The sequence below is a fragment of the Gemmiger sp. An120 genome (assembly GCF_002160955.1).
Lineage (GTDB): Bacteria > Bacillota > Clostridia > Oscillospirales > Ruminococcaceae > Gemmiger_A > Gemmiger_A avium.
Map to the genome: position 1 here is coordinate 170,633 of NZ_NFLN01000004.1, position 57,253 is coordinate 227,885.

Genomic DNA, 57,253 nt, shown 5'->3' on the forward strand with positions numbered 1-57,253 from the left:
AGTCGGATACGGTCGTTATACCGCATATTTTGTAGATTCACATACATCTGCACGTGTTGCAGTTCCTTTTCGATGGACATCATGGGCTTTCCCTTGTTGACTGTCAGATTAAACAGCTCGCCCAGATAGTGAGCCATATCCGCCACCCGGGGCACCCCGGCTGCCCGAGCCTGCCATACGATGGATTCCAGCGTATTGTACAGGAAGTGTGGGTTGATCTGGGTGACCAGTGCGTCCATTTCCGCTTGCTGCTTCTGTCGGCTAACCTCGTATTCTCGGTAGATCAGATCATCCACGTCGGACAGCAGCGAATTATAGTTGCCGATCAGGCGGGACACATCCTTGGTGCCCTGCTCTGGGATATGACCGGAGAAATCCTTGTGGGAGGCCCGGCTCATGCTGGCCATCAAAGTATACAGTGGTCCAGTGATAGCGTTGGCAGCAAAGGTCACTACCAAGCAGATTACCGCCAGAAGTCCACCTATCCAGATCGCGTCCTGCGCAGCCTTCCGCCCGACTCCCTCCTCAATGGTGGCCAGGGACGCCTCGCACACCAGCGTCCAGCCGTTGACCCCGATAGCCGACCGCCCGGTGTAGGTCTTTTGTCTGTCATCCAGCCCCGGCGGCGGCGGACTCTCCTGATTCCAAGCGGTCAGGTCGGAGCAGGAAATCTGCCGCCCCTGTTCGTCGATCAACCAGATGCGGCTGTTTTTCGCCAACTCGCTGGCGTTGTACAGTGCGAACAGTTGCTCCTCCGGCAGCAGAAAGATCTGCTTACCATAGAGTTTTTGGGTCAGAGGGGAAATGATGTTCCGGGTCACTGGTATTACCATATTGCTCCTGGAACCGGCGTATGGGCTTTCCAACGGGTTTTCCACCGGCGGATACCAGTGAAAGCGGATGGTCCAGTCATCCTCGTTTTTGCATAGCCCACTTACCCAGGGATTATCCCGCCCCAGCACCTGGATAGGATAGGCCAGGTTGAAGCACTCACCCCGCTCATTCATCAGAAGCGCCAGGTGCATATCCATCACACCGTAGTTGGCCATTCCCTCCAGATGTCGATTTAGCAGGTATTCCCGGGCCATGTACTCCCACCGGAGGGCCTCCGGCGTTTCGCCGGCGGGCAGATCGGCGTTCAGCAGCGTATGGAATTCCGCGTCGTACAAAAGGGCCTCGGAGATAGCCAAGATATTGGCGTTCAGGTAATTGTCGATGGAATCCGCAATCCGCACCAGCTCGTTGTTCACATAGGAGATATAGTCCTGCAGCATTCGCTGCTTATACTGGTGAGTCAAGCTCACCGAGATTACCACCGAGGGTAGGCAGATACCCAACACCGCCAACAAAAGTAGAATAGTACGCAGCCGAAAATGCTTCATCATCACACATCACCAAATTTCACGGCACTGTCCCGGTATTCCTTGGGGCTCAGGCCTACGTGCTTTTTGAACACCTTGATAAAATACGAGCAATCCGCGTACCCCACTTCTTCCGCAATCCGGTAGGTCTTATGGCTGGTGGTGCGCAACAGCTCCTTGGCGTATTCAATCCGTCGAGCCACGATCACATCGTTGATGTTCCGGTCGGTCTCCTGCTTGTACAGGCTGGAGATATACGCCGGAGAGCGGCCCACCGCCTCGCTGACAAAGGACAGGGACAGCTGCGTGTTGGCAAAGTTCTCGTCGATGACCCGATTGATCCGCTTGACCAGCTTGGCCCGGTTGTCGGTGCGCTCCCCTTCGGCCAGGCACTGCAGGCCCTGCAGCACCTGGGTGAAAAACCGCCGCTTTTCCTCCAGCGGCAGGATCTCGGTGATGATGGCGTGGAAGTTTTCCGGCTCGGCAAACTGCTGCACGATGCTTTGCAGCCGGCTGATGGCCGCAAAATACAGATTGTTGCAGATGCAGTCTATGTAGTCGTAATCGCTGGCCACCCGGCCGGCACAGCCCGCGAACACCGTGTCCACCTCGGCCCGCCACCGGTCGTCCAGCGCGAAAAACAGCGAATTCAGGATAACGGCCTGGTCAAAATCCACCTTTTCGATCTGAGGCATCCCGGGCATATCCCGGTAGGCCAGGGCGGCCTGCCCGTGCAGATAGGTGATCTGGCGCATGGCGATGTAGGCCTGGCGGTAAAAGTACCCGCACTCGGCCAGGGTGGGGCTTTTTTTGCTGATCCCGGCAAAGATGCGCCCGCCGGTCTGGGCGGGAAAATCCGCAAAAGCCTGTTCCAGCCGCCGGCGCAGCGATTCCTCTCCGTCGGCGTTGCACAGGCAGACGATCTCCCGGTCCCGGTAGGCGCCCGCCAGGTGCGGCAGATCCTGCACGGCGCTCTCCACCGCTTCCAGCGCCGCCTGCTGCCAAAAGCCGGGCTGCCGGCGGCCTCCCTCATCCGCGGATGTCCCCGCACAGAAGGCCGCGCCGATCACATATACCCCCTCCTGCTCCAGCGCCGAGCCCCTGGCCCGCAGCTCACCGCGCAGTTCCGGCCAGGAAAACCGCCCCTGCAGGATGGTGCCGAGGCAGCCCTGGGCCTGCCGGGGGTCGCCCCGCCGGGCCATCCTTTCCAGCAGCTGCAGCCGTTTTTGCTGCAGCCGTTCCTCGTCCAGCTCCTTTTTCAGCTTGCCGAACACCCGTTGGAAATCCTCCAGGCAGGTGGGTTTCAGGATAAAGTCAAACACCTTGTATTCCAGCGCTTTTTTGTAGTATTCGATATCGCTGTACCCGCTTACCAACACAATCTTGATGCGCGGATAAGCCACCGACAGAAAGCGGATCATCTCCAGTCCGTCCATGATATTCATCCGGATGTCGGTCAGGATCGCATCCGGCGGCTGCTGTTCCACCTTGTGGATAGCCTCCAGGCCGTTTTCGGCCTGATCCACCGGAAAAAAGCCCAGGCTTTCCCAGTTTACCCCCTGGAACATACCCATGCGTACGTCCCGGTCGTCGTCCACGATCAAAAGTTTCAGCAATTCCTGGTTCTCCATGTTTCCTCCTGCCGCGCCGGCCGGCGCCTTTGCACACACTCACCCCCTTATTATCGCGCCTGCACGGGGAAATTACAACCGCCAGCCCCCGTTCCCTAAAAATCCACCCGCAACCGAAAAAAAGTCCTATTCCGTCCCGCGGCTTTTTGGCTATCATTGAATAAAACGCTGCCGGTGTTACCAAGTTACAGGAGGTGCCCTATGGAACAAAAGCCCATGAATTTTATCTTCTTTTTCCCTGACGAAATGCGCGCGGACGCGCTGCCCTGCTACGGCGCCCCCGTTACCCAGGCCCCCCACTACGACCGGCTGTGTGCCGAGGGAGTGACCTTTGAACAGTGCCATGCGCAAAACCCGGTGTGCTCGCCCTCTCGCTGTACCCTGGCCACGGGCCGTTACCCCCACTGCGACGGCCACCGCAGCCTGTGGAACCTGCTGAAAGAGCATGAAGCCAACCTGTTCCGTTACCTCAAAGAGGGCGGCTATGACGTGCGGATCTTCGGCAAGAACGACCTGTTTTCCAGCCAGGCAGCGCCGCTGAGCTGCACCGAGATGCGGCTGGGCACCGACTCCTTCCCTGCTCCGATCCGGCCGATACAGAAGTTCGGCCAGCCGGGCTGCTACAACTTTTTATATGAGCCAGTGCCAGGCCGAGTGGAGGACACCGCCGACTGGAAAAGCGTGGAGCGCGGGGTGCAGTTCCTGCACAGCCGCCGGAAGGATGACAAGCCTTTTTTCCTCTTTCTGCCCTTGATGTACCCCCACTGCCCCTACACTGCACCAGAGCCCTATTACAGCATGTATCTGGATCAAAAGGAGAAATTTGCTCTGCGCCCCCCCTGTCAGGGCAAGCCCGCCTACCACGAGCTGATCCGCCGTTACCGGCAGACCGATTCGGACAGCTGTCGCACCATCCGGGCTGTCTACGCTGGGATGATCAGCTTTACCGATAGCCTGCTGGGACGCATCATGGATGTGGTGGAAGAGTGTGGACTGGGCGACAGCACCACACTGATCGCCGCCTCGGACCATGGAGACTATGCTGGCGACTACGGCTTGGTAGAGAAATGGCCTAACGGCTGCGAAGATGTGCTGACCCATGTACCACTCATCATTCGCACCCCAGGCGGGAAGGCAGGCCATCGGGTATCGACCTGTACCGAGCTGTTCGACGTAATGCCCACGGTGCTGGAACTGGCCGGTATTCCCGTGCGGGAGCGCATCTTTGCCCGTTCGCTGGTGCCGCAGCTATGGGGTGAAGTTGGTGATGCCAGCCGCACCGTATACTGCGAGGGCGGCTACGGTACCGGCGAGTCTCAGTGTTCAGAAGGGGTCGATAAGCCGGAAACTATCTGGATGCAAGACCCCTCTAACATCTATTATCCCAAGTATCGCCAGCAGAAAGAGCATCCCGCCAGCGTGGATCGGGCAGTGATGGCCCGGAACAGTCACTACAAGTTGGTGCGGCGGGCCAGCGGCGAGCATGAATTCTATGACTTGGTCGCCGACCCTGGGGAGCTTCATAACCTGTACGGCAACGATAGGTACACCAAAGTCTGCCGTCAAATGGAACAGCAGATGCTGGACTGGTATCTGCGTACCGCCGACACTGCTCCTATCCAGTCCGACGCCCGAATCACTGAGGATATCTTAACACCGCCCCCTTGAAATCAAACGGAGAATGGGTAAAGCCTTGCACTGTCACTGTTTACCCGAAATATCCAGGCAGAATGCACCAACGCAGACAATGTGGTTGGGTTTAGATTATCAATGTCTTACTCGCCACCTCTTCTATTCATTATGAAACTCTCTGAAAATATGTTTCATTGACATTAAAACGTATTCCTCGATAGTTCCAACCATTCTTTGGAACGATATCTCGCATTTAGCCGTCTTTCCAGGTTCAAAAGGGCCCAAACGCAGGCGCTATGCACAAATTTTATCTCGCAAATTTTATGTTTTGACGAAGCTATTTTGTGGCGATTTCGAGTTGTTTTATCGATTATTGTTGCAGGATATGCCTATCCCACCAGCCTGTTTCAGGGCTTATTCATTACGCATTCATTATGAAGCGCAACAAGGGCCCCTTTTCAGGTGGTTTCCCCCACCCGGAAAGAGGCCCTGTTATTGTACTGGTATGCCCGCAAACCCGCATAAACAAAGAAAAATCCCTCGACCTTTCGGTCGAGGGATTTTGGTCCGAGTGGCGAGAGTCGAACTCACGGCCTCTTGAACCCCATTCAAGCGCGCTACCAAACTGCGCTACACCCGGACGTCACTCTTGGCGACAGGTAATATTATATCGTGCCGGGTGGGTTTTGTCAACACTTTTTTCGATCTTTTTTAAATAATTTTTTGAGGCCTTTTTCGGGCCGGATTTACCGGTAAAGAAGCAGCACGTTGGCGGGGGCGATGCCGAATTCTTCGGGGAATTGGGCGGGGCGGCGATCCTTGGGGACGCGCCACCAGAGCGGGGCGGCGTCCGGCGCCTGATCGCGCCAGCGGAACTCCACGATCCACTCAAAGGGTTCCTCCATTTCCCGCAGGTATTCCACGGGTGCCCGGTTCTGGGCGGTGCGGGGATTGAAATAGTGGGCGCGGATACCCACCGCCCGGATGTTCTCGCCCACCGGCTGGGCGGTTTGCAGGCGCAAACCCCAGGCGGGCACCTCCACCTCGTACTCGCCCACCTTACGGGCGGCGGCAATATTCTTGCAGCCGGTCAGGCTGGCGGCGCAGATACTGCCCGGATCGGCAAACAGCTGCTTGGTCTCCTTGAGGGCCAGCAGACTGCCCTCCTCCAGCACCGCGATGCGGCGGCACAAATGATAGGCTTCGTCCCGGCTGTGGGTGACCAGCAGCACCGTATGGCCGAACTCCGCCAGCACCTGCCGCAGCTGCAGCTGCAGCTTGTCCCGCAGGTGGCTGTCCAGGGCACTGAACGGCTCGTCCAGCATGAGCAGGCGCGGCTTGTTGACCAGGATACGCCCCAGCGCCACCCGCTGGGCCTGCCCGCCGGACAGCTGGTGGGGACGGTGGTTTTCCAGCCCTTCCAGCTGCAGCATGGCCATCACCCGGCGCAGCTCCTGCTCGCGCACGGTTTTGTCCTTTTCCCGGTGCAGGCCGCACAGGATGTTCTGCCGCACAGTCATGTTGGGGAACAAAGCATAGTTCTGGAACAGGTATCCCACCTGCCGCTTCTGGGGCGGCAGGTCGATGTGCCGCTCCGAGTCAAACAGGGTCACCCCGTCCAGCACAATCCGGCCGCTGTCCGGTGTTTCGATGCCGGCGATGCATTTAAGGGTATAGCTTTTGCCGCAGCCGGATGCCCCCAGCAGACCCAGCACCTCCGGGCCGTCGGTGCGGGTCTCAAAGGTCACGTCCAGGGTGAACGCGCCCAGCTTTTTATGAATCTGTACCTGCAGGCTCATCGTTTCACCGCCTTTTTCTGCCGGTCCTCCAGCAGGTTTACTACCAGCAGCACCACCGCGCTGATCCCCAGGTTCACCAGCACCCAGCGGAACGCACCCACCTCATCGTTGGTGCGCCAGAGCTGGTACACGGTGGTGGAGATAGTGGCGGTTTTGCCGGGGGTGTAGCCGATCAGCATACTAGTGGCGCCGTACTCCCCCAGCGCCCGTGCAAAGGCCAGCACCGCCCCCGCCAGAATACCCTGGCGGCAGGCCGGCATGCGGACCCGCCAGAAAATCCAGGTATTGGACAGGCCCAGCGTCTGGCCGGAATAGGCCAGATTCATATCAAAGCTTTCAAACGCGCCGCGGGCGGTGCGGTACATCAGCGGGAACGCTACCACCACCGACGCCAGAATGCCCCCGTACCAGGTCATGACAAACTTGATGCCGAACTGGGCCAGAAACTCGCCCAGCGGCCGCTTGACACCGAAGATCAGCAGCAGAAAATAGCCGCAGACGGTGGGCGGCAGCACCATGGGCAGGGTGAGCACCACATCCAGCACCCCTTTGATCGCCCGGGGCAGCCGGGCCGCGTAGTAGGCGCAGAAAATACCGCTGAAGAACACCACCACGCTGCTGATCGCCGCAATGCGCAGTGAGTTCCAGAGAGGATACCAATCCATATTGCAGATTCCTTTTGAACCGATGGCGCACCGGCGGGGCTACAGACACCGCCGGTGCGTACTGCACGGTTTATTGTATGGGTTTATGCGGTCACGCCACGGGCGAGAAGCCCACCGTCTCAAACACGGCCATGGCCTCGTCGGTGGTCAGGTAGTCCAGGAACGCCTGGGCGGCGTCGTGGTTCGGGGCGTTCTTGAGCACGGCGGCGGGATAGATCACCTGGCCGCACATCTCCTCAGTGGCGCTGTCCACCACCTTCAGTTCGGCGCTGAACGCGTCGGTGCAGTAGATCACGCCGCAGTCCACGCTGCCTTCCTTGACCTGGGTGGTGACCTCCTTGACGTTGGAGCCGTAGGTGATCAGGCCCTCATTGGCCAGGGCGGTCTCGTCCAGGCCGTAGCAGGCCAGGATCTTCTGGGTGTACTGGCCCACCGGCACATCGCTGTTGCCCATGCAGAACAGCACGTCCCCGGCCTGGAAGGCTTCGGCCAGGTCGTCAAAGCTCTCGATGCCCTTCGGGTTATCGTCCGGCACGCAGAGGGTGACCTTGTTTTCCAGCAGGTTCAGCCGGGTGGCACTATCCACAAAGTCCAGGCCGTCGGTGTTGACCGAAGGGTCGGCCTCTATGTCCAGCTGGTTCATCTGGGTCTGACCGGCCGAGATGAACAGGTCACAGTCCGCGCCTTCCTCGATCTGGGTCTTGAGGGTGCCGGAGGAATCAAAGTTGTAGGTGATGGTCACGCCGGGATGGGCGTCCTCGTAGATGGTCTTAATCTCGTTCAGGGTCTCGGTCATGGAGGCCGCGGCAAAGACGATGATCTCCCCCTCCGGTTCCTGCTCGTCGGGCGTGGAAGCCGCCGGGGACGGCGCGCTGCTTTCCGGTGCGCTGCTTTCGGGCACAGAGGAAGAGCTGCCGCCCGTACTGCCGCAGGCGGTGAGGGACGCTGCCAGCACACCGGCCAGCAGCAGCGCAAGAAGTTTCGTGTGTTTCATGGTTTACTCCTTTTCCCCGTGTTACGGGGCAGTATATTTTATAAACGTGGATTTACACGCTTATAACCATGGAGAAAAAAGAATCAATGGCGGGCGCAGTCGCCCACTTCGCCGCGCAGCAGGCCCATGGCGTGGGGGATGGTGTCCATAAACACATCCATGCACTCCATGCAGGCCTTGGGGCTGCCGGGCAGGTTGATGATCAGGGTCTTGCCCCGGATGGCCGACGCGGCGCGGGACAGCATAGCACGAGGGGTGATGGCCAGCGACGCGGCCCGCATCGCCTCCGCGATGCCCGGCGCGGTGCGATCGGCCACCGTCAGGGTGGCTTCCGGCGTGATATCCCGGGGACTGAATCCGGTACCGCCGGTGGTGAGGATCAGGTCCAGCTTGCGCTGGTCGGCCAGGCGGATCAGCTGGGTGCGCAGCGGCGCGGCTTCGTCCGCCAGCAGCAGCTGTTCCACCACCTCGTAACCGGCCTCCTGCAGCCGTTTGGCGATGGCAGGGCCGCTCTCGTCCACCCGTTCGCCCCGCGCGCCCTTGTCGCTCAGGGTAATGACTGCCGCCTGCCAGGGACGGGGCGCGGTGCGCGGTTCCAGGGTCATCTCGTCCCCTACCTTGATCTCGCCGGGCACCAGGACACGGGCAAACACGCCCTCCCGGGGCATGATGCACTCGCCCATCTTTTTGTAGATCTCGCAGTGGCTGTGGCACTCCTTGCCGATCTGGGTCATTTCCAGCAGCACGCCGCCGCACCGCAGCAGGGTGCCCACCGGCAGGCTGCGGAAGTCGATGCCTTCCACCACCAGGTTTTCCCCGAACGCGCCGGGCTTTACGTCCGCGCCCCGGGCGTTGAACGCCTCGATCTTATCCGCCGACAGCAGGCTGACCTGCCGGTGCCAGTTGCCGCCGTGGGCGTCCCCCACCACGCCCCAGTCCACCGTGAACCGGGCCGCGGGCACCGGCTGTTTCTGGGTGCCCCGGGCGGGGCTGGTGCAAATCGCAATGACCTTTCCCATTTGTGTTATCCTCCGATCTCACTCATCTTTTTTTGTTCGGTGATGGCCGCCGCGTCGTCAAAGCAATGGGCGCGGGGCTTGTTCCAGATCGCCTGTTGCAGCGCTTCGGTCAGGGTGTCCAGATCGTTTTTCCCGCCGCGCAGCAGCGCCCGCAGGTCGGTGCCCTCCCCGTAGCACAGGCAGGGTTTGAGCAGGCCGGTGCTGGTCAGCCGCACCCGGTTACAGCGCTCGCAGAATTTATGGCTGACCGCGTCGATCAGGCCGATGCGGCCGGTAAGCCCCCCGGAAGCGTAGTAGTGGGCCGGGCCGTTGCCCCGGATCTCCTCCACCGGATGCAGGTCGGGCCAGCGTTCTTTCAGGATGTGAAGAACGGCCTCCCGGTCCGGCCCGGGGGTGCGGGCCCCCTCCCCGATGGGCATGACCTCGATGAACCGCACGTCCACCGGGCGATCCTGGGCAAAGCGGGCCAGTGTCAGCACACGGCCCTCGCAGCCGGGCAGCAGCACGCAGTTCAGCTTGGTTTTGAGCCCGGCGGCCAGGCTGGCCTCCAGCCCTTCCAGCACGCGGGCGTACTGGTCAAAGCCGGTGATGGCGGTGAAGTCCGCCGGGTCGGCGGCGTCCAGGCTGATGTTCACCCCGTCCAGGCCCAGCGCCGCCAGCCGGGGCGCCAGCGGGGCCAGCAGCACCCCGTTGGTGGTGAGGGTGACCTGCTCCACCCCGGGCAGGGATTTCAGCCGGGCGATAAACTCAGTACAGCCCCGGCGCACCAGCGGTTCCCCGCCGGTGACCTTGAACCGGGTGATTCCCAGCCGCACCGCCGCGGCAGCCACCTGCAGGAACTCCTCGTAGGTGAGCAAATTCTCATGCCGTTCCAGGCCTACCCCGTCCGGCATACAGTAGCGGCAGCGCAGGTTGCACCGGTCGGTGATGGAAAAACGTATGTAGTCAATGCCGCGTCCGAACCGGTCTTTCATGCCTTGTCCTCAAAGCGGAAATCCCCGCTTTTGCCCCCGTGTTTTTCGATCAGGTGAATATCCGACAGCACCATCCGCTTGTCCACCGCCTTGCACATGTCGTAGACGGTGAGCAGCGCCGCCGACACGCCGGTGAGCGCTTCCATCTCCACGCCGGTTTTGCCGTCGCAGCTGACGGTGCAGCGGGCCAGGATGGCGTTCTGTTCCGACAGCAGGGTGAACTCCACCCCGCTTTTGGTCAGGTTGAGCAGATGGCACAGGGGGATGATCTCGGAGGTGCGCTTGGTGGCCATGATGCCGGCCACCTGGGCCACACCCAGCACGTCCCCTTTCTTGGCGCGGCCCTCGGCCACCATGGCAAAGCATTCCGGGCTCATGGTGATGGTGCCCTCGGCCACTGCGGTGCGGTGGGTGATCTCCTTTCCGCTTACGTCCACCATGCGGGCGTTGCCCGCCGGGTCGATATGGGTAAATTCGCTCATGGGTTTACACTCCTTTGCCGAAGCCGCAGTTGGGGAAATGACATTCCGGGCAGTTCAGGCACAGGCCGCCGTTGCCCAGGCCCGCCAGCCACTGGGTGGTGACCGGCACATCCGCCAGCAGGCGGGGCAGCGCCAGATCAAAGACGGTGCGCTTGGCGTACATGACACAGCCGGGCAGGCCGCAGACCGGGCGTCCGTCCTCGTTATACGCAACCAGGAACATCGCACCCGGCAGAACAGGCGCGCCGTAGCTGACCACCTTGGCCCCGGCGTTGCGGATGGCCAGCGGGGTGCGGTCGTCCGGGTCAACGCTCATACCGCCGGTGCAGAGGACCATCTCACAGCCCGCGTCCAGCATACGGCGGATGGCGGCGGTGATGGCCTCGCTGTCGTCCCCCAGCACCTCATGGGCCACCATTTCGCAGCCGTATTCGGCCAGCTTCTGCTGGATGACCGGGGTAAACTTGTCGGTAATGCGGCCGTAGAACACCTCGTTGCCGGTGGTGACCACGCCGTATTTCTTGGGTTTCAGCGGGGCCAGCTGCAGCAGCGGCTCGCTGCCGGCGGCCTGTTTGGCCCGCTCCATTTTTTCCTTTTCGATCACCAGCGGGATCACCCGGGTGCCGCAGAGCTTATCGCCCTTTTTCACCACAAAGCCGCTGGGACGGGTGGCGATCATCATTTCGCCCAGGCTGTTCACCGCCCGCAGCCGGTCGATGTCCGCCAGGAACAGGCCGTCGCAGTCGGCGATCAGCTCGATCTTACCCTCCTTGGGTTCGGTGGCGTGCATGTTCGGGCCCTGGCACAGGTCCCGCAGGATCTCCGCCGCCTCGTTTTCATGCAGCTTGGTTTCGTCGTTTTCCCACACATACAGATGGTCCTTGCCCACGCTCAGCAGCACGGGGATGTCCTCCGGCTGCACGATGTGCCCCTTGCGGAACACCGCGTCCTTGGTCACCCCGGGGATGATCTGGGTAATGTCGTGGCAGAGCACCTGCCCCACCGCGTCCTCTGTGCGGATCAGTTTCATGGTCGTTTCCTCCTTGTATCGGTACAGCGCGGCTCCCCGCGCCGGACTGGCTTGGTTATTCCGCGGCGCGCCGCGCGGCCCGGACCTGGATCATCTGGGCCAGGATGCTCACGGCGATCTCCTCGGGGGTCTCGGCCCCGATGGACAGGCCGATGGGGGTGGTGATGCGGGCGATATCCGGATCGGTAAAGCCCTCTTCCCGCAAACGCTGGGCCGATGCGGCGGCTTTGCGGGCACTGCCGATCACCCCGATGTAGCAGGCGGGGGTGCGCAGCATCTGCCGCACCACCTCATGGTCGTGCCGGTGGCCGTGGGTCATGACGCAGACGTAATCGTCGGGGGTGATGCGGGCGCAGACCTCTTCCAGGCGTTCCAGGTCTGCCTGCCGCACCTCGGCCGCGGTGGGGAAGGCCTCCGGCCGGGCATACTCCGCCCGGTCGTCCAGCACATGGCAGGAAAAGCCCACCCCCGCCAGGCCGGGGGCCAGCGCCTGGGCCACATGTCCCGCGCCGAAGATATACACCGTGTCCTGCGCGGTCAGACATTCCAGATACCGGTAGCCGCCCTCGGGGGTATCGGTGAACCGTCCGCCGCCGCAGATCCGCCGGCCGCCTTCCAGCTCCCGGGCCGTGCACAGGCGTGCCTTGCCCTGACCGGTCTTGTCCTGCTCCAGCAGCAGCCAGAGCAGCGGCCCCTCAGGGCTTTGCTCCAGCACAGCCCCGGGCAGGTACTGGAACCAGACCGTGACGTCGCCGCCGCAGACCATGCCCAGATCCCCCGCCCCCTGAGGGCGCAGTTCAAACCGTTCCACCGCGCAGCGGCCCGCCGCCAGCAGTTCCCGGGCGCGGGCTTCGCAGCTGTATTCCAGCTGCCCGCCGCCGATGGTGCCCCAGGCACGGCCGGTTTCGGTCACCAGCATTTTGGCCCCGGACGCGCCGGGGGTGGAACCGTCCCGCTCCACCGCCAGCACCAGCATCACGTCCTGCCCGGCCAGTTTATTCAGTTGTTCCTGCCATTCCATCCGTATGTACCTCCCTTTTGGTTACAGGGCGCCGCCTGTGCGGGCCCGGCAGATCTGCTCCAGCCGCAGCGCCCGGTTCAGCCGCCGCTCGTGAGCGGCCAGAGCCTCGGGTGTGCGGCATTTATCCCGGCTTTTGGCAAAGCGGGCCAGGATGGTGGTTTCTTCGCATTCCTGCACCAGCTTGTCCGCCAGGAACACCAGCCCTTCCTCGTTGGGTTCGTGCCAGTCGTCTCCCTCCTCATGAAGCGCCACCACCGCCGCCAGACGGAAATATCCGCTGCGGCGCAGCAGCCGGGCGGCCGCCTGCGGATGGTGGGGCTGATGGCGGCACAGATCGTGCAGCAGCGCCGCGGTGCGGACCAGATCCTCGTCCAGCACCAGGCCCGCCGCTGCCAGACGGCGGCAGATCCGCACTGCCACCCGGGCCACCGTCTCCCCATGCAGCCGGGCGGGTTCCCCCGCGCCGCAGGCCCGCCAGAGCGCCTCGATGGCGGGTGGATCGGGCAACTGGCTGGCCGGTACGCCTGCCTGCAGGCAGCGCCAGCCCGCCGGGCCGTATTCCACCGCGCAGATACCGCCGTAGGGCAGCGCCAGGCGGCGGTTCTGCCGGTAGGGCAGGCCGGTGATCCGGCACAGAAACGCCCGGATCGCCCCGCTGTGGCTGACCACCACCCGTTCCTCCTGCTCGTTCAGCGGCGCGGCGATGGCGGCCAGGGTGCGGCTCATGCGGGCCGCTGCCGCCGGGAAGCTCTCCGCCCCCGGCGGCATCAGGGCCTGATTCTCCCCCCGGGCGGCGTACAGTTCCGGGTACTGCGCCCGGATATCGGCAAACCGCTTGCCGTCCCACTCGCCCATGTCCAGTTCCCGCAGCGCCCGCCGCACCCGGATCTCCCCGTCCGGGCCGGCCAGCAGCCGGGCTGTTTCCCGGCTGCGGCGCAGGGGGCTGGCATACACCGGGGCGGGCCGCATTCCCTGCACCCAGGCGCGGGCAGCCCGGGCCTGGGCCTGCCCCTCCGCGGTCAGGGGGCCGTCGGTGCGGCAGCCCGCGCAGAACGAACCCGCCGGTTCCGCCATGGCATGCCGCACCAGATACAGACAGGCCATCCCTCTCCCCTCCGTTTCACAGACGGCTGCCGAAGTATTTCTCCAGCAGCCTGTCGGTTTGCTGCTTCAGTTCCCGCTGCATGCCCCGGTAAGCGGCCAGAAGCGCCCGGCCTTTTTCGGTAAGCAGGGTGTAGCCGCCCTCGCTGCCGCCGTTCACCCGGACCACCACCTTCTCCCCCAGTTCTTCCTCCACCCGGTTGAGCATCTTCCAGGCCTTGGTGTAGGACATGTGCATGGCCTCGCAGGCGGCGCTGATGGTACCGGTCAGATCGATCATTTCCAGCAGCTGGGCGGTGCCGGGGCCAAAGAATAACGTGTCGGTGCCCAGCACCAGCTGGTTGCGCACCCGGATGTGCCGGTCCCCTTTTTTGTGGAGCAGGGCCTCGTAATCCTGCGGGGTGTCCATGTCCAGTATCGTGCCCTCGTCCTCTACTTCCACGTCCCGGATGGTCAGGCCCGCCTCCCCGATGGCGCCCCGCAGCCCGTCCTCACCGGAACAGGCAAGCAGCGCGGGCACCACCGAACGGTGCAGCAGCAGCGGATGGCCGGGCTGCCCGTGATACAACGGGCGGACGCAGTCCCCGCTTTGGGCCAGCAGGGTGCGCACCGTGTCCGGCTGCACCAGCGGCACGTCCGCCGGGGTCAGCAGGATCTTCTCGCAACTGTCCCCCATGGCAGCCAGGCCCAGCCGCACCGAATCAAACATTTGGGTCTGGGCAAACCGTTCGTTATGTACAAACATAACGCCCGTATGAGCGAGGTGCTCTTGGAGCACCTCGCTTTGATACCCGGTGACCACCAGGATACGGCTTACACCCGCGGTCTGCAGCACCCGGACCACGTTCCGGATGACCGTTTCCTCCCCCATGGGCAGCAGGGGTTTGAACTCTCCCATGCGGGACGAGATCCCCGCTGCCAGGATCACAGCACCATGCGGCATATCGTTTCCTCCGTTTCCAGGCGCGGCAGCCGCGAAGGTTGGCCCTTCGCGGCGCCGGGTATCTCTGATTTTCTGTCAGCCCCGCGGCAGACCGGCCAGGCACTGCCGGAGCAAGGCCTCCATGGCCGCGGGCTTTTCTGTGTTGTTTGCGGTGGGGCAAAGCTGGGGACGGATGGTCTCCAGCACCGCCGCCGCGTCGGTCTGCGGGTCCAGGGCGGTAATCTCCCGGTGTTCCAGCCGGCGCTCCCCCTGCGCCAGCCGCACCGGAACCGGCGCAATGCCGCCGAATACCAGCCGGGCGATCTGCACCCGGCCGCCCGCCAGCAGAAACGCGTAGCTCAGGGTGATCTCCCCCTGCCGCAGGCAGCCGCTGTGGAAATCCCCGCTCATGGGGATCTCCAGCGCCGCGGGCGTTTCCCCGGGCTGGAAGGTCTGCCAGGGCGTGATCTGAGCAAAATAGTCCTGGGCGCGGATGGTGCGCCGGTCGGTGACAAGGGCGGTTTCCAGCATGTACAGAGCGGTGCAGGCGCTGGAGGCTGCCACCCCCAGGCAGCTGCAGTTCAGGCAGCGGGAGGCCTCCCGCAGAGCGGATACCTGCTGATCGGCTGCCTGCCAGTCCGCGGGGGGCTGGGTCAGGCCGTAGCGGTCAAAGGTGCAGAAATCGCCGCCCGGTTCCAGGAAAGACTTGAGACCGAAATCCAGGTTGATGCGGCGGGCCTCCTCCCGGCCCTGCCGGATGGAGTCCAGCACATCCTCCAGATCGTGGCTGCCGGGGCCCTGCAGATCCAGCGTCAGCGCAAAGGCGGGGCGGTCTGCGGGTGCATCCGGGCTGTCGGGGGTGAACTCCACCCCCATATGGGCCAGGTTCTGCCGGTAGGTTTCCAGCGGCCCGGCCATAACGCCGGCCAGGTCGGCCCCATAGGGGGCCAGAACATCCGCGGCGGGCTTGTCCCGGAACACCACCACATGGTTGCCCATCCGCCGCAGGTAATAGGCGGCGGCCAGCGACGCGAGGGTGGGATGGGCCAGGGCGATCCACTTGCGGCTGTCGCCCCGGGGCGGGACAAAGAAGATCTCCGGCTGGGCGCTGATGGTCTGCCCCATCCAGTGGATGATCCGGTGCACCGCCACCGGCGCGTCCTCAGCGCTGCGCACACAGCCGCCGGTGCACCGGCCGCAGGCCTGGCAGACCGTATCGGCCATGGGCAGATACTTCATCAGGGTGCGCCGGGCCTCCAGCAGAGAGCCCTCCCGCAGCAGCTGCAGGATACCGGGCAGATCCGCCGAAAGCGGACAGACCGCCTGGCACCGGGGACTGGCCGGGCTGCGGCCGCCCAGCACCGATACTTCGGCGGGGCCGCCCTCCCGGATGGCGGGGCAGGTGCTGCCGCCGTCCCGCAGACAGGGTTCGCCCTGGCCCCGGCAGGGGCAGAGCAGATCCTGCCGCAGCAGGTCAGCCGCTGTTTCGCTGCCGGCAAGCAGGCCCGCCTGCCGGTCCAGAGCCAGACCCTGGGCTACGGCGGGGGCTTCCTGGCGCAGCAGGGGCGACGCCAGCAGTTCGTCCACTGTTGTGTCCCCGCTGATCCGGAGCACATCGTCCAGCGGGGTGATCCCGCCGCTTGGTTGTTGCATAGTGTTTCCTCTCTTTATTGCCCGAATTGCACCGAAAGGGCTCCGGCCCGGGCACTGGCCCGCCGGAACCCTGTTCTTTTTGCCCGGTGCGAAAAACAGCCGTTCGGGGCGGCCGGTTTACGCCGGCCGTCCCGAACCGATCTGTTTACAGTTCCAAAGAACGTACGATCTGGGCTTTGACTTCCTGCAGTTTGTAGGCGTTTTCCTTCATGGGCTGGGCGTCCTTCATCGCGGCGGCGAAGGCTTCCTGCGCCAGCTCAGCGGATTTCTTCTTGCCGATGAGCACCTGCTCGGCAGCGGTCAGACGGACCGGTACCGGCGCGATACCGCCAGCCACCAGACGGGCGTCCACGATCACGCCGTCCTCCTCTTTGTAGGCGTAGGCCAGAGCGGTGACGGCAAAGTCGATGGCTTCGCGCAGACGCATCTTCAGATAGCCGGTGCGGTAGCCGGGCATCTTGGGCACCTGGATCTCGGTGACCAGCTCGCCGGGCTTCAGCTGATCCACGGAGTGCATCACGCTGAAGAAGTCGGCCGCCTTGAAGGTCTGCTCGGTGGTGTGGATCTCGGCGTCCAGCGCCACCATCACGGTGGCCATATCGGAGGCGTTGACCGAGTAGCAGCCGCAGTTCATGCAGCGGCCGGCCTCGGCGCGGGCTTCTTCCATGGTCAGGCTGGTGGAGTCTTCCTTGTCCAGGCAGCGCTCGGCCACCGGGGTGTCCTTCTCCACAGCGCCCTTGGTGATGTAGATGCGCTCGGCATCGAACTTGGTGAAGCCCTTGTCGCGGGCGGGAACTTCCGGCTCAAAGCCCATGTAGCGGCTCATGCTGCGGGCCGCGATACCGCCGTCGCGGATGGCCTTGATGGCAACCGACGGGCCGTAGGCCGCGTCGCCGCCGGCGTAAATGCCGGGGGCCCGGGTATCCCGGTGCTCGCCAACCTCGATCAGGCCGCGGGCGCTCTTGAGCTCTTCCCGGTACTTCTCGCCCAGGAAGTCGATGTCCACCTTCTGGCCGGTAGCCAGGATGATGCAGTCGGAGGAGAAGACGCGGGTCTCCTCACCGTAGCTGGGATTGAAGCGGCCGGACTCGTCGCGGACCGACAGGCACTTCATGCTCTCCAGGCCGGTGATCTTGCCGTCGGCGCCGGTGATGACCTTCTTCAGGCCCCAGCCGTTGAAGATCTCCACGCCTTCTTCCTCGGCGCGGGCGATTTCCTCGGCGGAGGCGGGCATCTCATCCCGCTGCTCCAGGCAGACCAGCTTGACCTTCTGCGCGCCCAGGCGCACGGCGGTCAGGGCCACGTCCATGGCCACGTTGCCGCCGCCGCAGACCAGCACTTCCTTGCCGATCTGCTTGGTCATGAACTTCTTGACCTCTACCAGGAAGTTCAGGCCGAACTGGGTCAGGCTCTCGCCGTCGATGCCCAGGATCGGCTGTTTCCAGGCGCCGGTATCCAGGAAGACGGTGTCGCTGGCGGACTTGATCTCTTCCAGGGTGATGTCCTTGCCAACCTCGGTGTTGTTCTTGATGACCACGCCCATCCCGACGATCGCCTTGACCAGATCCCGCACATAGTGCTTGGGCAGGCGGTACTCGGGGATGCCGTACATCATTACGCCGCCGGCCTCTTCCATTTTCTCATAAATGGTGACCGAATGTCCCGCTTTTCTTAAATAATAGGCCGCGGTCAGGCCGGCAGGGCCGCCGCCCACGATGGAAACCTTCTTGCCGGTCTCCTGGGCGGGCGCGGGATAGAACTTGTCGGCATGGGCCAGGATGTAGTCGCCCAGGGCCCGTTCCACCGAATGGATGCTGACCGAATCACCGTGCTGGCACTGGTTGCACTTGGTCTGGCAGGTGTGGGGGCAGACGCGGGCGGTCAGCATGGGCATGGGGTTGACACGCAGGATGATCTCCGCGGCGCCGTCCCAGTCGTTGGCCCGGATCTTTTCCATGTAGGCGGGGATGTCGGTGCCGGCGGGGCACTCGGTGGAGCAGGCGTTGTGGCCAGTATGCATACCGCCCATGATGGAGTGGTACTGGTTGCGGCCCTGGATGGCGTAGCACTCGTCGCCGCCTTTACGGGCGCAGAGCAGCTTGCCGCCCACCGCATCGGGGTAGCGGTAGTACCAGCAGCGCACGTCCTGGCACAGGTTGCCGCCCACGGTGGCGGAGTTGCGGATGATGGGGGTGGCCACGCTGTGGGCCGCCTCGGCAACCGCCTTCAGCTCACCGGTAAAGGCATCGGACTTCTCCACATCGGCCAGGGTGGTCAGCGCGCCCATGGCTACCTTGTCGCCCATATCGCGGATGTAGGCCGCGTCGGGGATGGTCTTCAGGTTGACCACCAGGCTGGGGTAGTTGGGGAGGATATTCGTTTTCAGGGTGCCCAGCAGGTCGGTGCCGCCGGCAATGGGCTGGCTGTATTTGGCGGCCTGCAGTTCCTGCGCGGCCTGCTCAAAGCTGGCTGCGTTGCTGTGTTCAAAGTTTTTCATTCTACAAGACCTCCTTTGGCCTTACCCAGCGCATTCAGAATCTTGTCCGGGGTGGCGGGATACTCGTTGATCTCCGCGCCGCCGATGGCGTTCTCAATGGCCATCAGCACAGCGGCGGGACCGGCCGCGCCGGTGATCTCGCCGATGCCGATCGCACCGTAGGGATTGGCCGTGGGCCAGACGGATTCCAGAACCGCCGTATCGAACTTGGGCAGTTCGTTGAACGGCCGCCACTTGTAGTCGATCATGTTGTGGGTCATGACACGGCCGATGACCGGATCCAGCACCATCTCTTCCAGATGGCCGGTATCCATGCCGGCGGAGCCCAGGCCGCCCTCAAACTGCATCTTCAATTCCAGCGGGTTGATGATGCGGCCCACGTCGGAGGCGCTCAGCGCGTCGGTGATCTTGGCCAGACCGGTCTCCAGATCGACCTCGACCTCCACAAAGTTCATCACGCAGTTGTTGTGGTTGAAGTCGCCCTTGACCACGCCCTCACCGGTGATGGAGTAGTACATGGGGCAGATGGCGATCCAGGGCAGGCAAACGGAGGGATCGTCCTTGCGGAAGACCATCAGATCCTTGGTATCCAGATCCTCGGCGGAGCAGCCCATCTTCTCGGCGGCCTCTTCCAGCAGCTTCTGGCGGGCGGCCTTGGCGGCATCGCCCACGGCGCCGCCGGCGGTGATGGTCTCACGGGAACCGGCCGCGCCGAAGTCGGCGGGATCGGTACGGGTATCGGAGGAGTTGATGGTGACGTTCTCCAGAGGAACGTTCAGGATCTCCGCGGCGATCTTGGCCAGGGCCAGGCGCTGGCCGTTGCCGAACTGGGACACGGCGCAGTGCACCATGACCTGGTCGTTCTCCAGACGCACATAGGCGAAGGTCTCGTCGCTCTGGGGGTCGCCGCTGCTGTGCAGGCTGAAGCCCACACCGTAGGCCTTATTGCCTTCCACGCGGCTGGGCACGCCCCAGCCCTTCCAGCGGTCGAACCAGTGGAACTTCTCCGCCGCCACGTCAAAGCACTTGTCGTAGTTGATGACCGGGTTGCTGTACTTGTGGCCGGTACGCCAGTAGTACTGATCGCCCGCCTGGCAGAAGTTCTTCTTATAGAAGGTAACCGGATCCATGTCGATCTGGCGCAGAGCACGGGTCAGCAGGTGCAGCGCGCAGGCTTTCAGTTCCTGGCCGCCGAAGCCGCGGGCGATACCCACGGGGATCTTGTTGGAGACGACCACCTTGGCCTCGATGTCCCAGTTGGGGCACTTGTTCAGGGCAATGTGCAGCTCGCCCAGACCCTCGGCCACCTGGCCCTGGGTCAGCTCGGAGCCCGCACCGGTACCAACCAGCCAGTCACCCTTCAGGGCCTTGATGCGGCCGTCCTTGGTGATGCCGATCTTGCCGATGAACTTGTTGTCCAGACGGCGTTCGTAGAACAGCAGGTGCTCTTCCTTGGTCAGGGCGTACTTGACGGTAACGCCGGTCACCTTGGCCAGGGCCACGGTGAGCATGGTGATGTAGCCCAGGGCGTCCTTGTTGCCGTAGCTGCCGCCCACGTTGGGGGTGGTGACGTTGATGTGCGCGCCGATGGTGTAGGCCAGCGGACGGCAGACCATGTTGGGGCCCTGGGAAGACGCCCACACGTTCACATGGGTGTCATCGTCCCAGCCGGCGGCCACAAAGGGGCTTTCCGGCGCGCCGGGGAAGGTCCAGGTATAGGCAACCTTGCCCTCCACGACCACGTCGCTCTCGGCAAAGCCCTGTTCCACGTTGCCGTCCTGGATCTTATAGAACGGAGGATCGTTGCCCTCGAACCAGCTGCCCGGAGGCAGGCAGTTGCGCTCATAGTGATAGCCCTTGGACTCGATGTTGTCCTCGGCCCGGTAAACTTCGGGCGCGCCGGGCTTGGTGGCGTCCTCCACGTCGTAGACGGGAGGCAGCTGCCGGTATTCCACATGGATCAGTTCCAGCGCCTGTTCGGCGATCTGGGCGTTCTCCGCAGCCACGGCGGCCACCGGATCGCCCACGAAACGCAGATGCTGGCTCATGACCGGGCGGTGCGCGGGCACGCCGGTCTTCCAGTCGGGAGCGTTCTTATAGGTCATGACGCCGCACACGCCGGGCAGCTTCTCGGCCTCGGAGGTGTCGATGGACACGATCTCCGCATGGGGATAGGGGCTGTGCAGCACCTTGGCAACATAGCAGTTCTTGATGGGAAGGTCATCGCAATACAGGGCCTTGCCCGTGACGATGGCGCGGCCGTCCTGACGGCGGCGTACCTTGCCGATATGACGGAATTCGCTCATGCCTGTTCTCCTCCCTTTACGATAGACTGAACGGCTTCGATCACCTGGTAGTGGCTGATGCAGCGGCAGAAGTTACCGCTGAGCGCTTCCTTGATCTCGTCCTCCGTGGGATGGGGATTGGCATTGAGCAAGGATTTTACCGCGATGATGATGCCGGGGGTGCAGAAACCGCACTGGAATGCGCTGTGCTCCAGGAAAGCCTCCTGGATGGGGTCCAGCTCGCCGGTGACCGGATCGGCCAGGCCCTCGATGGTGGTGATCTCCTTGCCCCCGCACTCGGCCGTCAGGGTCACGCAGGAGGCCACCGCCTTGCCGTCCATCAGCACCGCGCAGCAGCCGCAGGCGCCTTCCCCGCAGGAGAGCTTGGTACCGGTCAGGCCCAGACGTTCCCGCAGAGTCTCCAGCAGCGTTTCGGATTCCGGGATCTGGCCCAGTTTCCGGCCAATGGTAAACTCGTAGGTCTGCCCATTGATGTGTAGCGTAAGTTCCTTACTCATTTCCATCATTACTCCTTTCCATGAGTAGATGTATTCTGTTATTATTTTAGCAATGCTGGGGACGGCAACTCTGCATACAGCGATATATCCGCAAATCTTTTTTTGTCTACCTGTAGACAAATATTTAACATCGGTTGTCTGTTCTGCTCTTGTTTTTCCTTGAATTTTGCTGTAAACTGTATATAACTATCAAAAATTATAGGATTTTCGCCGTTTTCTGTCAACTGTCAGGCTGTGTAAAAGCCGTGTAAAAAAGCGGTATTTTCTGTTCCGGAGGAACGTTTGATGAGCAGTATTCGTTTTTTTGTGGAAGGCTCCCTGCGCAAATACAGGGAGCTTTTTGAGAGCGTATGCCCCGCCCCCATGACCATTCCCAGAGGGCAGTCTCTCTGCACCCAGTGCTGTACCCACGGCTGGATGTACTATATTCTGGACGGTCTGGCCAAGGTGTACATCACCACCAGCGACGGCAACGAGCAGATCATTGATTTTATGAAGGAAGACACCCTGATCGGCATGGACTGCGTCGGGGACGGCAGCCGCTCGGTGGTAAGCATCACGAGCATGATGGACATGCGGGTGCTGCCTTTTACGCCGGAGATTCTCAAGCGGATGATCCTGCAGAACCCGGAACTGGGCTTTGACCTGGTGGTCTATTATGGCGAGGTACTGCGGCAGGTGTCCTTCCTGGTGGGCAGCCTGGGCCACTCCAACCTGATGGTGCGGCTGGCCTCGTTCCTGCTTCTCTTTGTGGATACGCCCGAATACCAGCGCACCAAAAAGATCTATCTGACCCAGCAGGAGGTGGCCTCCTCCATCAATGTGTCCCGGGCGCAGATCGCCAAGATGTACGGCCAGCTGCGCAAAGAGGGCACCATCGACACCGGCAACCGGTATGTGACCATTCTGAATGAGAAAAGGCTGCAGGAGTACAGTAAACTCTGATTAATTTGCCGATAAAAAAGCCCGCCTGGCACACTACACTGTTGTGTGCCAGGCGGGTCTTATTAATTCTCTGTTATCGTATCAGTTTGAAATGCTCCTCCAGCGCGGCCAGGCCGTCGGCGGTGCGGCCGGTGCGCAGGGATTCCAGAATACACCGGTGGGTAGCGCACAGCGGTGCGCGGACGGATTCGTCCAGGGTGGTCAGGGTTTCGCGGCGATAGGTCTGCCCCGGGGCAGCCAATGCATTCTGAATCAGCCGGAACAACCGGTTTCCGCTGCAGGCAAGCAGTGCCCGATGGAAAGCCTCCTCCGCCTGTTCCAGCTGCTCCAGAGTACCGGCCTGCTCCATCTGCTCCACCGCCTGCTCCATTTCCGCCAGGCACGCCGGGTCCGGTGCGGCAGCCGCCGCGGCAAAGGCCGAAGTCTCCAGGCAGCGACGCAGTTCCCAGAACTCCTGCCGGTCGGTCTGATGCAGCAGCAAGAGCATGGAAAACAATTCCGCAAAACCGCGTCCCGCTTCGTTTACGAGAAAGCTGCCCTGCCCGTGGACGCTACGCACAAAGCCCATGTTTTCCAGCTGCCGCAGCGCCTCCCGCACCGAGTTCCGGCTCAAAGACAGCCGGGACATGAGTGCCCGTTCGCTGGGCAGCTTGTCCCCCAGTTTCAACTCACCGGCGGCTATCTCCCCTTTTATATACGCCAGGACCAGATCGTAGGCGCGGGCCTCCGGTGCACAGGCCGTTTGGTTCGCATCCATTGAAAACTCTCCTTACAGAAATTGCGCAAACACCGAGGCGGTAACTACAGTGAGAAGCCCTGCTACCGCCACCGCCAGACCACTCATGGCGCCCTCCACCTGGCCCATCTCCATGGCCTTGGCGGTGCCGATGGCATGAGATGCATTGCCCAGCGCCAGCCCCCGTGCTACCGGTTCCTCAATGCGGAACAGGGCAAATACCCCGTCGGCAATTACGCTGCCCAGAATACCGGTGACGATGATGGTGGCCACCGTGATGGTGACAATGCCGCCCAGTTCTTCCGATACGCCCATACCAATGGCAGTGGTGATGGACTTGGGCAGCAGGGTCACGTAGAGTTCATGCTCCAGGCCAAAGACCAGCGCGCAAATCAGAACCCCCACCATACTGGCCAGCACCCCCGCCACAATCCCGCATACCACAGCGGTCAGGTGTTTTTTCAGCAGCGCCAGCTGTTCATAAAGTGGCACCGCCAGGCAGACGGTAGCCGGGGTAAGCAGGTAAGACAAATACTGCCCGCCTGCGTTGTAGGTTTGATAGTCCACCTTCATCACCGCGTTGACCCCGATCACGCAGATGACCGCAATCAGCAGCGGATTGAGGATGGCCAGCCGGAACCGGCGCTTGAGCATCAGCCCCAGTTCATAGGCCAGCAGGCTGACCACCGCGCCGAAAAACAGCGATTCTTCCCATACTCCGTTCATTCGGCGTCTCCTTTCTTGCGGCGGATGACAAACTGGGTCACGGAACCGGTAACCGCCATCACCAGCACAGTGGTAAACAGGGTGGTCACCGCGACCGGCAGCAGCACCGGGGCCAGACTGGACCAGGCTTCGGTAAGCCCCACTGCTGCCGGAATAAACATAACCGGCATGATCTCGATCAAAAACAGCGCGGCCTGCCGTACCTGCCCCACCTTGAGCAGGCCGGTGCGCAAAAATACCAGCATCAGCACCAACCCGTATACACTGGCCGGAATCGGCAGCGGCAGCAGGGCTTTCAGAATTTCTCCCAGCAGCGATACCAGCAGGATCCGGGAGAATTGTTTCAGCAGATTCATAGGTTCCCTCTCACGGTTTTGCAGTCGGTTCCAACTGGTAGGACCAGTTGCGTTTTGCATTATACCCCACCGCCGGGGCGGTTGTCAATGAAAAACGCCGGGCGCAAACCGCGCCCGGCGTTTTCCGGGTTTTATTGGGGCAGCGCCACTGCGGCGCAGAGACCGTCAGGTCCGAACTTCAAAATCGCCGGTCTCGCTGTTCCAGGTATAGGCCTCGCAGGTATCCTGCGCATCCACCCGCAAAACGGTCTGCCCCGCCAGGTAACAGCGGTCGGACTCGTTCAGGGCCGGAAGCGTTATTGGAATTTTTTCCCACTGAGATTCACGGATTGAAAACAGTTCTATATGATAGGTGGAGAAGCCATGATTCGTGACAGTGGCAAAGCAGAGAATAACCTCATTCCCCTCCGGAGAGGGCAGATACTCGATCTGCACTTCGTCCGCCTGTAAATCCTTGCTGGCAACCACCTTCAGGTCTTCGACAGTATAGATAACCGCCAGCGTCCGGTCGAGGCCTTCCACGTGGACGGTTGACTCATATTTGAATAGCGCGCACAATTCCTGCGCCGAGGGCGAGGAAAAGCTTCCGTAATGAACTGACTCCAGCGAAAGTTTTCGGGGCTCTTCCCCTGTTATATTCTCAGCCAAAGGCTGTGCACCGTCGAGCAGGCGCTCTTCAAATGTTTTCTCCGGCTCTGCCACCGTATCATGCTGCGCACAGGCACACAGCAAAAGTCCCCCCATAAGAAGAACCACTAACAACAGCCGCCGCTTCATCCTCACCATCTCCTTTCGCTTTTCCGATCGCGTATTCTTCCCTCTCCGGTTTCAGTATACCATCCAGCGCTCCCCCGCGGCTACTGCCGGTTTTCACAAAAAAGGCCGGGGATTTTGGACGGTGAAGCGGCCCGCCGGGCCGGTTTCGCCCGTGTTATCCTTTTGTTTCTTGCCCCGGCGGCACCGGGACGGTACAATGAAAACAGAGGATCGGTTTTCCAGGCAGCCGCGCTGGAGGTCTGCGGCGGAAAGGACGAAACGCTGCCATGAAAAAGTATGACTGGGAAAACTCGCAACTCAAAACCCTGCTGGCCGCGCTGTGCATCTTCGGGGCGCCGCTTTTGCTGGCCTTTTTGCTGGCGCTGGCGATCCTATATGTTCCGCCCGAGAAGGATACCAACGACCCCAATTGGTGCTATTACAACAAGGAAACCCAATCGCTGGATGTGATTGAAACCTTTTGCGGAGACGACTGGCTGCTGGATCGGTTTACCCTGACCGACAACTGCACCACCACCTACCTGCTGTCGGTGAGCGAGTGGAAAGCATTTTTCGACATGGACTGCTGGGAATCCCTGCATGTTACCGTGGACTTTGGAGAAGACCAGCCCGACCGGCCGGCAAACCAAGTGTCCTGCACGATCTGCTTTAACGGAGATCTTCCCGCCGTGGGGATGACGGAGCGGCTGCGCGAGCCGTCCGCTGTCATCCGGGAGATCGGCAATTACAGCGTCACCTGTTCGGAAATCTCCAGCGCGAACGCCGAACAGTACGGATCTGCTTCGGCGGGCCCGCTGGAATATTCCGGTGTGGCCAGCTTCTCCCACAACGGCGCGGACTACTATCTAAGCACGCTGTCGGACGACCCGCAGTTTTTTGAAGAAACGCTGGAGTCTCTTCTGGCGGTATAAATCGATTTTGCAGGCTTCAAACATCTCACAAGACTTTATGAAACTGGGCAATTCATGCACAAAGCCCCGCCGGACGATCTGTCTGGCGGGGCTGTTTTATTATTCCCCATATACCTGCTGGCTGCCGGAGATGGCCTTGCCCAGATACTGGTCGATCCAGGCTGCGGCGGCGGCTTCGTCCCGGTTTTTCAGGTGGGTGTAGAGCAGCTCGGTGTTGCGGCAGAGGGATTCGATGCCGTAGCGGCGGCAGAACCGGATCCACAACGTGAGCACCGGGGAACGGAACGAGTAATAGAACAGCGGCAGAATGCTGTTGCCGCTGGCCAATGCCAGCTCGTGCTGAAAATCAAAGGCACGTTCCGCCGCCTGGGCCGGGTTTTCGGACGCTGCCAGACGGGCCAGCGTATCCCCCAGCGCGGCGATCTGCTCGTCGGTGGCAAAGCGGATGATGCGGGTCACCGCCAGGTGCTCCAGCGCGCGGCGCACCTCCAGGATGGAGCGGATCTCCTCCCGGCCCAGTTCGCCGCCGTTGTATTCCATAATGGCGATCAGGGTGCTCAGGTTGCCTTTGCGCCGGTAATCCGCCACAAAGGTTCCCTGCCGGGGGCGCACCTCCACAAAGCCCTGGGCGGCCAGTTCGGTCAGGCCGCCGTTCACCACCGCCCGGCTTACCTGCATCTGCCGGGCCAGCTCCCGTTCCGGCGGAAGCGGCGCCCCCTCCGGCAGTTCACCCGACAGGATCATCTTCTGCATCTGCTGTACAAACAGCTGTTTCAGGCTGGGGGCGGACAGCTTTTCAAACTCCATGGGGCTTTCCTCCTAGTCTTGGTTATACCAGATACCACAACCGTATTTTACCATGCAAAAGGCTGAATAGCCAGAGGATTTTTTGCACAGATCGGAGAAAAGTTTTTGGCTTATTGACGCTTTTTGTCCGTATATGTTATTCTTTTAACGTAAGGTTTTCCGGCGCATTTTCCGCCCATATGCCTGGACATACCAGAGGAGAACCATTGCAGCAGGTTTGTACAGGCCGCGTTCCTTTAAAGGCGCGGCCTGCTTTTATCGCCGGGTACAGGCAAAGAGAGGAGAAACCGATGAGCGAAACACATTTCCCCCTGGACGAGAGCAAGCTGTCGTTCAAGATCCCGAAAGATGAGAAGCCCCGGGAAAAGATCATGAAGCTGGGCCGCAAGATCACCGACCGAATCCCCGCCAAGATCAAGGGGGTTACGGTTGACGATCCGGAATACTGGGGCCTGGCGGGTCTTGTGACCGACGAGATGGCGGACGTAGCCCTGAAGATGGACGTGCGCAAGCCCATGACCCTGCCCCAGCTGGTGAAAGCCACCGGCAAGAGCGCCGAGGAGCTGGAGCCGCTGCTCTACCAGATGAGCTACATCGGATTGCTGGAATACAACTGGGAGAATGAGCGGCACGAAAAGCAGTACGTGCTGCCCATGTTCGTCCCGGGCAGCGCCGAGTTCTTCAACATGCAGAAACAGCAGATTGAAGAACATCCGGAGGTGACCGCCTTCTTTGAGCGGATGACCTTCCTGCCGCTGGAGCACATCCCCGCCATGGTGCCGCCAGGCGGCGCGGGCATTGGTATGCACGTGATTCCGGTGGAAAAGGCCATCGAGACCGAGAACCGCTCGGTAGACATTGAGCACATCAGCCACTGGCTGAAAAAGTACGACGGCAAATACGCCGCCAGCCCCTGCAGCTGCCGGATGAGCCGGGCCAAGCTGGGCGAGGGCTGCGGCGACGACCCGGAGGACTGGTGCATCGGCGTGGGCGATATGGCCGACTACCTGGTGGAAACGAAAAAAGGCCATTATGTGGACTACGACGAGGTGCTGCGCATCCTGAAGCGGGCCGAGGACAATGGCTTTGTGCACCAGATCACCAACATCGACGGCGAGAACAAGATCTTCGCCATCTGCAACTGCAACGTGAACATCTGCAACGCGCTGCGCCTGAGCCAGATGTTCAACACCCCGAACCTGGGCCGGTCGGCCTATGTGGCCAGCGTGACCCCCGAAAACTGTGTAGCCTGCGGCCGGTGCGTGGAGTACTGCCCGGCGGGCGCGGTGAAGCTGGGCCAGAAGCTGTGCACCAAGGACGGCCCGGTGACCTATCCCCGGGTGGAACTGCCGGACAACACCCCCTGGGGCCCGGAAAAGTGGACGGTGGACTACCGGGACAAGAACCGGATCAACTGCCACGACACCGGCACCGCCCCCTGCAAGACTGCCTGCCCCGCCCACATTGCGGTGCAGGGCTATCTGAAAATGGCGGCACAGGGACGGTACGAGGAAGCGCTGGCCCTGATTAAAAAAGAGAATCCCTTCCCGGCGGTCTGCGGCCGGGTGTGCAACCGCCGTTGTGAAGAAGCCTGCACCCGGGGCACGGTGGACCAGGCAGTGGCCATCGACGCGGTGAAGAAGTTCATCGCCCAGCGGGATCTGGATGCGGCCACCCGGTACATTCCGTCGGTGGTGACCCCCTCCAACCGAGGCGGCTTCAGTGAAAAGATCGCCATTATCGGCGCGGGCCCGGCGGGTCTGTCCTGCGCCTACTATCTGGCGGAAAAGGGCTACACGCCCACCGTGTTCGAGAAGAACGACAAGCCCGGCGGTATGCTGGTATACGGCATCCCCTCCTACAAGCTGGAAAAGGACGTGGTAGCCGCCGAGATCGACGTGATCCGCGCCATGGGCGTGGAGATCCGCTGCGGCGTGGAAGTGGGCAAGGACATCACGCTGGATCAGCTGCGGGCTGAGGGCTACAAGGCGTTCTATATTGCCATCGGCTGCCAGGGCGGACGGATGGCCGGCATCCCCGGCGAGGACGCCGCCGATGTGATGACCGCCGTGGACTTCCTGCGGGCGGTAGCCGACAACGAGGGCACCTCCGTGACCGGCCGGGCCGTGGTGATCGGCGGCGGCAACGTGGCCATTGACGTGGCCCGCACCGCCCGCCGCTGTGGGGCCGAGCAGGTTTCCATGTACTGCCTGGAAAGCCGGGACGCCATGCCCGCCACCGCCGAGGAGGTGGCCGAAGCCGAGGCCGAACAGGTACAGGTAAACTGCGGCTGGGGCCCGAAAGAGATTCTGACCGAAAACGGCCGGGTGACCGGTGTGGTGTTCAAGCGCTGCACATCCGTTCTGAATGAAGCGGGGCGGTTTGCGCCGGTTTACGACGAAGCCGACACCGTCACCGTGCCCTGCGAGCGGGTGTTCCTGAGCATCGGCCAGAGCATCCAGTGGGGCGGCCTGCTGGAGGGCACCCAGGTACAGCTGGCAGGCGGTGGACGCGCCGCGGCCGATCCCCTCACCTACCAGACCGCCGAACCGGACGTGTTTGTGGGCGGTGACGTATATACTGGGCCGAAGTTTGCCATTGACGCCATTGCCGCCGGCAAGGAAGCGGCGGTATCCCTGCACCGGTTTGTACAGCCCAATACCAGCCTGACCATCGGCCGCAACCGGCGGGATTTCATCCAGCTGGACAAGGACAATCTGGCGCTGGGCAGCTACGACGCTTCTCCCCGCCAGCAGGAGGCGCCCGCTGCGCCGGGCCTGTCCTTCCGGGATACCCACGGCACCCTGACCGAAGAGCAGGTGCGCACCGAAACCGCCCGCTGCCTGGGCTGCGGCGCTTCGGTAGTGGACCCGAACAAGTGCATCGGCTGCGGTATCTGCACCACCAAGTGCGAGTTTGATGCGATCCATCTGTCCCGGGAACTGCCGGAATGCAGCACCATGATCCGCAGCGAGGATAAGTTCAAGGCCATTCTGCCCTACATGATCAAGCGGGGCATCCGGCTGAAATTCGGCAAAAAGGAGTAACCCATGCACGAACTGGGCATTGTGTTCCATATTATCCGCACGGTGGAGGACACCGGCCGGGCCAACCGGATCCGGCGGGTCAGCGCCGTGACCCTGGAACTGGGCGAGGTGTCCGGCGTGGTGGGCGACTACCTGCAGGACTGCTGGAAATGGGCCGCGGCCCGATCCGAGATGCTGGCCGGGGCGGAACTGCGGGTGGAAACCATCCCCGCCCGCACCCTGTGCGAAGCCTGCGGTGAGGTGTACCCCACCCTGCCCCAGGGGCGCATCTGCCCTGTTTGCGGCAGCGACCGCACCCATCTGATCCAGGGCAACGAAATGCTGATCCGGGAGATCGCGGTGCCGGATGAGCCGCCCGATGCGGAGAGCACATCCGCCTGACGGGCCGGCAGCTATATTCATCGATTCAGCCCGGCGTACCGAGCGCCGGGCCCATTTGAGGAGGTTTTTATCATGTTGTTTCAGATCTACGGTGAAAATGCCGGCTTCCAGCTGCTGGGCTGGGTGCTGGTATTTGCAGGGCTGGTGCTGGCCAACGAGCTGGCCCGGCGCACACCCCAGGGCGGCATCTTCTGTTTTCTGATTCTGCCCGCCGGGCTCACCGTTTACTTTATCTCCATCTATGTAGGCGCGGCCATGGGCGCGGAATGGGCCCTGACCAACCCCACCTATGTGCACATGAACAGCTGGTTCCACTACGCCAAGCTGTACGCCGCCACCGCCGGGTGTATCGGGTTCATGATGCTCAAGTACAAATGGGGCGTGGGCAAAACCCACTGGTTCAAGGCCTTCCCCTTTGTGATCGTGGCCATCAACATCCTGATCGCCGTGGGCAGCGACTTTGAGTCCGGCATCCGGGGCCTGATCTCTCTGGCCCAGAACGGCGACCGCTGGTGGCTGTCCAGCGAAAATGTCTGGCTGTACGGCGGCTGGTGGAACTGGGTCAACGGCATTGCCGGTATCCTGAACATCCTGTGCATGACCGGCTGGTGGGGCATCTACTCTTCCAAGAAGCGGACCGATATGCTCTGGCCGGACATGACCATCCTGTACATCATCGCCTACGACCTGTGGAACTTTGAGTACACCTACAACAACCTGCCCACCCATGCCTGGTACTGCGGCGTGGCCCTGCTGCTGGCCCCCACCTTTGCCAACGCGCTGTGGAACAAAGGTGGCTGGATCCAGAACCGTGCCAACACCCTGGCCCTGTGGTGCATGTTTGCCCAGGTGTTCCCGCTGTTCCAGGACGCCAGCGTATTCAGTACCATCCCGGTACTGTACGCGGACGGCGTGATGGATCCCACCGTACGGCCCACCGCTGCCGATCCCACCATGCAGGGCGTGATCGCCATCCTGGCGCTGGCGGCCAATGTGATCGTGCTGGCTATCATCATCAAGCGCTCTGTGCAGCAGAAGAAGAATCCCTATACCAACGAAATCTTTGCTGATACCCGTGATTTCCGCGAGGCGATGGAGCGCGCAGAGTGATCTCTCCCCCATCCGGCAGCACAGGCGCTCTGCGTGCAAAGTGAACCGGTTCCGTAAAAACAGACTGTAACAACAGCCCCCCTGATGTAGGAATCTGCAAGTACTACATCAGGGGGGCTTTACGTTAAGCAACGGAAAAGCGCAGTGGGACGTGTTGAAGCCTTTGTTTGGCGTTAAAACCTGTCCGCCGGGAGGGAGCCAAGCCGCGCAGGCAAGAAGCCGGAACGACAAACGGATGACCGTGCTTTGCTTGTTTGTGCAGTTGGCGGGGCGCATTTTCGACGCAACAAAAGAAGTTGTTTTTTTATCGACAGCCGTCTTTTTTGAACCTCTCGCCTAACGATTGATTTTTGGCATATAACAAACGGGAGGCACGGCATTTGCCGTGTCTCCCATTTTTGATGGTTTCAGCCGCCGCGGCGTTTTTTCAGCAGTGCCCGCACGGCGTTCACATACCAGTCTGCAAGGCCGCGCTTGTAAAGCTCATGGAACGGCGCATGGCTGGTATACAGGGCGTTGTATTCTTTCATCCACCCTTCTTCCATGCCCGGACAGTAATGGTATTCCTTTCCCGGCACATCCCGCAAACGGCGATATGCTTTTTCGGCCGGCTGCGAAAAAATATTCACAAGAAACGCTTCAAGCTGGCTGTATCGTGCGTCCACATAATCTTCCTGCACAAAAGCCGGCTGATGCAGCACGGAAAGATACTCATCGTCATTTCTGTCCAGCTGCTCAACACGCTGCAGGATTCGCTCCCAATCGTAGTCATAGTCAGCGGCATTGATGTATGCGTTCGGATTTAGTATCTCCGCAGTTTCCACATGCCCGCAGTAAATGGGCACCGACCAGGCTGCAAGCGGATGAATCACTTTTTCGCTGATATATCCGGGGTAACTGATGCTTTCGATGGCCAGGCTGAATTTGCTCTTTTGCTGAAGCTCCAGTTTTCCGCCGCCAATTGCGTGGGTAACCACCTTTCCGTCCGGCATATTGTTCAGAAAGGTGCCTGCCGCTGCCACAGGTTTATAGGCGTTCAAAACATCAAACGCCTTTTTTCTGTGACCGTAATCGTCTTTTCCATGCCGATAGATCAAATCACAGAAGATTTCTTTTCGGGCCAAAATGTCGGTGGGAACCGTTTTATGCTTTTCCTGCGCCATGAAAAGATATTGCGGATAGTCCCAAAAACAGGGAAGCCAAAAATACCGATCGCCAAACCGGATCCGATCATGGCACATAAAATAGTCGAACTGGTTGAAATTCGGCGCGAACGTGTCCCAGGATATTCCAATGCGCACACAGTCGTAACGGGTATACTCAAACGGGGCCGTTGCAAAGGAGCATAACAGGTATTCCGGGTCCTCACTCATCTCGATCTCGTAATGCTTCGAGAGGATCTGCCCAAACACACTGTTTTCGAAGTCGAAACCCGGCCAGAAGCCCAGCAGCTTTAAGCGTATTTTTTTCATCTGTCACCACCCCCGATTTTGGCTTTCAGTTTCTCCAGCACCGCCTGCTTTTCACCGCGGTCAAAACCCAGCAGAAAGCCGACCCCGTACCCCATTCCACCTGTAACAGCGGCCGCCGCCGCGAATTGCAGCCAGCCGCCCGGTTCCAGCAGATTGTTCATCACCCGGAAGAACACCGTGAGGATCCCCAAAAGGAGGATGTTCCGCCCCAGACTGGGAAAGAAGCAATACCATTTCTCCCCCAGTACCCGTGCCACATAGATCGGCTGGATCAGCCAGGCGTTTAAAAGCGCCCAAACGCAGGTTCCCAGCACGATTGCAAACACCCCCATCGAGGTGGTGCGCAGAAAAACAAACTTGTTGACCAGGCACGCAATCCCCACGCCCAGGCTGATCAGCATCGGGATCCTCACCCTTTTGTAGATTCCCGGGATCACCAGAAGCGCTTCCACTATGGCATTGGCCGCGGACGGCAGAAGCAGCAAAATGGTGAGCAGATACAGCTCTGTTACCTCCTGCGGGGTTTTGGTGGGCAGCCACAGGCGGAAGAAGGAATCGCCAAATCCAAACAGGCCGGCACAGGGCACCATAAGCAGCACCGCAATATAACGCATCGCGCTCTTTACGCTGGCCAGCAGTTCACGCTTTTTGCCTTTTGCATACAGGATCGTAAACTGCGGATGAAACGCCGAAGCCACTGCGCTATACAGGGAGTCGAACGCCTGTTGAAAGACCCGCACAATGGCCAGCATCCCCATCTCCGCCGGGCCGACAAACAAATTGGCCAGCACAAGGTCGAGCCCGCTGGTCAGCAGTGAGCTGATGCGGGAAAGAGAACTCCAGACCCCATAGCGGAACATCGTCCACATCGCGCTGCGCCGGATAAAGCTGCGGTCGAAGCGGATCTCCGGCAGGATGCGTTTGGTGACCGCCCAATAGCCGCCGTACAGCACCAGGGTATAGATCAGGCCGCCCACCGAGATGAAATATACATGGGGAGCAAAGAAATACAGCAACGGCACCAGCACGGCTACCTTGCCGATATTGGCCAGGATGGTGAGCATGGCCGAGATCTCGATCCGATTCGCCGCAAAGCAGCTGCTGGCAAAGACCGACAGCACCGTAGTCACGACAAAGTTGAGCACGGCCACCGCGAAGGTGATCCTTACATCCCCCAGCAGATGGGGCGAAACGTCAAAAAAAGTCTCGACCCGCGCCGAGATACCCAAGCCCACCGCCAGGATCGCCGCCGAGAGCAGGCCCTCCGCCATCAGCACGGACCAGAAATAGACGTTCATCTCTTCCTTTTCGCCGCGCTGATAGGCAACTGTAATGAATCGCTGCGCCATTGCATTGAATGCCAGTGTCAGGATACCGGCGTAGCCGATGAATGTGTTGGCCAGCCCCACATAGCCATACGCCTCGTCCCCCAGCGTACTCACATAATACGGGGTGAGCAGATAGCTGATGCCCAGTGTGAACAGGCAGGAAACGACGTTGGCAAGGACGGTCAGATTGATTTTTGCTGATTTCATTCCATTAGGTCCTTTTCGGGTTAAAAATAAGAGCGCCAGTTTTTCACATATCGTGACAGGTCATGCTTTCTGCCCCACCACGACTCCGCAAACGGGACCTTGATCTCGGGATTGGGCAATATATGCTCCTCTATGAATCCTCTTTTCGAAAAGTCCATTTCCACATTTTCCCGTGCCAAAAGATCCGGCATATCCTGGCGCCACTTCCCTCGATGGATTGCGCCACCCACCGGATAATCGAAGATAAGCGGTGCGCCGTTGGCAAGGATGTAGAACTTTTTTCGAGTCTTGTAATAGCGCGCTCGAATAGTGCCGAATTCTTCAAACTGCCATGCGTTCTCGTGGTCGCGCAGCAAGCTGATCAACTCTTTTCGATTCCATAGACCGGCCTGGCAATTCACTACGTACGCTGTCACACGTTTGCGCAGTTCAAAGTTTTCAAACCGCTCATCTTTTATATTTTCAAAGTAGTCCGGGAAAAGGCTGAAGTTTGCAATTTCCGGATTCTGTTGCATCCAGTACACGCAGTTCTCCAGTCTTTCAGTGTCCACCGGAGCCTGCAGAAAGAAATCATCCAGAAGCATCAGCACTTGATCAGTCTGTATCTTCTTCAATGTTTTGCGCAACCGCTTGCCCCATGTCATGTTTTTCCCGAAACCAAAGGCTTCTATTTCCAAACCCGGCCACTTGAAGTCCAACGTTTCCGTATTCAGTACGATCTTGTATGGGCAATCCGGCCAATAGCGCTTGAGCAGCGCAAAAAAAGCAGGCCAAAGATCCCGGTAGGCGTCGCAGGAGGACACCACGATCGTGCAGTCCTTTGTATTTCTCATGCTTTCAATCCTTTCTGTCGGTCTTTAAGTATCTCCATGCTATCAGCCCAAAAGCCCTGTATTTTACAGCAGTCATCAGTTTATCTTGCAGCGAGAGTTCCCGGCTGGCCCAGAACTCGCGTCGGTTCCGCCTAACCCATGGCTTAAGTCGCATTCGCATTTGTTTTGGTGCGCCGCCTTTGACCGCCAGGATCATTTGGATCATTGCCTGTTTGCAGATATTCGCTTTTACTTCATTTGCAAACTGCGGATAGTATTTTTGATAAAACTCATACCGCATCTCGCCGGCTTTCAGCTGATCGAAGTTCCTTTCACTGAACGCTTTTTGGGTGGTGCTGCCCGCGCGCAGCCGATAGAAATAAACCGCGCGCTGATCGATCGCGATGGTCTCGCACTGGTGGAGCAGCGCATGCATCACCGCCTTGTCTTCATACACCATTCCCTCTGGGAACCGCAGAGTATCGAACAGTGACCGGTGATACAGTTTGTTCCAGGGGCTGCTGGAAATGCGTATGTCATTCATCAGCAAACGCATGACCGTTTCCTTGTCGATCACCTGCCGCTGCTGAAACCCGTCCACAAAAAGCCATCCCTGTTTGCCTGCATCATCCTGCGTCCTGACTGCAGACATAACCGTCTGGGCAGAAAACTCCATCGCACTTTCCACAAGATATTTGTACATATCCCTGTCAACGAAGTCATCCCCATCCACAAAGCCGATGTAGTCGCCGCTCGCCCGGTCAAGGCCCATGTTCCGTGCGGAGGACTGACCGCCGTTCGCCTTGTGCAGCGCCTTGAAGCGCTTATCCCGCGCCGCCCATTCATCGCACAGCCTGCCGCTCGCGTCGGTGGAACCGTCATCCACAAGGAAAACTTCCAGATTTTCGTAGGTCTGTGCTGCCAGCGATTCGATGCACTGTGGCAGATATTCCTGAATGTTATAAATCGCCACGATCACACTTACTTTGGGCAGCATAAGCGTTTCTTCCTTTCTGATTTTGCAGCACCACTCTGCCGTGTGGCTCTGCCGGGATGTTGAATTTCAGATTGATCCCGGCGATTCACGCGCTTCTGCGGGTCATTGCACCCCTTCAGCACTCAACGCGCTCAAACCACATAGCCCGTTTTCGCGGCCTGTGTTTCCTCGCACATTTTCCGGCGCAGCTCATCTGAGACATTTTGCCGCAGCGTGTATTCCTCGCCGTATTTGGGGATCGCCGGGTCCTGCAGGGCCTGCCGGTGCTTTTCCAGTAACGCGTGGGTCGTGGTGATAAAGCGGGCCGGGTTGCCGGCCCACACTTCCCCTTCCGGGATGTCCTTTACAACGCAGGAGCCCGCGCCCACGATGACATTACTGCCAATGGTCACGCCGGGCAGAACGATACTGCCCGCACCGATGAACACGTCGTCGCCGATGACCACATTGGCAACGCGCGTATATCCCAGCGCCCGGTGCATCGACGCATCATGCGCCAGAATATGCACCCGGGGCGCCAGGGTAACGTTGTTCCCAATGCGGATATGCCAGCAGTGGCCCGGATCGATGATGCACTCGCCCATGCGGTGGAACCCCGTGCCCACCTGCAAACCGTTTTTGACCAGCGTTTCGGTGGGAACTTCGCCCCGCAGGCGATCCAGAAAATAATGCAGTTTTTCCTTGATTCCCATACAGGTCACTTCCTTTTCCCGGTCAGAGTTTCATATATGGCCATCATCCGCTTGTAGGCCCCGGGGCCAAGCGTGCGCGCCACGCCGTTGCGCACCGCCCACTTGAGTTTGTCGCCGCGGGGCATCCAGCTGCCTTCGTAATACTGCACTCCGTAGGTCTCCGGGGTGATGCAGAACTGCAGATCCTGGTTTTTGGCGCAGAACGTTTCCACCGGCCAGATAGAAATGCCCTGGGTCAGCGTCTGCCTGCGGCCGCTGCGTTCCAGGCCGCGGGCGCACAGCAGCTCGGTGAAAATACGGGGGTTGGGCTGCGCCGTGATGCGCCCTGTCTCGTCCTGAAAGGCGTTTTCCTCATAATACTTTTTGAATTCGTTGATCAGCGGATGGTTTTGCTCAGCGGCCAGCACCCCGACCATCACGCTCTGCTCCGTTTCAAATCCCGCCACCAGCGAAGCATCCTGCAGCAGCGGGGTGATGTCTTTCAGCAGTTCCTCATCGGTGTCCAGATAAACGCCTCCATAGGTCTGCAGGGCACACAGGCGGGCATAGTCGCTGACGTAAGCATAGCGTTTGGCTGCATATGCCTGCCGGGTGAACCGGGTAGCGTTCACGTCGAAGTTATCCTCTGTCCATTCCATGAACTCATAGCCGGGCAGCTTCTCTTTCCAGGAGTTGATACATTTACAGATCAGTGCAGATTTTTCGCCCCGGCCGAACCAGCAGTAATGAACAATATGGGGTATCATCTGTTCTCTCCTTCAGTGTCTGATGTCACGTTGCCATTTGCTCCTTAAATACAGGCTCGCCGGATACATCACAGCTGCCAGCAGCCGGCCGGGTGCGTTTTGAATCGTCTGCGCAAAACCAACGCCCTGCATCCCGGTATAAACGTCGTACAGCAGCGCGCCTTTCATGCGGATCTTCAGGCAGCAGTGAGGATCCATCAGCTGTCTGGCCCGCACCGCACCGCCCCGGGGCGAGGACATTTTCATAGCCCGGCCGTTCTTGGTCAGACCATCCTCCAGATAATCGCACAGATAGATCACCCGGTTGATTTGAACCACGTCGTACCGCGCCGCCATGGGGATCCATGCCACGTCCTCGCTGATGAAGCGTTCGCCCGGAAACTCGGGAAACGGGAATTCGCGCAGCACGCGGGTATAGTATACCTCCGCTTTATCGCCCCACATACCCTTGTTCAGCCGGTCTCGGATGTAGTTGCCGATGGATTCCGGCTGCGGGAACAGCCCGTCCAGCACGGTGCCGTCCTCGCAGCCTTTCAGAAAGCAGAAGCCCGACAGCCCCTCCTGCCCGCAGTATCGGTCGCGGGCGGCCACGATCTGCTCCACCGCGTCGGGCGTGAGGGTATCGTCGCTGTCTACGATGAAGGTCAGCTCCGTGTCGATCCGGCTCACCCCCAGATTGACCGCGGTGTGCCTACCCCCGTTGGGTTTCTTGATGTAGCGGATCGCAAAGGGCGCCCCGCCCTGGATGTCGCGCATGTACGCTTCGGTGCCATCTGTGCTTCCGTCGTCCACCACCAGCCAGACAAAGTCCCGGAAGGTCTGCCTTACCAGCGAATCATACAGGCGCGGCAGCAGATGCACGCGGTTATAGGCCGGTGTCAGCACCGTTACAGCAGTCATCTTCCTCTTCCTTTCCGGCGTAAACGCCGCAGGTGTTTTGCGCCACCTTCTGCCAGCTGAACCGGCAGGCGGCATAGTCTCGGGTGTTCGGGCGCGCCACCGGCTGCCGGAATTGCTCCAGCACGCGGTACAGCGCATCGGTGTTTTTGCTTTTAAAATAGGTCGCGCATTCTTCCATGACCTCTTTGTTCTCCGGGATGTCGCTAACGATACACGGACAGTTGTAGCTCATCGCCTCCAGCAGACACATGGGCATCCCCTCCGCCTCGCTCGGAAAAACGAACGCGCGTGCGTTGGAGTACAGCTCGTCTAGCAGCTCCCCCTGCACAAAGCCGGTAAAAATCACATCCGGGCAACCGGCTACCTTTTGCCGGATGCTCTGATAAAACGCCGGCACGTGGACACTGTCACCGGCGATCACCAATTTGGGCCGGGGCTGCGGCAGCTGCAGGTAGGCATCCACCAGGTATTCCAGCCCTTTACCCGGCACGATACGCGAAAGGAACAAAAAATAATCGTCACCAGCCAGGTTCCAGTTGCTTTTGATCTGCGCGGGGCGGCGGATCTGCCGGAGCTGCACTCCGTTTGGGATGTAGCGGGTTCTGCGTCCATAGGTGCGCAGGAAATACTGCTGCGCATCCCGGCTGAGAACAATGACCTCGTCGGCGTACTTTGCCACGATCTTTTCACCCAGACGGATGTACCAGGCGGCAAAGCCTTTCCATTTGGGGGTCTTGTAATTCAGGCCATGCACTGTGGCTACCGTGCGTATACCCAGCAGATGCGGCAAAAGCAGCATCACGCTGGGGCCGATGGCGTGATAGTGGATCACATCATAATGTCCGAACAGCGCGTGCAGTGTGGCGAAAAAGGAATACACCACCGCGTCCAGACTTTTTTTGTTGATGGTCGGCACCCAGATCAGGTGCGCGCCGTTGAAAGCCTTCTGCCGGGGCACTCCCCTGCATCTTCGATTGTAGGCGGTCACTTCATGGCCCATGCACACCAACTGTGCGGCCAGTTCTTCCACGACCACCTCAACACCGCCCTCCCGCCCCGGGATGCGTTTGTGGCCAATCATCGCTATCTTCAATTTACGCTCCGTCCTTTATAGAGGCAAAAAGTTCTTCGTATCGCTGCTGCAGCAGCGGTGCAGCGCGTCGGATATCGTGCACGCCCATTTCCCGCGCGGCCCGTTCGCCGGGCGCTTTTGCCGTTCTCTCCATCGCCTGTGCCCATGCGGTTTCGCCGTTCTCCAGCGCCAGGAAGGCACATTTTTCCGAGATGCACACATCCCGCGGCACATTGGCAGAAAACAGCACCGGCAGATCGGCCGCCTGGGCCTCCAACCCGACCATGGGCAACCCCTCGAACAGGCTGGGCATCGCAAACAGATCCATCGCCTGCATCAGCGCGGGCACATCGTCGCGCACACCCAAAAAGCGCACGCTTTCCCCCAAACCCAGCTGCACAGCCGTATCTTTGGCCTGCTGCTGCAGCTCGCCAGCGCCCGCCAGGAGCAGCAGGCTGTCCGGAAGGCGTTCGTGCAGCTGCGCAAAAGCGCGGATCAGGAAAGGCTGGTTCTTGGGGTAATAGAAGCGGCCCACATGCCCCACCACGAAGGTATGCGCCGATATGTTCAGTTGTCTGCGCGTTTCCTGACGCAGCTGCGTATCGAAGCGGTAGCGGGATGTGTCGATCGCATTGGCGACCACCTCAAAGGGTCGCCCGCGAAACAAAAAGCGCCCCGCCGTCTCACCGCAGGCCAGTTCCAGTGTGGTAACTGTGTGCAACTGCCGGCGGAACAGCAGTTTGAGAGGATATTTCATGTCGCGGTCGATGCCCGCACTGTGGCTGTGGGCGATGCGCACCGGCACCCCCGCCCCTTTTGCCGCCAACAGCGGCAGATAGCTCATGGCGTCGATATGGCTGTGAACGATTTTGTATTCCAGATGCTGACGGTAAAACTCCGCCATCGACCGAAAATATGCCGGATAGTTTTGCGGATACAGCCGCGGCGCATGGTAGACACGCCCGCCCAGTGCCGCGATCTCCGCGTCGTAGTGGCCTTCTTCCGGCCGGTGGGTCAGGAAATCAAACTGTACCCGGCTGCGGTCCATCTGCCGGTAATAGTTCATCAGCATCGTTTCCAGGCCGGCGCGATTCATTTGATTGACGCATTGTAAAATCCGCAGCATCCAGCTTCCTCCTCAAATTTTGCAGGATCGGCACCAGCCGAATGGCGCCTGCGGGGCTGCGGCATCCCGCGCAAACCGTTCAGTATGCCCCTTCGCCCCGCAGCACGACGCCCACCGTTTTAAACAGGATCTTCATATCCGTAAAGAACCCCTGTTCCTCTACATACTTAAGATCCAGCTTCATCCATTCATCAAAGCTCAAATTGCTGCGGCCGCTCACCTGCCAGTAGCAGGTAAGTCCCGGCTTCACCGCAAGGCGTCCCCAGTCCCAGTCGGTGTATTGCTCCACTTCACGGGGGATGGGCGGCCGCGGCCCCACGATGCTCATATCACCTTTGAGAATATTGACAAGCTGCGGCAATTCGTCGATGCTGGTCCTGCGGATGAAACGTCCCACCGGGGTGATGCGAGGATCGTTTTCCATCTTGAACGCAGGCCCATCCACCTCATTGAACTTTTGCAATTCCGCCAGGCGTTCCTCCGCGTCCACATACATGCTTCGGAATTTGTACATCTTGAAGCGCACGCCGTTTTTTCCCATACGCTCCTGGGCGAAAACAGCCGGGCCGCCGTCATAGCGCTTCACCGCCAGGGCGGTGACCAGCATGATCGGGCTTGCCAGCACCAGGCCGACGCCTGCGCCCACAAGGTCCATTGTCCGTTTGATGAACGCCCACGCAGGGCCCTTGTCCGGTGTGCTGCGTACGTTGATAAGCTTCAGATTCCCCGCCGCCTCCACCGTGGGCGTGGCCGGGATAAAATCGTTGTATTGAGGGATCACCGATGCCTTTGTTCCATAGCGGCCGCAGGCGGCGATCATCGCCCCCAGCTGATCCAGATCCGCCCCCGGCAGGGCAAACACCACCTGGTCCGCATGGCAGGTGCTGAGCATGGAAGAAAATTCCTCATAGCCGCACAGACGTGGCGCGGCACAGCCCGCCCGCTCGCTGGCGGAAACATAGCCTGCCAGATGGAAACCGTACCGGGCGTTTTCATTGACATATCGGATGTATCGGTCGGCAAATTCGCCCTCGCCCACCACGATCAGCTCCCGCCGAGCGTAGCCCAGGCTGCGGCTACGGCGCAGAATGCCCCGCAGCAGCACCCGTTTTGCCAGCACCATGGCCACGCTGAGCACATAGAAGAACCCCAGCACCAGGCGGGAAAAGTCGGTGAGGCGGGCGACGTACAGCACCGCGCCTACCCCCAGAATGCCCACGCCGTTGATGAGAGCGATGGTATGGGCCTCCTGCCAAAAGGTCTGGAAGCGGAAAGAGCCGTACAGACGGCAGGCCACATAGGCCACGCCGATACAGGCGGCGTACACAAAGGCCACCAGGAAATACTGTTTATTCAGCAACTCCAGCAGGCCGTCGTCGGAGCCTGTCATAAAGCCGTTTCGCAACCAGTTGGCCAGCACATAGGCCACGAGGATCAGCGCCACATCCGCAGTGAAGTTGACCATATTCACAAGCCACTGGTGTTTTCGCATCGCTTTTCACGCCTTTTCATTTCAATTCCCAGATAGAAACAGTATACCATAAAGCAGACGCACTGTTCAATGTATCCGGCCCGTTGCTCGGCTGGTTTTCCGCATTTTCAGCGCCGCTCGGCATTATACCGTGCGATGATCGCAGCGGTCTCCCGCTCGGTGGAGTCCATTTCCCGGAAGAACATCTGTGCATCCCCTCCGTAGCGTACCGTGTCAATCATCCCCCGGCTTTCCAGCACAGGACCCATCCGCCCCGGTTCCAGAAGGAGCGAAACTCCAGTTCAACACCCCAGGCCGGCAAGCAGCGCTTCGCCCCTACAGCTTCAGCGCAGAGCCAAAATAATATAGGAAAGCCCGCCAAGCCACAATGAGCCCGGCGGCGCTTTGCTCGCTCACCGTACCGTCGGCGAAATATTCTTCCGTGACCGCCTCGTTCAGACCATCCTGTTCCTTGCCGCGTCGATCCGGCCAAGGTGAAAAGCCTCCCAACCGCCGGTATTCCAGGCTTTTCGGCACCCGGCAGATCCATCCCGTCAGTGTTCAGAAAGGCGCTGCTGTGATCTGCCCGGCCGAACTTCTTTCGCCGGACGCCCGATAGAACCGCGCCCCGCTCAAGGCCGTTTTCCAGCACTTGCCCGGTTCTGCCGGCAGCATTGTGCCTTATCGCGGCTCATCCTCCGCTGCGAAGCTGGGTGTGCGCTCCGCAGGCAGCAGATACAGCACGCAGGGCAAAAGCCACAGGCACACATTGATGCAGGGCCAGCAAAAATGCACATCCATGAAGGCCTGAGCCAGCATCGCCACCAGGCAGACGCTCTCGGTGACTGCGCCCTTTTTCAAAAGTCGCCACAACAGCACTGTGACCGCGCCCCAGAGCAGCAGACTCATCACCGGGCCGCTGTAGATCCACTGCGCAACATAAAAATTGTCCACCACAAAATTTTCTTCCAGCAGCTGCTGGCCGGCAATAGCGATATGGCTGCCGGTCAGTGCCTGGTGAGCAAGATCCAGCCGCCCGGTAAACAGTTCGTTCAGCTTTTCCCAAAAGGGGATCGCGGGGTCGTACAGCCAGCCGCTCAGCAGGCTGACGAGAAAGACTGCCGCCGGAGCAACGCTTACCAACACCCGCACCCACTGCGGCTTTGCAACGGCGGGAGCAAAGCGCAGCAGCAACGAAAGCACCAGAACTAAAACGATGCAGACCGTGGCGCACCGGCTATCCGGCCCCTGGTCGGAAAATACCGCCGCCGCCGCCAACAGCACGAAGTCAAACCATCGGAGGTTTTTCACCTGCCGCCAGCACACATACATCAGGCACAGGCCCAACAGGACAGCGCCGGTAAGGGTATACCAGCCATAACCGAAGCTATATCTTGATCTTCCGTTCTCCCACACGTCGGACAGCATCGGAATAAGCCCCGCCGCAGCCCCCAGAACCACCGTTAAAAAGCTTGCCGCACTCACCGCAAGGCCCGCTTTCAAGGTTCGGCGCAGGGGCGCATCCTTGGCAGCCAGCGCAAACAGGATACCAAGGATGAACCAGTAGCTGTGGTTGTTGATGAACACCCAGCGGGACACAAAGAAAAAGCACCAGCCCGCACCCCACTGCCAGCCAGAATAGCGGGTGAAGAGAGTCAGCTTGAAAAAGATGGCCGCAAAATAGACCACTTCCAGTTTGGGCGCCAGAAAGCTATACCATGCATATCCCTGTTCTCGCACCAGACTGCTCATGAAAAACACATCAAATTGCAGCAGGACCACCGCAGCTAGAAACAGCCATCCGCCCGCGGCCCGGCGTATCTCCGCGGCCCAGCCACCAAAGAGGAACCTCTCGGTTTTAAGTAGGTCTGCCGCTTTGTCCTGCAGCGTTCCCCGAACAGTTAAGGCGCGAATTACCAGCCAGACGCCCCCCAGCGTCCAAACGCACAGGATTAGATCCATCCAACTGTATACTCCGTTCAAAAAGAAAGATTGAAACACTCTCTCATTCCCTTTCATAGCATTTCAATATAAGGCTATTTTATATATTATACTCAAGAGCTTTTGTCTTGTCCACATTCGAGTCGGGCGAAACTAACCTTCAAGTGTCGGGCATTCGCAACCAAATTTAGTCGGAAAAGATAAAGCCACTACCGACGCTCTTCTAAATCCTGTACACTGGAAAGTGCCAACAACCCAGTGGAAAGGAATAGCGATGAAAGAGCAAAATGGTAATGGCTTTGCACCAAGTATAGCACAAGCCATAGAAGAAATGAAGGCAGAACAGGGAGACTCTTTTTCCCTGGAACACATCAACTTAGCGGAGTTAGAACGACGAACCGGCATATCCCGCAGCAGACTGCGCAGACTCAAGAGAAACAGGTTTCAAGACTTGCCTCGCAGCACAAAAGGTCGCAGACATCGGATCACAAAACTCAGCGGTTATACTGGCCTGTTGGACAGCTTGCTGCGCCAAGGCGTCAAGAATTCCTCTGTCGTATTGGAGCGTTTGAAGCAGGCTGGCTTTGAAGGAGGGGCGACCATTGTAAAAGAGTATATCGCCGCTCACAAGGAGCTCATTCCGGCAAAACGCCAGTTGGTTGCACCGCAGGGGAATCGTGGCCGACGGTACGCTACAAAGCCCGGTGAAGCCTACCAGATGGACTGGGGATTCACGGATGTCCTAGATCACAACAGTCGGACCTACCGCGTTGCCTGCTTTGCCATGATCTGTCACCACTGTGGCCAGCGGTATATTGAGTTCTTCCCCAACGCCCGGCAGGAAAACCTATTTATTGGGATGATCCACGCTTTCCAGTACATGGGGATTCCAATTAACCGACAATATGAAGAGTGTCGTGCTGCACCGGGATCTGGAGGGACATCCAGTCTGGCAGAAAGACTACGAGGCCTTTATGCAAGCCCTGGCCTTCGAGACAAAACTTTGCAAGCCACGGCATCCCTTTACCAAGGGCAAGGTGGAGCGGTTGGTTCGCTTCGTGAAAGACAATTTCCTGGCTGACCGAGTGTTCTGTGATCTTACAGATCTGAATTGGCAGGCGCTGGAATGGTGCAACAAACAGAACGGAACATACCGCCGTACTGTGGATGGTGCGCCTCAAAAGATTCACGAAACTGTATGCGGAGAACAACTGCGTATGGTGCCGGAGGATTCTGTCCGATTCTATCTCTGTCCAGAAAGAAAGATTTCCTTTGATGGCTTTGTAAATTACGAAGGCAGGCGTTTCGGTGTACCCTACAGCTATCCTGGCGCAACAGCAAGAGTAGAGCGCAGCGGTGATTTGTTGCGTATCTATTCTGCTGATCTGAAGGTACTGCTGGCTACACATGCCGTTACCTGGAGCCGCACCGACAGCTTCTGTGAGGGACAGTACGAATCCTTGGCACAGCCAGAAGAATTTCCCACAGCGCCTGTACAAACGCAGATCTTTCAGTTGCCAAAACCCTCTCAGGATCTCTCCTTTGCCAAATTCGATTTTGACAAGGAGGACCAGGTATGAAGGAAACAATCTTTGAGCAGGTGGCGTCCGCTGCTTCTGTTTTGAAGCTGGATCTTTCCGCTGAGGAATTCGCTCTGTTCGCAGAAGACCGGGAATTCTCGGAAGCGGGAATGGAGGCGGTACAGATGCTGCTCGGCTATCTTAGCGAAAAGAAACAGCAGACCACCATTCAGACCTTATTGAAGATGAGTCGTCTTCCCACAAAAGCACCCAAGACCTTTGAGAATTTTGACTTCTCTCTGCTCAAGGGGAAAGATGTGGAACGCCTGAAGGTTTTGTCCTCCTTGAACGCGATCTACTCTCACCGCAACCTGGCCTTTATTGGCCCGGCAGGCACAGGCAAAACGCATTTGGCTCAGGCTTTCGGATACGCCTGCTGCCAGCATGGGTTAAAAACCTATTTCATTAAGGCATCCGAACTCCGTGACAGATTCACAGCAGCCCGACGTTCCGGAAAGACTGATTCCTGCCTAAATGGTCTTGTGCGCCCTTCTTGCCTGATTATTGACGAGATTGGCCACTGTGCCTTTGACAAGGAGAATACCAGGCTGTTCTTTGACCTGATTGACCGGCGCTACAACAAGGAAGGCAGTTTCAATATGATCTTCACCAGCAACAAGAATCCGGCTCTCTGGCGTGAGGATTTTGAGGAAGATGCCACCTTGTGTACGCTGGACCGCATCTTTGACGATGCCACTGTGTTTAAGCTGCGTGGTGAAAGTTTCCGGGGAAAGAAGCTGGAAACCGTCTCACTGCAAACTGGCAGGGTACCTACAGTTGAGCCGGCAGTAACGAAAGAATAACTAATCTATGAGTGCTGGGTTGTTGGCACTCTTTTTGTTTATTCTACTAGCTCTGGGGGTCGCCGACAAAAATTGGTTAAATACTCCCGACAAAATATGGTCGCGATCTCCCGGCGCCAACAACATCGCGCCCGGACAGGCCCTCCCTATTACGGCCGCAGGAGATATTGTACCGTTTTAAGCCGGTGAGATTCCGGATGTCTAACAAAAGCAGAGGCCCCGCGGGCTGCCCGCAGGGCCTTTCGTTTATTTGGGAAGCCTCTTGCAGTCCGTCCGCGGGGCATCCGATCGGCGGCGCGTCGGCGCGTGCCCGGATCTTCCGCTCTTCCGAGCCGCCCCGCGGGCTGTCGCTGCTGAAAATCCTATGCGCCGCCTCCATTTGCAAGGGCGGATGCCGCTCAGCGGATATAGAGGCTCAGGATATTCAGCAGAATCTCCACGCTCTTGTCCATCCGCTCGGCGGTGATGAACTCGCAGGGGCCGTGGAAGTTGAAGCCGCCGGTGCCCAGGTTCGGGCAGGGCAGCCCCATCCAGGACAGCCGCGCGCCGTCGGTACCGCCCCGGATGGGCAGTTCCTTCGCCTCCAGGCCCGCCTGCTCTATCGCAATGCGGGCGTTCTCGATCAGATGGAAATGGGGCCGGATCTTTTCTTCCATATTGTAGTAGCTGTCCCGCAGTTCCAGTTCTACGGTGCCGGGGCCATAGGTGTTGTTCATGGTCTCAGCCACCTGCCGCAGGAACGCCTTGCGGGCCTCAAACTTTTCCCGGTCGTGATCCCGCACGATATACTCCAACTTTGCCTCGCTCACGCTGCCGGTCAGCCGGTCCAGGTGGTAGAAGCCCTCGGTGCCCTCGGTGGTCTCGGGGCGCTCGCTGGCAGGCAGCATGGCGTGCAGCTCCATGGCCAGGTTGGAGGCATTCTTCATCAGCCCCTTGGCGGATCCGGGATGCACCGAAAAGCCGTGAACGGTAAACACCGCCGACGCAGCGTTGAAGTTGCAGTACTCCAGCTCACCCACATCGCCGCCGTCCACCGTATAGGCAAAGTCTGCGCCGAAGCCAGCCACATCAAAATTGTCGGCACCCTCGCCGATCTCCTCGTCCGGGGTAAAGGCCACACAGATCCGGCCGTGCGGGCGGTTCTCCGCCTGCAGCCGTTCCACCGCAGTGAGGATCTCCGCGATGCCCGCCTTGTCATCCGCCCCCAGCAGGGTGGAACCGTCGGCGGTGATCAGGGTCTCCCCCTTGCAGGCGGCCAGGGCCGGGAACCGGCTGACCTCCATCACATCACCGGTGGCGGGCAGCCGCACATCATTCCCGTCGTAGTTTTCGATCAGCTGAGGCTTGACCCCTTCGCCGGAGGCGGCGGGCGAGGTATCCATGTGGGCAATCAGACCGATGGCGGGCTTGTCCTCACAGCCCGGGGTGGCGGGCAGAAAACCGTACACATAGCAGGTCTCATTCACCCGCACATTCTCCAGCCCCAGTGCCCGCATCTGATCCGCCAGCAGCCGGGCCAGATCAAACTGTCCGGGGGTGCTGGGATGGGTACCGGTGGTATCGTCCGAGGTGGTATGGACCTTTACATAATCCAGAAAGCGTTCGTATGCGCGCATGGGCACGCCCTCCTTTATGGTTGTTCTCTGCCTTGTATCATACCACATTCCCCGGCAAAGGGAAAGGCCGGCATGCGCCGGCCTTTTCAGTATATCAATGCAGGCTGCCCTCCGCTGCCGGAATGTCAGCGGCGTTGGTCTCAATCGCCCGGATGGCAGCCTCCAACCCCCGCACGATGTCCGCCAGCGGCAGGCTGGGCACAGGCGACGGGCGACCGGCTGCCTGCTCAGTCAGAAACGGCACATGCAAAAACCCACCCCGCACACCGGGATATTCGGTTGCCAGAAGATGAAGCACGCCATACAGCAGATGGTTGCACACAAAGGTTCCCGCCGTGTTGGAGAGGTCGGCGGGCACGCCCGCGTCCCGGATAGCCTGCACCATCGCCTTGACCGGCAGGGTGGAAAAGTACGCCGCCGGCCCGCCCACTACGACGGGGCAATCGATGGGCTGGTTGCCCTCATTGTCCGGGATGCGGGCGTCGTCGATGTTGATGGCTACCCGTTCCGGGGTAAGGCCGCGGCGCCCGCCCGCCTGCCCGACACAGAGCACTGCGTCCGGGGTTTCCCGCCGGATGGCCGCGGCCACTGTATCCACCGATTTTCCAAAGACGGTCGGCACTTCCAGCTTGACGATCTCCACGCCGCCGATCCGGGGCCGCACCTGCCGGACGGCTTCCAGCGCCGGATTGAGCGTCTCCCCGCCAAAGGGATCAAAGGCTGTCAGCAGCAGCTTCATAATGCGTGTCTCCTTTTGCTTTTTGCAGAAATTCCCGCCACCGGGCCAGTTTTCCCGGCAGCACAAACGGCAGCAGCGCCAAGCCCATAAACGCAAGCGCCAGCACTTCCAGCAGCACCAGATAGTAGGGCCAATCCGGCAGGAAGCTCAGCAGCGAGGCGGAGTCCGGTTTCCGGGCCAGGAACATGTAGTTGCCCCCGGTCAGCAGGTTGGCGGCGCCGGCGCATACCGCCAGCAGCTGCAGCCAGACGAAACTCTTTTTCAGCGAGGACAAATCCACCCGCCAGCCCCGCACAGCCAGGAAGTAGAAGATGGTCACCACAATCATCCCATGCCCCGCAAAGAACTGGAAAAACCGGAAATGCGGAAACACATAGCCATCCATGCTGGGGGTGAGAAGCGCCTGCGCCGTACCGCAAAGCCCCCAAAAGTACACCACCTCAAAGATGCGGTGATCCTGGGTGATCCAGAGTGCCACACACAGCCAGACACTGGCGCCGCAAAGCTGGAACGGCAGGCAGGTGGATGCATCAAACCGTCCGATGGAAGCATACCACAAGTACAGGGCCAGCTGCTGAAATACCATAAAGGTCAGAAAGATACGGCCCAGCATGCCGCCCGCAATTTTGCCATCCTCCCGGGCGCGAAGCCGACTGCGGAATACAAAGAAACTCAGGCACACGATCCCGATCCCCGCCAGTGCCGCCAAATGCGGCAGAGAAAAGGTTGGGAACGACTGATACGGCATCTCACAGAAAAACTGCTCCACACAAATCTCCCCCTTCTCTTCGATACTAGCACAGGGGCAGCGCAACAGCAAGAAGCCGCGTTAATTCTATACATATTTTCGACAGAAACTGTACGAACCGGGGCACAGTGCTCCGGTTCGACGGCAGTTTTTTTGCTCCCCGACGGGGGAATGTGCTATAATGAAAAAAGCCGTTTCGGCCAGACTAACAAAGGGGTACCAAGCCATATGAACGAAAAAGAAGTCGCGGAGATTCGCCGCCGTTACCGTCAGGGAAAGAGCTCCGTTTCCCATATTGTGGGCTGCTATGTAAACGAGAAGCGGGAGATCGTAGCCCGCTTTGACCAGTCTCTGACCCTGTCCGGGCAGGAGGAATCGGAGAAGTTCCTGGCGCTGCTGCGCCGTACCCTCTCCGGGCAGCTGGGCAAAAACCTGATCGATATCAGCTTTTCCACCGCGCAGGTCGCGGGTAACGAGGGGGACGAACATGCCCTGCTCATGGCCCTGCGGAACTCGGCGCTGGAGGACGAGCCTGCCCGGGAAGAATTCTTCGCCCGCGCCATCGAAGCCATCGATCTGGAGGGCAATTATCTGATCCTGCTCACCTGCGACCGGTATGATGTGCCCTACTACGCCAAGGACGGTCAGCGTCAGGACGACGCGGGCAGCGAGGTGTACACCAGCATCCTGTGCAGCATCTGCCCGGTCAAGATGACCAAACCGGCGCTGAGCTATTTTGTATACGAGAATGAGTTTCACAACCGGGAAGCAGACTGGCTGGTAGCCGCGCCGGAGATGGGATTTCTCTTCCCTGCCTTCACTGACCGGGGCGCGGATCTGTACGGGGCACTGTACTACACCCGGGACGCCTCCCACAGCCACACCGGCTTCACCGACCGGATCTTCCATGCCCCGATCCCCATGCCCGCCGCCGCGCAGAAAGAAACCTTCGAGACAATCCTGGCGGAATCCCTGGGCGACGACTGCAGTTGCCAGGTGGTGCAGGCCGTGCAGGAGCAGCTCTGCAGCCTGATCACCGAGCACAAGGAAAGCCACGAGCCGGAGCCCCTGGTCCTGAACCGCCGCCAGGTAACCGAAATGCTCGCCGACTGCGGCGTGTCGGAAGAACGCGTGAACGCCTTTGCCGACCGCTTCGACGAGGACTTTGGCCCGGAAACCACCCTCAGCCCCCGCAACCTGGTGGACACCAAACACCTAGAACTGCGCTGCCCGGATGTGACCATCCAGGTCAATCCCGAGCGCGGCGACCTGGTGGAAACCCGGGTGATTGACGGCGTCCGGTATATTCTCATCCGCGCCGAAGAAGGCGTGGAGGTCAATGGGGTGGAGGTGCAGATCAAGGAGTAACTGCAACAGGGACGGCTGACACGGCCGTCCCTGTCTTTATGTTTCGAATTTTCAAGCAAGAAGTTCAGGCCGTTGCTTGCGTAAAATTGCCACCGCCGCCTTCACTGCCGCTTCACTCTTTCCATTCTCAAGAATCGCCTCAAGCTTTTTTGTCTCAATACGGGCAGCCCGTTCGGTCTCTGACTGTTTCCACTCAGTATACGAGTGAGCCAAGCGCACCACATCTTCTTCTGTTTTAGGCAACTCTTTGGTGCGCATAAATTCCTCATAAGCTGTGCAATACAGTTCCACTTTGTCTGTAAATGCAATCTGCCGGCCATGATCCAGCCAAAGGATTTTATTGCAAAGCGACTGCACTTGACGCATGGAGTGCGAGATCAAAAGGGTAACAGCCCCACCTCCTATAATCTCCTTCATCCTTTTTTCGCTCTTTTTCCGAAAACCACTATCACCAACGCTCAGCACTTCGTCCAAAATCAGGATCTCAGGATCTACTAGGCTGGCAATAGAAAATCCCAACCGTGCCTTCATTCCAGAAGAAAGCTGCTTAAAGCTTCGTTCCTCAAATCCCTGTAATTCCGCAAATTGAATGATATGGTCATACGCCTTCAAAGCATACTCTTTGGAATACCCCATCATAGCAGCACGTAAAATTGTATTTTCTCGCACTGTTAAATCCGGGTCGAAACCAGCACTCAATTCCAGCAGGGCTGTGACTTTTCCGCCTCGGGCAATAGTTCCGCAGGTCGGTTTTACCACTCCGGCAATCGCCTTTGCCAAGGTGCTTTTACCTGCACCGTTGTGGCCGATGATTCCCAACATATCCCCCTGCTTTAAAGAAAAGGAGACATTATCCACCGCTACAAATTCACGGATTTGAAAGTCTCTCTTGATCTTTCGGATAACCGTTTCTTTCAGCCCAATATCCAGAACATCTCCCACCGGGTATGCAATTCTGAGATTTTTGACATCAAGCACTTGCATTCCTCCTAATCAGAAATAGAACACAAAAGTATCTTCGTATTTTCTGAAAATATATCTCCCCACGACAAACGCCGCTACTGCATATCCGATCGCAAGTGCATGAACAAACCCAGAAGGGACACGCCCTTCCATTGCTACTTCCCGAAAATAGGTAATATACACATAGACAGGGTTCAGCCAAAACAACCGCTTCATGGCTTCTGGATATCCATCAATTCGGTAAAATACCGCCGACATATACATCAAAAGTCTTAGGCATACACTCCAAAGATACCGAATATCCTTCATAAATACATAGAGCGTTGATAGAATTAACGTAATTCCCAAATTAAACACAAACAGAAGAATCGTAGGGATAATCAGCGTTATAAAGTGCCACCCAAAAGGAATCCCATCAAAGGCACAGAAAACAAAAAATACTACAATGCTAATACCAAAGTTCAATGCAAAAGAGATAGATTTGGAAAATACAAACAGCATTTGTGGAAGGTCAATTTTAGTTAAAATCCGCGAATTACCCACAACTGCGCTCATTCCTTCTGAAGTAGCATCCCGGAAATAAGAAAATACAATATTACCTGCCAGAATATAGGTCGTATAATAAGGTATGTCACGACCAAAGAACTGAGTAAACATCAGTCTCATCACCAGCATCATTAACACTGGCGACAGAACAGACCAAAAAATCCCCAATATTGACCGCTTGTATTTCTTTTTAAAATCCCGTTTGACCAATTCCTCCAAAAGGAATTTTCGCGCCTTGATTTTTTCTGCAATCGTGGTATAACTTATCATCTGATGTTTTCCTTTATCTTTCGAAGGGTTACCTTCCATCCATTTACTTTAATGTTGTAATACAACTTTTCCAGCATAGAGCTATCCATCTCAAGTTTTTTATCCGATGCGCCAGTTTTGTCACCAGCCCCTTTTTTTCTGAATAATTCTTTAAACTTTCGCTCATAGGATAATACATCAAACTTATAGTTTTCCAGGCTTTCCTCCAACGCCTCACGCATCACCTGTTGTTGCCATACAAGCCGGTCGTATTCCGAAAGACTATATCTTTCCGGAATACTTTTAGAAGTCTCAGCAAATTTGCGCACAGACTGAATAAGGGCTTCCCGAGTTTCTTGATGCATGCCATTATTAGTCGGCGGGTTACAGAAAGAATAGGACACTTTTCCTTTTCGAGCATCGGCAACAGTAGCCGTATGCATCCACTGTACATATGGTTGAAAGCGTACATTATCCAAATCCGGGCGGACAAGCAATACTGGAACCCCCAGCGCCAAACAAGGCAGCGCACAATGGAGGCGGCTAGTGACTACACAGGTCGAATTTTGATAAACCGTAAGCAATTTCTCTACCTGCTGTGCACGGACCTGCCAAGGTGTATCAGCGCTATATTCCTTGATCAAGTGCGTCATGATTCGGCAATCCATCCCCTGCTTCTTCGCTTGGTCGCTCATAACTTCCGTAGCTTTCGCATCCACGTCTACAAAGCATACATAGGGGGATTTTGATTCAATTCGTGGCATCTGTGGCAACGTCAATGTCATGCAACCAGAAAAATACGCCTCTACTCCTAATTTTTCCAGCAATTTTACGGTATTAAGATCCCGACACCCAATTGGTGCCCAAGCTTTGAGATAATCCAGCCCGGGCCCACTTAAAAATTTCGTTTTAATATATTCACCATAATATTGTGCAACGCGATACTCTGCGTAGTGAAAGGCCACAAAATGCGGCCGCAGGCAGTTTGCCGGAGGCCAGTTCCATTTTTTGTGCAGGAACCAGCCGTTCATGACCGCAGCGATAGGCTCATCGCTTTCTACCGTATCCAAATGCTCCCTATCCAAAACTATATCCACACTAGGAAGCAGACAGGAAACGGCATAGCATTGAATATCATCCCCGATGTTTTTTGTTTCTTTGTATACGACTAATCCAAATTTCATGTGTTAGAGCCCCTTCTTTTTTTACTTGGCAAATCGCTTAATGAACCTTTTAGCTTTTCCTTTTGCCCATATCAGCACACATCGCAAAAAATAGCGTGGTCCAACCTCCCCGCGACTAGCCATCTTTATCATTTCCTGCCGAGGATTTTTACTTGACACATTATTGCATGCCAATAACTGGCATCGCAAACTATCTGCGTAAGGGGTCCAAGAAGCAGCCTGATAGAAAAAAAGATGACACCGTCGAAAGCTTACCCACCAAGGTTTCTGACGATTCAGATAGTGCACAATAGCAACGTCATCCATAGCACCCCCATCTGAATAGTCGGCATCATAATAGAATTGTGACATATTCCATTTCTCAGGTAGGAACAGAATGCGCCCTTTGCAAACTCCATTTAGCACATCTTGATCCATCCATTTCAATTGACGATGTGTTTCTAGATACGAAATGCACTTCTCTTGTACCTTTTCCTGTCGAAACAACTCTAGGTTCATAACCAAGATCCCAGCATTGATATACTTATCCGGAGTAACCCCCATAGTTCGCTCTAGATATTCTTCTTTGCTCCGTTTCTCTTCCGGCTTACCCCGATAAATTACCACACCTCCCAACAGATTATTGCCAAGTTCAACGTCATACAGCTCTCCTACATCCTTTAAAATTGCGATGTCGCTGTCAAGGTAAAGGATTTTATCATATTGCGGAAAAACATCTCCTACAAAAAAGCGGTAATAAGTAGCAATCGATTGCCGACCATGTGTATAGAACAGTTTTTTATCAATATATCCGGAAACATTTACGCATTCCACTGACGCCCCCGGCTGTGACATGCTCTCTAATAAGCATTTATCTTCCGAGTCTAACTTATCATAAAACACATAGATTCGGTATTCCCGTTCGAGATCCCGCGTTCTCAACAAGCTTGCAATAGACGTGCTGCAATACGGTGCAAACTCCTTATCCGTAGCAAAAACAACCGGAACTGTTTGTTTCATACGTGTCCTCCTGTTTCTCTTTTTTCCTCTTTTTCAAATCGTGAGCGCTCGGGAAAGATCTGCTGAAAAGCGTGTTCCACATTTTCACGGACTTTTGCAAAGTCGCTGATCTCATCAGAATCATTAATGCAAATCATTCGCGTTTTTCTTTTTAAAATATGTGGTACAGTTTCTTCTGAAAGCACATTCAAGTCCTTTCCACGGTAGGGAGATCCTGGAATAAAACAGTTTTTTCCGAACTGCCAATAGCGCATCAGCCATTGGTTTACATCTCTTTGATAATCCCGGAAACGGTGAGTACACACTTCTTCCAACAGATCCGCCTCTTGGTACCAAATCTCACAAAAAGTTTGTTTAAGGAAAGGTTGGGGAAGATGATCATTGTAGAACCCTGCAAAATGACGCCACGGCATCAGGCATAGCGTGCGCAGTAATTTTTGTCCATAGCGCGGATTCATCCATTTACCGGGTGCCTGCTTAATCACATTTCTTTTGTCAAAATAGGTGTTAATAACGGCCATATCATTGGCAACTATGTTGCCAATATCCTGTTTTTTAGTTAGCATAATGGGACTCAAAACTGCATCATCCACCGGAAGTCCATGAACGAAAAAGTCCTCTGGCCGTACGGGTTGCAGTAAAAACATATCATCATTAAAAAACACGAATTGTTCTGCCAGCTCTGGCAACCGGTGCAGATTCAACTCAATAGGGTTTGCGCTGAAAGTAGGAAGATAGTTTAAAGGAATAAAGTCTCTGTGGTCGGTAATTCGCAACTGCGGATGCTCCTCATTGAGCCATGCAGGCTTTTGCCCATCGCTAATAAAATAAATTCTTCTCACCCATGGCGCGCACTGTTCCACTGCTCGAAACCAGTATCGTAGCAAACCCCAGTCTCTGTATCGAATTTCACGATCATCTTGTTGAGCATTCGGCAAATATCGCTGTTTTTTTTCTTTCCATATGGGATCATTGCCATTCACCCACATAATCACAAAATCAATTTCTGCTCTGCTTTTCAATCCGGCCGCACCCACCTTTTATAGGTCTTCCAGAAAAAATCATATCCCCAATGTCCCAACATTACTGCTCCTATGCCTATTTTATCGCGCATGGGTGCTCTCGGATCCAGCAATACGTCTCCGCCTGCTTTGCGAATTAGCGCTTCCAGCCGATTCCGAAGCAATTCATCTTCCGGAGAGCAATCAACCAAATAGCGGCGCACACTCAACGCTGCATGTACTTTTCGACGCACCGCTCCCTGACGCATATCTGGAAAAGATTGGCACATTACGTCCGTCATGTGCGAAACCGCTTCCATAAAGTCCAATTTGTCAACTCTGAAACTACCACGACTAATAGAATCAGGCTGGATGGAATACCAATACAACGGTTCGTCCACATAGGCAATCCGGCCGGCATTCAAGACCAACTCAGCAATGCAAAATGTATCTTCGTAGCATTTCCCTACCGGATACCAAATTTTCCTCAACAGTTTTTCGTCATACAGCTTTCCCCAAGGGCTTACATCAGGAGGTGCGTCATACAGAATATTTTCACAGGCGGTCCGAGCAGTTAGCACTCCGCTTGGAACCCCGCGAAAACGCTGAATACATCTAGTACTTGTGTGTATCCAATGGTTGCAAGCACTCATGCTGGTGTGGTTCGCCAAACAGGCCGACAGCATTTTTTCAATATACGTTGGCTCTACCCAGTCGTCGCTATCCACAAAAGCAATATAATTTCCTCGGGCATTTTCCACAGCAGTATTCCGGGCCGCAGATACTCCTCTATTTTTCTGGCTCAAAATACGGATTCTTGTATCTGCAGCCGCAAATTTTTCGCAGATTTGAAGACTTTTGTCAACCGACCCGTCATCAACCACCAAAATTTCCAAACAGGAATAGCTCTGCTGCTGAATCGATCGCAAACAGCGATCTATATACGCTTCGCTATTATAGATCGGTATCAGCACCGAAACCAATATATCTGGTTTCCTTACAAAGCCTTGTGCATCACTATCCAGCAACCTTTTTACACCGAACTTCTCCAGTTTGGTCGATTTATGCGGCAATCGTATCGATGCGTTCATTGCTTTTTTCTGGTTCTGACGCATAAACTTACGTTTAAGAAATGCCCCTCCTTTATTAATCCAGTTCTGCTTTTCTGTAAAAACAACCGGTAATTCAGTATAAGTCGCCCCTATCGTCTCCAGCCATACATCCAGCAATCGTTCACTTACAAAACCGAACACTCGAGCATCGTTCGTGTTATAATCCCGAATATCCAGCCGCGCTTCCAATTCAAACAAAAC

53 protein-coding genes and 1 tRNA gene (2 of these 54 cut by a window edge) are annotated in these 57,253 nt (G+C 58.2%); 10 read left to right on the plus strand and 44 right to left on the minus strand.

The genetic code is table 11. The features are described 5' to 3' along the window. Together B5E65_RS05535 and B5E65_RS05540 are read right to left on the minus strand one after the other, a co-directional pair. Positions 1-1,304 carry the 5' portion of a sensor histidine kinase gene (locus B5E65_RS05535; protein WP_158098524.1) on the minus strand. Its footprint begins 412 nt before the window's first position, so 1,304 of the gene's 1,716 nt are visible here — the first part of the coding sequence; its start codon is at positions 1,302-1,304; its stop codon lies beyond the left edge, outside the window. Positions 1,305-1,384: 80 nt separating this feature from the next. Continuing rightward, positions 1,385-2,992, minus strand: coding sequence for a response regulator (locus B5E65_RS05540; RefSeq protein ID WP_087170771.1), 1,608 nt, complete (start codon positions 2,990-2,992; stop codon positions 1,385-1,387). A gap of 201 nt (positions 2,993-3,193) precedes the next feature. Between B5E65_RS05540 and B5E65_RS05545 the strand changes: the two genes are divergently transcribed. After that, positions 3,194-4,660, plus strand: coding sequence for a sulfatase family protein (locus tag B5E65_RS05545; RefSeq protein ID WP_087170772.1), 1,467 nt, complete (start codon positions 3,194-3,196; stop codon positions 4,658-4,660). Between the two features lie 527 nt (positions 4,661-5,187). Here the strand turns inward: B5E65_RS05545 and B5E65_RS05550 are convergent. From B5E65_RS05550 to B5E65_RS05620, 15 genes are all read right to left on the minus strand, one after another. After that, positions 5,188-5,264: transfer RNA gene (locus B5E65_RS05550), tRNA-Pro, on the minus strand. A 106-nt stretch (positions 5,265-5,370) separates the two neighbouring features. Further along, positions 5,371-6,423, minus strand: coding sequence for a sulfate/molybdate ABC transporter ATP-binding protein (locus B5E65_RS05555; protein WP_087170773.1), 1,053 nt, complete (start codon positions 6,421-6,423; stop codon positions 5,371-5,373). After that, positions 6,420-7,088 (minus strand): molybdate ABC transporter permease subunit, encoded by a 669-nt coding sequence (gene modB, locus B5E65_RS05560; RefSeq protein WP_087170774.1) that lies wholly within the window; start codon positions 7,086-7,088, stop codon positions 6,420-6,422. Before modB ends, B5E65_RS05555 begins: the two co-directional genes overlap by 4 nt. Before the next feature lie 91 nt (positions 7,089-7,179). Then, positions 7,180-8,082: a molybdate ABC transporter substrate-binding protein gene (gene modA / locus B5E65_RS05565; RefSeq protein WP_087170775.1), complete on the minus strand. Its 903-nt coding sequence runs from the start codon at positions 8,080-8,082 to the stop codon at positions 7,180-7,182. An 83-nt stretch (positions 8,083-8,165) separates the two neighbouring features. Then, positions 8,166-9,101, minus strand: coding sequence for an MOSC domain-containing protein (locus B5E65_RS05570; RefSeq protein WP_087170776.1), 936 nt, complete (start codon positions 9,099-9,101; stop codon positions 8,166-8,168). 5 nt (positions 9,102-9,106) lie between these two features. Then, the gene (gene moaA / locus B5E65_RS05575) at positions 9,107-10,075 is read right to left on the minus strand and encodes a GTP 3',8-cyclase MoaA (RefSeq protein ID WP_087170777.1); all 969 of its coding nucleotides are present in this window, start codon (positions 10,073-10,075) and stop codon (positions 9,107-9,109) included. Then, positions 10,072-10,557 carry a cyclic pyranopterin monophosphate synthase MoaC gene (gene moaC, locus B5E65_RS05580; RefSeq protein ID WP_087170778.1) on the minus strand — a complete coding sequence of 162 codons (486 nt, stop codon included), beginning with the start codon at positions 10,555-10,557 and terminating at the stop codon, positions 10,072-10,074. Before moaC ends, moaA begins: the two co-directional genes overlap by 4 nt. Before the next feature lie 4 nt (positions 10,558-10,561). Continuing rightward, positions 10,562-11,587 carry a molybdopterin-binding protein gene (locus B5E65_RS05585; protein ID WP_087170779.1) on the minus strand — a complete coding sequence of 342 codons (1,026 nt, stop codon included), beginning with the start codon at positions 11,585-11,587 and terminating at the stop codon, positions 10,562-10,564. 55 nt (positions 11,588-11,642) lie between these two features. After that, complete coding sequence (gene xdhC, locus B5E65_RS05590) at positions 11,643-12,608, minus strand: xanthine dehydrogenase accessory protein XdhC (protein WP_087170780.1); 966 nt, start codon at positions 12,606-12,608, stop codon at positions 11,643-11,645. Between the two features lie 21 nt (positions 12,609-12,629). After that, complete coding sequence (locus tag B5E65_RS05595) at positions 12,630-13,712, minus strand: histidine phosphatase family protein (RefSeq protein WP_087170781.1); 1,083 nt, start codon at positions 13,710-13,712, stop codon at positions 12,630-12,632. Between the two features lie 16 nt (positions 13,713-13,728). After that, positions 13,729-14,652, minus strand: a complete 924-nt coding sequence (locus B5E65_RS05600; protein WP_087170782.1) for an NTP transferase domain-containing protein — start codon at positions 14,650-14,652, stop codon at positions 13,729-13,731. A 75-nt stretch (positions 14,653-14,727) separates the two neighbouring features. Then, the gene (locus B5E65_RS05605) at positions 14,728-16,284 is read right to left on the minus strand and encodes a hypothetical protein (protein ID WP_087170783.1); all 1,557 of its coding nucleotides are present in this window, start codon (positions 16,282-16,284) and stop codon (positions 14,728-14,730) included. 145 nt (positions 16,285-16,429) lie between these two features. Then, positions 16,430-18,781: an FAD-dependent oxidoreductase gene (locus tag B5E65_RS05610; protein ID WP_087170784.1), complete on the minus strand. Its 2,352-nt coding sequence runs from the start codon at positions 18,779-18,781 to the stop codon at positions 16,430-16,432. Beyond that, a complete protein-coding gene (locus B5E65_RS05615; RefSeq protein ID WP_087170785.1) occupies positions 18,778-21,087 on the minus strand; it encodes a xanthine dehydrogenase family protein molybdopterin-binding subunit in 2,310 nt (769 codons plus the stop codon). The genes B5E65_RS05610 and B5E65_RS05615 overlap by 4 nt, the downstream gene beginning before the upstream one ends. Next, positions 21,084-21,584 carry a (2Fe-2S)-binding protein gene (locus B5E65_RS05620; protein WP_087170831.1) on the minus strand — a complete coding sequence of 167 codons (501 nt, stop codon included), beginning with the start codon at positions 21,582-21,584 and terminating at the stop codon, positions 21,084-21,086. The genes B5E65_RS05615 and B5E65_RS05620 overlap by 4 nt, the downstream gene beginning before the upstream one ends. A 285-nt stretch (positions 21,585-21,869) precedes the next feature. On the opposite strand from B5E65_RS05620, the gene B5E65_RS05625 reads away from it, so the two are divergent. Then, entirely contained in the window at positions 21,870-22,529 is a 660-nt protein-coding gene (locus B5E65_RS05625; RefSeq protein ID WP_087170786.1) for a Crp/Fnr family transcriptional regulator, read from the plus strand. Positions 22,530-22,602: 73 nt separating this feature from the next. Here the strand turns inward: B5E65_RS05625 and B5E65_RS05630 are convergent, their stop codons facing one another. The 4 genes from B5E65_RS05630 to B5E65_RS05645 all read right to left on the minus strand — a co-directional run bounded on the left by B5E65_RS05630 (position 22,603) and on the right by B5E65_RS05645 (position 25,124). Beyond that, positions 22,603-23,286, minus strand: a complete 684-nt coding sequence (locus B5E65_RS05630; protein ID WP_087170787.1) for a FadR/GntR family transcriptional regulator — start codon at positions 23,284-23,286, stop codon at positions 22,603-22,605. Positions 23,287-23,298: 12 nt separating this feature from the next. Then, positions 23,299-23,991 carry an LrgB family protein gene (locus tag B5E65_RS05635; RefSeq protein WP_087170788.1) on the minus strand — a complete coding sequence of 231 codons (693 nt, stop codon included), beginning with the start codon at positions 23,989-23,991 and terminating at the stop codon, positions 23,299-23,301. Beyond that, the gene (locus B5E65_RS05640) at positions 23,988-24,347 is read right to left on the minus strand and encodes a CidA/LrgA family protein (RefSeq protein WP_087170789.1); all 360 of its coding nucleotides are present in this window, start codon (positions 24,345-24,347) and stop codon (positions 23,988-23,990) included. Before B5E65_RS05640 ends, B5E65_RS05635 begins: the two co-directional genes overlap by 4 nt. 165 nt (positions 24,348-24,512) lie before the next feature. Continuing rightward, positions 24,513-25,124: a hypothetical protein gene (locus tag B5E65_RS05645; RefSeq protein WP_087170790.1), complete on the minus strand. Its 612-nt coding sequence runs from the start codon at positions 25,122-25,124 to the stop codon at positions 24,513-24,515. Between the two features lie 266 nt (positions 25,125-25,390). Here B5E65_RS05645 and B5E65_RS05650 point away from each other — a divergent pair, with 266 nt between their 5' ends. Next, a complete protein-coding gene (locus B5E65_RS05650; protein WP_087170791.1) occupies positions 25,391-26,035 on the plus strand; it encodes a hypothetical protein in 645 nt (214 codons plus the stop codon). A gap of 99 nt (positions 26,036-26,134) precedes the next feature. On the opposite strand, the gene B5E65_RS05655 is transcribed toward B5E65_RS05650, so the two are convergent. Further along, positions 26,135-26,842, minus strand: coding sequence for a FadR/GntR family transcriptional regulator (locus B5E65_RS05655; protein WP_087170792.1), 708 nt, complete (start codon positions 26,840-26,842; stop codon positions 26,135-26,137). Positions 26,843-27,132: 290 nt separating this feature from the next. On the opposite strand from B5E65_RS05655, the gene B5E65_RS05660 reads away from it, so the two are divergent. The 3 genes from B5E65_RS05660 to B5E65_RS05670 all read left to right on the plus strand — a co-directional run bounded on the left by B5E65_RS05660 (position 27,133) and on the right by B5E65_RS05670 (position 31,380). After that, positions 27,133-29,889: an FAD-dependent oxidoreductase gene (locus B5E65_RS05660; RefSeq protein ID WP_087170793.1), complete on the plus strand. Its 2,757-nt coding sequence runs from the start codon at positions 27,133-27,135 to the stop codon at positions 29,887-29,889. Positions 29,890-29,892: 3 nt separating this feature from the next. After that, positions 29,893-30,270 (plus strand): hydrogenase maturation nickel metallochaperone HypA, encoded by a 378-nt coding sequence (locus tag B5E65_RS05665; RefSeq protein WP_087170794.1) that lies wholly within the window; start codon positions 29,893-29,895, stop codon positions 30,268-30,270. Between the two features lie 72 nt (positions 30,271-30,342). Continuing rightward, positions 30,343-31,380, plus strand: coding sequence for a DUF5692 family protein (locus tag B5E65_RS05670; protein WP_087170795.1), 1,038 nt, complete (start codon positions 30,343-30,345; stop codon positions 31,378-31,380). Between the two features lie 407 nt (positions 31,381-31,787). On the opposite strand, the gene B5E65_RS05675 is transcribed toward B5E65_RS05670, so the two are convergent. The 13 genes from B5E65_RS05675 to B5E65_RS05730 form a co-directional block, all read right to left on the minus strand. Beyond that, on the minus strand, positions 31,788-32,852 hold the full coding sequence (locus B5E65_RS05675) for a glycosyltransferase family 10 domain-containing protein (protein ID WP_087170796.1): 1,065 nt from the start codon (positions 32,850-32,852) through the stop codon (positions 31,788-31,790). Then, positions 32,849-34,387 (minus strand): oligosaccharide flippase family protein, encoded by a 1,539-nt coding sequence (locus tag B5E65_RS05680; protein ID WP_087170797.1) that lies wholly within the window; start codon positions 34,385-34,387, stop codon positions 32,849-32,851. The genes B5E65_RS05675 and B5E65_RS05680 overlap by 4 nt, the downstream gene beginning before the upstream one ends. Positions 34,388-34,407: 20 nt before the next feature. After that, positions 34,408-35,220 carry a hypothetical protein gene (locus B5E65_RS05685; protein WP_087170798.1) on the minus strand — a complete coding sequence of 271 codons (813 nt, stop codon included), beginning with the start codon at positions 35,218-35,220 and terminating at the stop codon, positions 34,408-34,410. A gap of 4 nt (positions 35,221-35,224) precedes the next feature. Then, on the minus strand, positions 35,225-36,196 hold the full coding sequence (locus B5E65_RS05690; RefSeq protein WP_087170799.1) for a glycosyltransferase family 2 protein: 972 nt from the start codon (positions 36,194-36,196) through the stop codon (positions 35,225-35,227). 131 nt (positions 36,197-36,327) lie between these two features. After that, on the minus strand, positions 36,328-36,888 hold the full coding sequence (locus B5E65_RS05695) for an acyltransferase (RefSeq protein ID WP_087170800.1): 561 nt from the start codon (positions 36,886-36,888) through the stop codon (positions 36,328-36,330). A 5-nt stretch (positions 36,889-36,893) separates the two neighbouring features. Next, positions 36,894-37,634 (minus strand): glycosyltransferase family 32 protein, encoded by a 741-nt coding sequence (locus B5E65_RS05700; RefSeq protein ID WP_087170801.1) that lies wholly within the window; start codon positions 37,632-37,634, stop codon positions 36,894-36,896. A gap of 12 nt (positions 37,635-37,646) precedes the next feature. Further along, on the minus strand, positions 37,647-38,534 hold the full coding sequence (locus B5E65_RS05705; RefSeq protein WP_158098525.1) for a glycosyltransferase family A protein: 888 nt from the start codon (positions 38,532-38,534) through the stop codon (positions 37,647-37,649). Continuing rightward, entirely contained in the window at positions 38,500-39,627 is a 1,128-nt protein-coding gene (locus B5E65_RS05710) for a glycosyltransferase family 4 protein (protein WP_143402978.1), read from the minus strand. Before B5E65_RS05710 ends, B5E65_RS05705 begins: the two co-directional genes overlap by 35 nt. A 1-nt stretch (position 39,628) precedes the next feature. Next, the gene (locus B5E65_RS05715; protein ID WP_087170804.1) at positions 39,629-40,732 is read right to left on the minus strand and encodes a glycosyltransferase family 1 protein; all 1,104 of its coding nucleotides are present in this window, start codon (positions 40,730-40,732) and stop codon (positions 39,629-39,631) included. 79 nt (positions 40,733-40,811) lie between these two features. Next, complete coding sequence (locus B5E65_RS05720; protein WP_087170805.1) at positions 40,812-42,224, minus strand: sugar transferase; 1,413 nt, start codon at positions 42,222-42,224, stop codon at positions 40,812-40,814. A gap of 107 nt (positions 42,225-42,331) precedes the next feature. Then, entirely contained in the window at positions 42,332-42,472 is a 141-nt protein-coding gene (locus B5E65_RS16165; RefSeq protein ID WP_158098526.1) for a hypothetical protein, read from the minus strand. A 67-nt stretch (positions 42,473-42,539) separates the two neighbouring features. Then, positions 42,540-42,740: a hypothetical protein gene (locus B5E65_RS05725; protein WP_087170806.1), complete on the minus strand. Its 201-nt coding sequence runs from the start codon at positions 42,738-42,740 to the stop codon at positions 42,540-42,542. 144 nt (positions 42,741-42,884) lie between these two features. Further along, positions 42,885-44,165 (minus strand): hypothetical protein, encoded by a 1,281-nt coding sequence (locus B5E65_RS05730; protein ID WP_143402979.1) that lies wholly within the window; start codon positions 44,163-44,165, stop codon positions 42,885-42,887. A 253-nt stretch (positions 44,166-44,418) separates the two neighbouring features. Here B5E65_RS05730 and B5E65_RS16385 point away from each other — a divergent pair, with 253 nt between their 5' ends. Genes B5E65_RS16385 through B5E65_RS05740 form a run of 3 tightly spaced genes read left to right on the plus strand, consistent with a single transcriptional unit; the run spans position 44,419 to position 46,527 of the window. Continuing rightward, positions 44,419-45,225, plus strand: a complete 807-nt coding sequence (locus B5E65_RS16385; RefSeq protein ID WP_206406280.1) for a hypothetical protein — start codon at positions 44,419-44,421, stop codon at positions 45,223-45,225. Then, positions 45,203-45,724 carry a Mu transposase domain-containing protein gene (locus tag B5E65_RS16390; RefSeq protein WP_206406281.1) on the plus strand — a complete coding sequence of 174 codons (522 nt, stop codon included), beginning with the start codon at positions 45,203-45,205 and terminating at the stop codon, positions 45,722-45,724. The genes B5E65_RS16385 and B5E65_RS16390 overlap by 23 nt, the downstream gene beginning before the upstream one ends. Then, the gene (locus tag B5E65_RS05740) at positions 45,721-46,527 is read left to right on the plus strand and encodes an ATP-binding protein (RefSeq protein WP_087170808.1); all 807 of its coding nucleotides are present in this window, start codon (positions 45,721-45,723) and stop codon (positions 46,525-46,527) included. The genes B5E65_RS16390 and B5E65_RS05740 overlap by 4 nt, the downstream gene beginning before the upstream one ends. Positions 46,528-46,925: 398 nt before the next feature. On the opposite strand, the gene pepT is transcribed toward B5E65_RS05740, so the two are convergent. From pepT to B5E65_RS05755, 3 genes are all read right to left on the minus strand, one after another. Further along, positions 46,926-48,143: a peptidase T gene (gene pepT, locus B5E65_RS05745; RefSeq protein WP_087170809.1), complete on the minus strand. Its 1,218-nt coding sequence runs from the start codon at positions 48,141-48,143 to the stop codon at positions 46,926-46,928. A 94-nt stretch (positions 48,144-48,237) separates the two neighbouring features. Next, complete coding sequence (gene pcp, locus B5E65_RS05750) at positions 48,238-48,882, minus strand: pyroglutamyl-peptidase I (RefSeq protein ID WP_087170810.1); 645 nt, start codon at positions 48,880-48,882, stop codon at positions 48,238-48,240. Then, the gene (locus B5E65_RS05755; RefSeq protein WP_087170811.1) at positions 48,857-49,651 is read right to left on the minus strand and encodes a YwaF family protein; all 795 of its coding nucleotides are present in this window, start codon (positions 49,649-49,651) and stop codon (positions 48,857-48,859) included. Before B5E65_RS05755 ends, pcp begins: the two co-directional genes overlap by 26 nt. A 207-nt stretch (positions 49,652-49,858) precedes the next feature. Between B5E65_RS05755 and B5E65_RS05760 the strand changes: the two genes are divergently transcribed. Next, positions 49,859-50,998, plus strand: coding sequence for a DUF4317 domain-containing protein (locus tag B5E65_RS05760; RefSeq protein ID WP_087170812.1), 1,140 nt, complete (start codon positions 49,859-49,861; stop codon positions 50,996-50,998). A gap of 51 nt (positions 50,999-51,049) precedes the next feature. On the opposite strand, the gene B5E65_RS05765 is transcribed toward B5E65_RS05760, so the two are convergent. The 6 genes in view from B5E65_RS05765 to B5E65_RS05790 are tightly spaced (at most 21 nt apart) and all read right to left on the minus strand, a layout consistent with a single transcriptional unit that may run on beyond the window. Next, complete coding sequence (locus B5E65_RS05765) at positions 51,050-51,976, minus strand: ABC transporter ATP-binding protein (protein WP_343286390.1); 927 nt, start codon at positions 51,974-51,976, stop codon at positions 51,050-51,052. A 15-nt stretch (positions 51,977-51,991) separates the two neighbouring features. After that, a complete protein-coding gene (locus B5E65_RS05770) occupies positions 51,992-52,777 on the minus strand; it encodes an ABC transporter permease (protein ID WP_242957485.1) in 786 nt (261 codons plus the stop codon). Next, positions 52,774-53,940, minus strand: coding sequence for a polysaccharide pyruvyl transferase family protein (locus B5E65_RS05775; protein WP_087170814.1), 1,167 nt, complete (start codon positions 53,938-53,940; stop codon positions 52,774-52,776). Before B5E65_RS05775 ends, B5E65_RS05770 begins: the two co-directional genes overlap by 4 nt. A 21-nt stretch (positions 53,941-53,961) precedes the next feature. Continuing rightward, positions 53,962-54,939: a glycosyltransferase family 8 protein gene (locus tag B5E65_RS05780; protein WP_087170815.1), complete on the minus strand. Its 978-nt coding sequence runs from the start codon at positions 54,937-54,939 to the stop codon at positions 53,962-53,964. Further along, positions 54,936-55,961 carry a Stealth CR1 domain-containing protein gene (locus B5E65_RS05785; RefSeq protein WP_087170816.1) on the minus strand — a complete coding sequence of 342 codons (1,026 nt, stop codon included), beginning with the start codon at positions 55,959-55,961 and terminating at the stop codon, positions 54,936-54,938. Before B5E65_RS05785 ends, B5E65_RS05780 begins: the two co-directional genes overlap by 4 nt. Then, positions 55,958-57,253, minus strand: the 3' portion of a protein-coding gene (locus B5E65_RS05790) for an undecaprenyl-phosphate glucose phosphotransferase (RefSeq protein ID WP_158098527.1). It continues 1,953 nt past the right edge of the window; 1,296 of the gene's 3,249 nt are visible here — the last part of the coding sequence; the start codon falls outside the window, past its right edge; the stop codon is at positions 55,958-55,960. Before B5E65_RS05790 ends, B5E65_RS05785 begins: the two co-directional genes overlap by 4 nt.

Bases quoted from the DNA above. Each gene is read 5' to 3' on its own strand.
- B5E65_RS05540 (WP_087170771.1), bottom strand. From the start codon at position 2,992: ATGGAGAACCAGGAATTGCTGAAACTTTTGATCGTGGACGACGACCGG.
- B5E65_RS05545 (WP_087170772.1), top strand. From the start codon at position 3,194: ATGGAACAAAAGCCCATGAATTTTATCTTCTTTTTCCCTGACGAAATG.
- B5E65_RS05555 (WP_087170773.1), bottom strand. From the start codon at position 6,423: ATGAGCCTGCAGGTACAGATTCATAAAAAGCTGGGCGCGTTCACCCTG.
- modB (WP_087170774.1), bottom strand. From the start codon at position 7,088: ATGGATTGGTATCCTCTCTGGAACTCACTGCGCATTGCGGCGATCAGC.
- modA (WP_087170775.1), bottom strand. From the start codon at position 8,082: ATGAAACACACGAAACTTCTTGCGCTGCTGCTGGCCGGTGTGCTGGCA.
- B5E65_RS05570 (WP_087170776.1), bottom strand. From the start codon at position 9,101: ATGGGAAAGGTCATTGCGATTTGCACCAGCCCCGCCCGGGGCACCCAG.
- moaA (WP_087170777.1), bottom strand. From the start codon at position 10,075: ATGAAAGACCGGTTCGGACGCGGCATTGACTACATACGTTTTTCCATC.
- moaC (WP_087170778.1), bottom strand. From the start codon at position 10,557: ATGAGCGAATTTACCCATATCGACCCGGCGGGCAACGCCCGCATGGTG.
- B5E65_RS05585 (WP_087170779.1), bottom strand. From the start codon at position 11,587: ATGAAACTGATCCGCACAGAGGACGCGGTGGGGCAGGTGCTCTGCCAC.
- xdhC (WP_087170780.1), bottom strand. From the start codon at position 12,608: ATGGAATGGCAGGAACAACTGAATAAACTGGCCGGGCAGGACGTGATG.
- B5E65_RS05595 (WP_087170781.1), bottom strand. From the start codon at position 13,712: ATGGCCTGTCTGTATCTGGTGCGGCATGCCATGGCGGAACCGGCGGGT.
- B5E65_RS05600 (WP_087170782.1), bottom strand. From the start codon at position 14,652: ATGCCGCATGGTGCTGTGATCCTGGCAGCGGGGATCTCGTCCCGCATG.
- B5E65_RS05605 (WP_087170783.1), bottom strand. From the start codon at position 16,284: ATGCAACAACCAAGCGGCGGGATCACCCCGCTGGACGATGTGCTCCGG.
- B5E65_RS05610 (WP_087170784.1), bottom strand. From the start codon at position 18,781: ATGAAAAACTTTGAACACAGCAACGCAGCCAGCTTTGAGCAGGCCGCG.
- B5E65_RS05615 (WP_087170785.1), bottom strand. From the start codon at position 21,087: ATGAGCGAATTCCGTCATATCGGCAAGGTACGCCGCCGTCAGGACGGC.
- B5E65_RS05620 (WP_087170831.1), bottom strand. From the start codon at position 21,584: ATGAGTAAGGAACTTACGCTACACATCAATGGGCAGACCTACGAGTTT.
- B5E65_RS05625 (WP_087170786.1), top strand. From the start codon at position 21,870: ATGAGCAGTATTCGTTTTTTTGTGGAAGGCTCCCTGCGCAAATACAGG.
- B5E65_RS05630 (WP_087170787.1), bottom strand. From the start codon at position 23,286: ATGGATGCGAACCAAACGGCCTGTGCACCGGAGGCCCGCGCCTACGAT.
- B5E65_RS05635 (WP_087170788.1), bottom strand. From the start codon at position 23,991: ATGAACGGAGTATGGGAAGAATCGCTGTTTTTCGGCGCGGTGGTCAGC.
- B5E65_RS05640 (WP_087170789.1), bottom strand. From the start codon at position 24,347: ATGAATCTGCTGAAACAATTCTCCCGGATCCTGCTGGTATCGCTGCTG.
- B5E65_RS05645 (WP_087170790.1), bottom strand. From the start codon at position 25,124: ATGAAGCGGCGGCTGTTGTTAGTGGTTCTTCTTATGGGGGGACTTTTG.
- B5E65_RS05650 (WP_087170791.1), top strand. From the start codon at position 25,391: ATGAAAAAGTATGACTGGGAAAACTCGCAACTCAAAACCCTGCTGGCC.
- B5E65_RS05655 (WP_087170792.1), bottom strand. From the start codon at position 26,842: ATGGAGTTTGAAAAGCTGTCCGCCCCCAGCCTGAAACAGCTGTTTGTA.
- B5E65_RS05660 (WP_087170793.1), top strand. From the start codon at position 27,133: ATGAGCGAAACACATTTCCCCCTGGACGAGAGCAAGCTGTCGTTCAAG.
- B5E65_RS05665 (WP_087170794.1), top strand. From the start codon at position 29,893: ATGCACGAACTGGGCATTGTGTTCCATATTATCCGCACGGTGGAGGAC.
- B5E65_RS05670 (WP_087170795.1), top strand. From the start codon at position 30,343: ATGTTGTTTCAGATCTACGGTGAAAATGCCGGCTTCCAGCTGCTGGGC.
- B5E65_RS05675 (WP_087170796.1), bottom strand. From the start codon at position 32,852: ATGAAAAAAATACGCTTAAAGCTGCTGGGCTTCTGGCCGGGTTTCGAC.
- B5E65_RS05680 (WP_087170797.1), bottom strand. From the start codon at position 34,387: ATGAAATCAGCAAAAATCAATCTGACCGTCCTTGCCAACGTCGTTTCC.
- B5E65_RS05685 (WP_087170798.1), bottom strand. From the start codon at position 35,220: ATGAGAAATACAAAGGACTGCACGATCGTGGTGTCCTCCTGCGACGCC.
- B5E65_RS05690 (WP_087170799.1), bottom strand. From the start codon at position 36,196: ATGCTGCCCAAAGTAAGTGTGATCGTGGCGATTTATAACATTCAGGAA.
- B5E65_RS05695 (WP_087170800.1), bottom strand. From the start codon at position 36,888: ATGGGAATCAAGGAAAAACTGCATTATTTTCTGGATCGCCTGCGGGGC.
- B5E65_RS05700 (WP_087170801.1), bottom strand. From the start codon at position 37,634: ATGATACCCCATATTGTTCATTACTGCTGGTTCGGCCGGGGCGAAAAA.
- B5E65_RS05705 (WP_158098525.1), bottom strand. From the start codon at position 38,534: ATGACTGCTGTAACGGTGCTGACACCGGCCTATAACCGCGTGCATCTG.
- B5E65_RS05715 (WP_087170804.1), bottom strand. From the start codon at position 40,732: ATGCTGCGGATTTTACAATGCGTCAATCAAATGAATCGCGCCGGCCTG.
- B5E65_RS05720 (WP_087170805.1), bottom strand. From the start codon at position 42,224: ATGCGAAAACACCAGTGGCTTGTGAATATGGTCAACTTCACTGCGGAT.
- B5E65_RS16165 (WP_158098526.1), bottom strand. From the start codon at position 42,472: ATGGGTCCTGTGCTGGAAAGCCGGGGGATGATTGACACGGTACGCTAC.
- B5E65_RS05730 (WP_143402979.1), bottom strand. From the start codon at position 44,165: ATGGATCTAATCCTGTGCGTTTGGACGCTGGGGGGCGTCTGGCTGGTA.
- B5E65_RS16385 (WP_206406280.1), top strand. From the start codon at position 44,419: ATGAAAGAGCAAAATGGTAATGGCTTTGCACCAAGTATAGCACAAGCC.
- B5E65_RS05740 (WP_087170808.1), top strand. From the start codon at position 45,721: ATGAAGGAAACAATCTTTGAGCAGGTGGCGTCCGCTGCTTCTGTTTTG.
- pepT (WP_087170809.1), bottom strand. From the start codon at position 48,143: ATGCGCGCATACGAACGCTTTCTGGATTATGTAAAGGTCCATACCACC.
- pcp (WP_087170810.1), bottom strand. From the start codon at position 48,882: ATGAAGCTGCTGCTGACAGCCTTTGATCCCTTTGGCGGGGAGACGCTC.
- B5E65_RS05760 (WP_087170812.1), top strand. From the start codon at position 49,859: ATGAACGAAAAAGAAGTCGCGGAGATTCGCCGCCGTTACCGTCAGGGA.
- B5E65_RS05770 (WP_242957485.1), bottom strand. From the start codon at position 52,777: ATGATAAGTTATACCACGATTGCAGAAAAAATCAAGGCGCGAAAATTC.
- B5E65_RS05775 (WP_087170814.1), bottom strand. From the start codon at position 53,940: ATGAAATTTGGATTAGTCGTATACAAAGAAACAAAAAACATCGGGGAT.
- B5E65_RS05780 (WP_087170815.1), bottom strand. From the start codon at position 54,939: ATGAAACAAACAGTTCCGGTTGTTTTTGCTACGGATAAGGAGTTTGCA.